We start from the raw sequence: 56,815 nt of genomic DNA on the forward strand, positions 1-56,815 counted from the left end.
CAACCAATCTCTCAAACCGCCCGCAGCGCCGGTGTGACCCCTATCTAAGTCACACCCCCACTCACGTCAATCCCTCAAATAATTATCCACAGGCAGAATGGCCAACTTTTTTCAAACCGTCATCATTCGTCAGTCATAGTCCCTTGATTGGCAATGATATCTTGCGTTGCCGCCCGATCGCGTTTTTCCCCCTCCCCCGCATTGAGTGAGGGTCGGAGAGGCTGTTTTCGGAATAAACCGATTCTCCAGCCCTATCTTCGCCCGAGCACCTCCGTCTTCGGCAGCACCTGGAGCAGTCTGTAGCCACGTCCGTCCACCTCTACGTCCATCCGCGACGGCCTGCATCAGGACGAGCGCGGAAATACCGTGAAGGACCGCGCGACGGTTCAATATGATCCGCTCACTCTCGAATCGCTTGAGAAGCCTGCCTCATGCGGTCAGCCCTTCCCGCCCCTTCGCGAGCGCATAATAGGACCAGAGCAGCCGCGCCGCGACGCCCCGCCATGGGCGCCAGCGCTCGGCATGGGCCTCCAGCTCGCGCGGCTGCGGCCGCTCGGGAAAACCGCAGGCCTGGCGCGCGGCCTCCCTCAGCGCCAGATCGCCCGACGCGAAGGCATCTCCATGCCCCACACAGGTCAAGGCATAGATATCGGCGGTCCAGCCGCCGATGCCGCGAATCGCAGTCAACTCGCTACGAATGTCGTCCGCCGCCATGGTCGCCAGGGCAGCCAGATCGAGATTCCCGTCGGCGATCGCGCGGGCGCAGGCCCGCAGCGTCGCCTGCTTCGGGCGGGAAAGGCCGCATCGTTTCAGATCGTCATCCGTGGCCGCGAGCACCCGCACCACGGTTGGCTCTCCCAACACCGTCAGCGTGCGGTTCCAGATCGCCCGGGCGCTCGCCACAGACACCTGCTGGGCAATCACGATGGAACAAAGCCCCTCGAAACCGCCGGCGCGGCGCCGGAGGGGCGGCAACCCCGCTGCCTGGAAAATCGCGGCCATCACCGGATCGGCTTGCGCGAGCCACGCAACCCCCTCGGAAAGGTCAGCTTCCGATTCGATCAGCCTCATGTCGGCACCGCCCCTCGGGATTCGTCCGCATGGCCGCGTCCGGCAGCCGGGAGGCACGGCAAGCACGCTCTGTCAGATCCGATAGCACAACGGAAACGTCGCCGGCGCAAGCGGCGTGTCCGGCATGACGAGCCCCGGTGCAGCTCGGGCACGATCGTCTCCGGTCACGACACGAGCTTCAGGACGACCGCGCGGATTTGTTCCCTGAGCGTCTCGTCCGGAAGGCGGCCGAGGCGATCCGCGATGCCGAGGGAGACGATGCCGTGAATGGCTGCGTAGAGCGTGCGTGCCTGCAGGAAGGCCGCCTCGTCCGGCAGGCCGGGATGGAGCATCTGCAGCTTGCCCGCGATTCGGCGGAACAGGCGGAAATGATCCTCCCGGTGCCAGTCGGGCAGCGGCCGGGACATCCGGTGCTCGAAAAGCGCCGACCAGGCGTGATAGTGGCCGGCTGCGAAATCCATGTATGCATAGGCCATGGCGCATAGCTGGCCGGCAATTCCGCTGCCCCCATCCTCCCGCTCGATGGTGTCCAGCGCGCCGGCGAGCCGGGACAGTGTGCGGGCGTTGACGTGCAGGGCGAGCGCGTCGAGGTCTGCGAAGTGGGTGTAGATCGTGCCGGTCGAGCAGCCGGACGCCCGGGCGACATCGCGGATATTCAGGTGCCCGATCCCCTTCTCGCTCACGATGCGTTCGGCGGCATCGAGGATGTCGCCTCGCCTGCGCTCGTTCGACTCTTCGCGAACTCCCATCCGGCATTCTCCTGCCCGTCAAAAAACATGAACAATGTTCAGAAAAAATATTGAACATTGTTCGATAATAAGTATGCTGATTTCCGGACGATGTTCAATCCATTTCCGCGGCGCGTGACGCCGGGAAGGACTGGGAGCGCATGATGCCCGCACCGAAAGACCCGACGCCGCTGATGAGATCGCGGCGGTTCGCACCGTTGTTCTGGACGCAGTTCTTTGCCGCCTTTTCGGACAATTTCCTGAAGAACACGCTGGTGTTCGTCATCCTCGCGACAATGGCGGCGGACGCGGCCGCATCGGCGGTGACGCTGGCCGGCGCGGTGTTCATGCTGCCCTTCCTGCTGTTTTCCGCGCCGGGCGGCGAGATCGCGGACAGATACGACAAGGCCGCCGTGTCGCGCTGGCTGAAGGGCGCCGAGATCGGTGTGGCCTTCCTCGCGGCGGTAGGCATCGGCATTGGCTCGATCCCGGTGATGATGGCCGCGCTGTTCCTTTTCGGCACCGGCTCGGCGCTGTTCGGGCCGATCAAGTATGGCGTCCTGCCCGACTATCTGGATCGCAGCGAGTTGCCGAAGGCGAATGCGTGGATCGAGGGCGGAACGTTCATCGCCATCCTCACGGGCACGATCCTCGCCGGCATCTCGTTCGCGGGCGGCGGCGACAATCCCTACATCTTCGGTGCGCTGCTGGGGGGCTTCTCCGCCCTCGCCTTTCTGGCGAGCTGTTTCATGCCGCGCACGGGCTCGGCCGCGCCGGGCCTGCGCGTGAGCCGGAACATCGCCGCCTCGTCGTGGCGCATCCTGCAGGATGTCGTGTCGGAGCGGCGGCTGCTGATCACCTCGCTGATGGTATCGTGGTTCTGGCTATGCGGCGCCATCGTCATGTCGATCGTGCCGCCCTTCGTGAAATCCGCCGGAGGCGACGAGGTGGCGATCGCCATCTGCTTCGCCGTCTTCGCGGTGTCGATCGGCGTCGGCTCCGCCATCGCGGCCTGGCTCTCGGCGGGCCGTATCGTGCTGCTGCAGGCCGTCGTCGGCACCATCGGCTTCGGGTTGGCCTGCCTCGACCTGTCGCGGCTCATCGCCTCGCTGCCGGCGCCGGAATCGCCCGCCGGCGGGCTGGCGTTCTTTCTTCAGCCTTTCGCGCTCAATCTGGTCGTCACGTTGGCGCTCGCCGCGATATCGGGCGCCTTCCTGATCGTGCCGGCGTTCGCTGCGTTCCAGGCGTGGGCGCGGCCGGAGGCACGGGCACGGGCCGTTGCGGCGAACAATATCATGAACGCGCTTTTCACGACCGCCGGCGGCCTGATCGTGGCCGGCGTCCAGGGTGTCGGCGCCTCGCTGGCGATGGTGACGTTCGGCCTGGGGCTGGCGTCGGTCGCCGCCGGCGTGCTCATGTTCCGCTTCCTGCCGACGAGACCGCTGCGCGATTTCATCTCCATCCTCTTCCGGGCATTTTTCCGGCTTGAGGTGAGCGGCATCGAGAACCTCGAAAAGGCCGGCCCCACGCCCATACTCGCGCTCAACCACGTGTCGTATCTGGATGCAGTGCTGGCGCTGGCGATAACGGAAAACGGCTCGCTGCGCAGGCCGGTGTTCGCCATCCATGCGGGCGTGGCGAAGAAATGGTGGGTGAAGCCGTTCCTGCCTCTCGTTGACGCCGTGCCGCTCGACCCGACGAAACCGATGGGGACGCGCACGCTGATTCGGCTTGTCGAGGCCGGCAATCCCCTCGTCATCTTCCCGGAGGGCCGGATCACGGTGACGGGCAGCCTGATGAAGGTCTACGACGGCGCTGCCATGGTCGCCGACAGGACGGGCGCGATGGTGGTGCCGATCAAGATCGACGGGCTGGAGCAGACCTTCGTCTCGCATCTCTCGTCGATGCAGACGCGCCGGCGGCTGTTCCCCAAGGTTCGGGTGACGATCAACCCGCCGGAGCGGCTGGAGGTAGAACCCGGCATCACGGGGCGCAAGCGCCGCATGGCCGCAGGCGCCCAGCTCTACACGATCATGTCCAACCTCGTGTTCTCCACCTCCGGCAAAACGGGAACCGTGTTCGAGGAGGTCGTGCGGGCGGCCGACGACTTCGGCATGGGCCGCGTCGCTGTCGAGGATCCGCTGTCCGGCACGCTGACCTACGGCGAGTTGCTGACAGCGACACGGGCTCTGGGCCACGAACTGCGCCATGCGCTGGCGGACGAGGAAGCCGTCGGCATGCTGCTGCCGAACGCGAACGGCGTCGCCGTCACCTGGCTCGCGCTGCTGTCGGCCGGCAAGGTGCCGGCGATGCTGAATTTCTCGGCGGGGCTCCTCAATATCAGGTCGGCTTGCAAGGCCGCCGAGATCAGGAGCGTCGTGACATCCCGCGCCTTCGTCGAAAGAGCGCGCCTCGGCGACGTGGTCGAGGCACTGACGCTGGACGGCGTGCGGATCGTCTGGCTCGAAGACATCCGGGCCGCCATCGGCCTGCGGGGCAAGGTGCTGGCCCGGCTGAACAGGCGGCGGCCGCTGGTAGCCAGGCGGAGCGGCGACCGGGCCGTCATCCTGTTCACGTCCGGCTCCGAAGGTACGCCGAAGGGCGTGGTGCTCACCCACGCGAACATGCTCGCCAACGCCGCGCAGGCGGCGGCGCGGGTCGATTTCCACAAGGGCGACAAGGTGTTCAACGTCCTGCCGGTATTCCACTCCTTCGGTTTGACGGCGGGAACCGTGCTGCCGCTGGTCTCGGGCGTTCCAGTCTATTTCTATCCTTCGCCGCTGCACTACCGCATCATCCCGGAGGCCATCTACTCCTCTAACGCGACGATCATCTTCGGCACCGACACCTTCCTCGCGGGCTACGCGCGCACCGCGCACCCCTACGACTTCCGCTCGGTGCGGTACTGCTTCGCCGGCGCGGAACCGGTGAGGGCGTCGACACGCAACACCTACATGGACAAGTTCGGCCTGCGCATCCTTGAGGGATACGGCGTGACGGAGGCCTCGCCCGTGATCGCGCTGAACACGCCGATGTACAGCAAGCCGGGCACCGTCGGGAAGCTGATGCCGGGGATCGATGCGCGCCTTGATCCGGTGGAAGGCGTCGAGGACGGCGGACGCCTGTTCATCCGCGGCCCGAACATCATGGCGGGCTATCTGAGAGCGGAAAACCCGGGCGTTCTGGAGCCGCCGGCGGAGGGTTGGCACGACACCGGCGATATCGTCAACATCGACGACGACGGCTTCGTCACGATCCTCGGCCGCGCGAAGCGCTTCGCGAAGATCGGCGGGGAAATGATCTCGCTCGCGGCGGTGGAGGCGCTCGCCTCCGAACGATGGCCGGGCCTGCCGCTGGCGGTGACGGCGGTGAGCGACCCGCGCAAGGGCGAGAAACTGGTTCTCGTCATCGACGGAGAGGGTGCGAGCCGGAGCGAGCTGCTCACCTTCGCGCGCGGAAAGGGCGTGAGCGAACTCGCCGTGCCGGCGGAGGTGATCGTCGGGAAAATCCCGCTTCTCGGCTCCGGCAAGCCCGATTACGTGGCGTTGAAGACGATGGTCGAGGAACGCCGGGCCGCGGAGCCGGCGCCGGCATAACGCCCCCTCATCGGTCGCCCGCATCCAGTTCGATGGCGGGCGACTGCACGATCTGCCGGATGAGCGTCTTCACCGTCGGCGCGCTTTCGGCGGCGCGGAAAACGGCGGCGACCTCCGAGGGAATCGGCTCGCCGGCAACGGGGCGAAAAACGACGTTCGGCATATGCATGATGTCTCGCACGATGCCCGGAATAACCGATATCCCCGTGCCGAGCGAGACCTGCGTCAGCACGGCGAGCAGGCTGCCGGGTGACGAGACGATCCGTGGCGCGAACCTGCCTCGCCGGGCAACCTCGTAGGTTCCGGCCTGCTGCTCGGGCGCGATGAGCGCCTCCCCGGCGAGCAGGGCCGGCCGCAGCGGGCGCGTCTCCCCGGCCTCGGGATGGCCGCCGGGCAGCGCGAGGCAGAAATAGTCGCGCAGCAGGACATGCACCTTCAGCTCACGCGGCAACACCATCGGCAGGCGGACGAAGCCGATATCCACATGCCCGTCGGCGACCAGCCCGGGCAGTTCGTCCATCGGAAACTCGCGGGCATCGAGATGCACACCCGGCCACGACAGGCGGAAGCGGCTCGTCTGGTCCTGAAGCACGCCGGCATAGGCGGCAGAGCCGACGTAGCCGATCTCGACACGGCCGATCTCGCCCCGGCCAGCGCGCCGGCCCGCACTTTCGGCGCGTGCATATTGTTCAAGGACATTGCGCGCCTCCGCGAGAAAGATCTCGCCCGCCGGCGTGAGCGTGACGGAGCGTTTCGTGCGGACGAAGAGACGCGCCGACAGCGTGCGCTCGATTTCCTGAATCTGCACCGTCAGCGTCGGCGGCGCGATGTTGAGCCGCTCGGCCGCCCGCGCGAAGTGCAGTTCCTCGGCCAGCGTCACGAAGTATCGAAGATGCCTCAGCTCCATCCCGCTCCCATCGTCTCATATTAGTCCATGCCTAATAATAAGCGAGAAAATCGCGAATGAAAGAAATTCCGGCTTGCTGTTCACTGGCGCGTGACCGCACCCGCAGGAGGATGACCATGCCGAGACCGCACCGCGCGCCGGGCCAACCAGCCTTTGCCGCCACGCCTGCCGGGCCCGTATGATGACCGTCGGGCTCTCCCTTGCACGCAACGCCGCGCGGCCTCTGCCCCTCCTGCTGACCGCGTCGACCGGCTGCGCGATGACGGTGCTCGACACCAATATCGTCGCCATCGTGCTGCCGACCATCGCCCGCGATTTCGGCGCGAGCTTCGCCGAGATCGAATGGGTCGTCAGCACCTATGTGCTGTGCTTCGCCTCGCTGCTGCTGCCCGCCGGCGCGGTCGCGGACCGGTTCGGGCGCAGGCGCGTGTTCCTCGTCGGCATCGGCGCCTTCGCCCTCGCCTCCCTCCTGTGCGGGCTCGCGCCATCCGCCGCCGGCCTCTATCTCGCGCGCGCCTTCCAGGGTGCGGCGGCCGCGTTCCTGCTGGCGCCCGCGCTCGCCGTCATCGCCCACGCCTTCCACGGCGACGCGGAAAGGAACCGCGCGTGGGCGATATGGGGGGGCATCATGGGCCTGACGATGGTGCTGTCGCCGATCGCCGGCGGCGTCATCGCCCATCTGCTCGGCTGGCGGTGGGCTTTCCACGTCAATGTCCCGATATGCGCCGCCCTCGCCGGCGCAGCCTTCCTGTTCGTGGATGAATCGCGAGACGAGGCTGCCCGGCGGCTCGACCCCGCCGGCATCCTCTTCTTTGCCTCGGCGATGTTCGGGCTGACATGGGGGCTCATCAACGGGCAGGCGCACGGCTGGACCTCCATGAACGCCGTTGCCGGCTTTGCCGGCGGCGCAGGCGCGCTCGTGGCCTTCGTGATCGCCGAACGCCTTCAGGCGCGGCCCATGCTGGACCTCGGGCTCTTCCGCAATCCCAGGCTGGTCGGCGCGGTCTGGGCCATGTTCGCATATGCGGCCTGCGCACAGGTGATGGCCTCGCTCCTGCCGCTGTTCCTGCAGAACGGTCTTGGCCGCCCACCGCTGGAGGCCGGCTTCGCGATGCTGCCCTTCGCCCTCGCCATGCTGACGTTCCCGCATGTCGGCCGCCTGCTCGGCCGCTACCTCTCCCCGGCGTCCATTCTCGTCGTCGGCCTTGTCGTCGTGGGGCTGGGCAACGCGCTGACGGGATGGGGGGCGCAGCTCGGCGCCTGGTCCGTCGTCATGCTCGGCATGTTGGTGCTCGGAAGCGGCGGCGGCCTGCTCAACGGCGAGACCCAGAAAGCGATCATGGGCGTCGTGCCGCGCGAGCGCGCCGGCATGGCATCCGGAATCAGCACGACCGCGCGCTTTTCGGGCATCCTGCTCGGCTTCGCCATGCTCAGCGGCATTCTGGCCACCGCCGTGCGCGGCATGCTCGCCACCGGGCCGTGCGATGGCGCCGAGGCATGCGCCCTCGCCCGCGCCTTTGCCGATGCCGTCGTGGCCGGCGACCTGCCGCAGGCGGCCAGCCTGACGGAATCGGCGGACGTCGCGATCGCGCAGGCCCGGACGGCCTACTCGGCAGGTTTCTCGGCGGCGCTGCTCACCGCCGCCCTCATCGCGGGCCTCTCCGCCGTCGTCGTCTGGCGGCTCATGCGCGCGGGCCGGGCCAGCCGGCGCTGATGTGAATCGCGGCGCTGCGTCGGCCGGCCGGGGATGATAGACTGTCGCTGGAGCGGGAGTTGATTCGGCCGATGGCGAAAGTCTGGCGCATGATCATGCAGGCACGGTTGCTCGCGGCCCTGCTGGTTGCGGCAGCGCTGCTGGCCGCGCCTTCGGCATCGGCCATGCCCATGCCGACTTCCATACCCTGCCGCGATCACGCCGAGCAGGCGCATCACACCGGTCAGCCGCATCACGCCGACGCCTCCGCGCCGGATGACCACGCGGACCAGCCCCGGAGCGATCACTCTCACGCCGGTCACACCCGCGCCGGCGATCACAAATCCTGCTGCAGTGTCGCCTGCGGCGTCTGCATCGTCGCAGTCAATCCGGCGGGAGCGGACGTCCCCGACCTGCCTTCCCTTGGCGGGCCATACGAATGGGCCGACCAGACCGGCCATGGCCGGTCGATTCCGCCAGTTCTGGCCCCTCCCCGATTCCGGGTCTGAGACAGGCCGGGCCGCCCCCGGCGCGCCATCTCGTCCCGCTGTCTGTGCATCGCCTGCCCCGGAAACAACGGCTCTCCGGCCCGATGCACCGAAGGCGCTTCCAGACCCATTCGCCGGCCTCGCGCCGGCACGGAAACGAAAGTTCCATCATGAATCGTCGTGACTTTCTCACCCGGCTGATGAGCGGCGCGGCTACGCTTGCCGCGCCCGCCGGCCTTTCGCTGCCCACCTCAGCGCGGGCGCAAACGGCCGCCCCTTCTCCGAATGCCGGTTCGCGCCAGCTCGCGGTCGTCAGCCGGACGCTCGATATCAACGGCCGCGCCGCGCGCGTTTTCGGCCTCACCCAGCCGGACGGCACGCAGGGGCTCGTCCTCAACGCGGGCACCAGCTTCGATGCGACGCTTGCCAACGCCATCGACGCCCCGACGCTGATCCACTGGCACGGCCTGACGCCACCTTGGGGAATGGACGGCGTGCCGGATAATCCGGCCGCGTCCCTGCGACCGGCGGAAACCCGCCGCTACACGTTCCCGGCCGGCGCCGGCGGCACGCACTGGATGCACGCGCGCACGCTACAGGAGCAGAACCTGCTGGCCGCGCCGCTGATCGTCCGCACGGACGAGGACCGGCAGCGCGACGAGCAGGAAGTCGTGATCCTGCTGCACGACTTCTCCTTCACCCCCGCGGAGGAACTCCTCGCCCGCCTCCGGGGAACATCCGCCGCAGGCGCCGGCATGGGGCACGGTACCATGACGGGGCACGGCATGCCTGATCAGGGAGCCATGGGCCAGGGAGCCATGGGCCAGGGAGCCATGAATCATGCAGGCATGATGAATCACGGGGCCATGGCCGGGATGGACCTCAACGACATCGATTACGATGCCTATCTCGCCAACGACCGCACCCTCGACGACCCGCAGGCCGTTCCGGTGGAGAAGGGCGGACGGGTGCGGCTGCGCATCATCAACGGCGCAACGGCGACCGCCTTCACCATCGATACCGGCGCCCTCGCGGGCACGCTGATCGCCGTCGACGGGCAGCAGGTGCAGCCGGTCGCCGGGAATGCGTTTCCGGTCTCCATGGGCCAGCGCCTCGACATCCGCCTGCGATTGCCGCCGGAAGGCGGTGCGTATCCGATCCTCGCGCTGCGCGAGGGAGCGGCCGAACGCGCCGGCATCATCCTCGCCTCCGCGGGCGCGGAGGTGCGCAAGCTCCCCGTGCGGGGGGAAAGCGCCGGGCCGGTGCTCGGTCTCGACCTCGAACGGCGGCTGTCGGCCGCGCGGCCATTGGCGGCCCGCGCGCCAGACAGCCGCTTCACCCTCACGCTGACGGGCGGCATGGCCGGCTATGTCTGGGGCCTCGAAGGCGGCGACGCCTTGCAGGTAGCGCCGGGCGAGCGAATCGAGGTCGCGTTCGTCAACGCAACGATGATGGCGCACCCGATGCACCTGCACGGGCATCATTTCCAGGTGACCGCCATTGACGGCGTGGCCATCGCCGGTGCGGTGCGCGACACGGTTCTGGTGCCGCCGCACGCATCCGTGACCGTCGCCTTCGACGCCGGGAATCCCGGCCACTGGCCGCTCCACTGCCACCATCTCTACCATATGGTCACCGGGATGATGGCGTTCGTCGCGTACGCCGCCTGAAGCGCCGGGGCGAGGGGCGAGGCCCCCCGCCCTTTCCGGATTGACAACAGCGTTCCATCCGCGCCGGAGACAGAGGCCGATGACCGAACACAATTCCCATGCGGAGCATCGCGGCCAGCATGAAGGCCCTATGCATGCCCATCATTCTTCCACCACCACGCAGACCACCCACCGGAACCACGGCCACGCTGGCCACGACCATGCCGCCATGGTCGCCGATTTCCGGCGCCGTTTCTGGGGCGCGCTGGCACTGACTCCGCCCGTGCTGCTGCTCTCGCCAATGATCCAGCACTGGTTCGGGCTCGGCGATACGCTGTCCTTTCCCGGCAGCGGCTGGCTTCTGTTCGCTCTGTCCACGGTCGTTTACGTCCATGGCGGCTGGCCGTTCCTGACGGGGTTCGTGTCCGAACTGCGCGACCGGCAACCGGGCATGATGACCCTGATCGCGCTGGCGATCTCGGCGGCATACTTCTACTCCGCCGCCGTCACCTTCGGCCTGCCGGGCGAATCCTTCTATTGGGAACTGGTGACGCTGATCGTCATCATGCTGCTGGGCCATTGGCTGGAGATGCGCTCCGTGATGGGCGCCTCGCGCGCGCTGGAGGAACTCGTCCGGCTGCTTCCCGACACCGCGACGATCATTGACGCGGCCGGCGCGGCGCGGGAGGTGCCCATCTCCGCGCTGAAGCCCGGCGACCGCATCCTCATCCGCCCCGGCGCCAAGGTGCCGGTGGACGGGACAATCGTCGAGGGCGCGAGTTCCTTCAACGAGGCGATGCTGACGGGCGAATCGCGGCCCGTCTCCAAGGCCCGCGGCGACAGCGCCATCGGTGGCGCGATCAACGGCGCTGGCGCCGTGACGATCGACGTCACCGCGACCGGGGACAGGACGTATCTCTCGCAGGTCATCAATCTCGTCCGCGAGGCACAGGCCAGCCGGTCGCGCACGCAGGACCTCGCGAACCGCGCCGCCGCATGGCTGACCGGCATCGCGCTGACAGCGGGCATTGGCTCGCTCGTCGTCTGGCTGTTCCTCGGGGCGTCCTTCACCTTCGCGCTCGAACGCATGGTCACCGTGATGGTGATCGCCTGCCCTCATGCGCTGGGCCTCGCGGTTCCGCTCGTCGTGGCCGTCAGCACCGCGCTCGGCGCCAGCAACGGCTTGCTGATCCGCGACCGCGCCGCCTTCGAGCGGGCGCGGCACCTCGATACGGTGGTGTTCGACAAGACGGGCACGCTCACCGAAGGCCGGTTCGGCGTGAGCGACATCGTGCTGCTCGCGGAGGGCGACGAGACGCAGGAACTGCGCTACGCCGCCGCCGCCGAAAGCCGATCCGAGCATCCCGTCGCGCGGGGCCTTGTTGCGGAGGCGCAAAAGCGGGGGCTCGCGCTGCCGCAGGCCGCAGACGTCCGGAACATCACCGGTGAAGGCATCGTGGCGCTCGTGGAGGGAGAAGAGGTGAGCGTCGTCAGTCCCGGCCATCTGCTGCGGCAGGGCAAGGCCGTCGGCGGCGAAAGGCTCGCGCAGCTGGAGGCGCAGGGCAAGACGGTGGTCGTGCTGGTGCGGGATGGCGAACCGCGCGCCCTGTTCGCGCTGGCGGACATCGTCCGGCCGGAATCGAAGGAAGCTATCGCGGAGCTGAAGCGTCTCGGCGTCAGGTCCGTGATGCTGACGGGCGATGCGGAAGGCGTCGCGAAGGCCGTATCCGCCGAACTCGGCATTGCCGAGTATTTCGCGCAAGTCCTGCCCGACCGGAAATCGGCCCGCATCCGCGAGCTTCAGGCCCGTGGCCTGCGGGTGGCGATGGTGGGCGACGGTGTCAACGACGCCCCCGCCCTCGTGCAGGCCGACCTTGGCGTCGCCATCGGCGCGGGAACGGATGTCGCCGTGGAATCGGCGGATGTCGTGCTGGTCCGCAGCGATCCGCGCGACGTCGCCGCGATCATCGGCCTGTCGCGCGCCACCTACCGGAAGATGGTGCAGAACCTGATCTGGGCAACCGCCTACAACGCCCTCGCCATTCCGATGGCGGCCGGGCTCACTTTCGGCACAGGTTTCCTGATGACGCCGGCGGTCGGCGCTGTCTTCATGTCCGCGAGCACAGTCATCGTGGCCATCAACGCGCAGTTGCTCAGGTTCTACCGCAGCCAGCCTGCCGGGGCAGCCGGATGATCGGCCGCATGATCACTCGCCTTCCCTGCCGTTCAGGCTTTCGCCCTCGCGGACGGGAAACACCGCCTCGTTCATCTGATGATCGCGGAGGGGATGGGCCTGCCTGCCGGGTGCGATGGCGGTGACATCGCAGCCGAATTTCCTTGCGCCGGACGTCACAAACCGGAGGGCTCGCCGGTCATGAGGATGTCAACCCCTCCCACAGGAGCATCATGTTATGACGACCAGCGAACCCGTCAACCATTCCCGGACCATCCCCGAGGCGTTCAAGGCGCTGCTGCACGTCCACGAGGTGCTGGACGCGACCGGCTTCGACCGCACCGTGCATCATCTCGTCCTGCTGCGCGCCTCCCAGATCAACGGCTGCGCTTATTGCGTGAAGATGCACACGCGGGAAGCGCGTGAGGACGGCGAGACCAACGAACGGCTCGACCGGCTGGTGGTCTGGGATCAGGTCGACGACTTCTCGCCCAAAGAGCGCGCCGCGCTCGCATGGACGGAGGCGCTTACCTCCCTCGACCGCAAGACCGACTACGGCGCGCTGCGCGCCGGGTTGCGCCGGCACTTCAGCGACAGCGAGATCGGCATCCTCACGACGACGGTGGGGATGATCAATCTGTGGAACCGCCTCCAGGTTTCCGCGCATTGAAGCATGCCCCGGATGGAGGCAACGGCATGGACGACACGCATGACATGGCCCTGTTCGAGCGCCAGAGGCCGTTCCTTCTGGGGCTGGCGTACCGCATCCTCGGCTCGCACGCCGACGCCGAGGATGCGGTGCAGGACACGTTCCTGAAATGGCGCGGCACCGACCGCGCTGCTATCGCGAACCCGGCGGCTTGGCTCACCACCGCCTGCACGCGCCGCTGCCTCAACCTCCTCAGCTCCGCGCAGCGGGTGCGCACGGACTATGTCGGCGTCTGGCTGCCGGAGCCTATCCAGCTTGCCAGCGACGAAACGCCGGAGGACGCCGTCGCGCTGGCGTCGAGCCTGTCGACCGCCTTCCTGCTTCTTCTCGAACGGTTGACGCCGAAGGAGCGCGCCGCCTATCTGCTCCACGATATCTTCGATCTCGACTACGATGCCGTCGCCGCGGCGCTCGGCATGCAGGAGGCGGCCTGCCGCAAGCTGGTCTCGCGGGCGCGGGCAAGCGTGGGTGAGGAGAAGCCGCGCCATGTCGCGCCACGGGCGCGTCAGGAACGGCTGCTCGCCGCCTTCCAGCACGCGGTGGCGACCGGCGACACGAGCGCGCTCGCCACTCTCCTGTCGGACGACATCGTGCTCGCGGCGGACGGCGGTGGCAAGGCAGCGGCCATCGGGCAGCCGGTTTCCGGCAGGGCCGAGGTGCTGGCTTTCGTCGCGGCGCGCCTCACGCAGTGGTGGCGCACTTACGAATGGCGGATCGCCCCCATCAACGGCCTGCTGGGCGTGCTGCTCTTCGAGAACGGGCGCCTCATCGCGGCGGTGAGTTTTTCCTGCGACGCGCAGGATCGCGCGACGGGCATCTACATCGTGCGCAACCCCGACAAGCTCGCGCTTATTCGGGAGACGGGAACACGGCTTTCATGAACGATCCATCGTTTGCCGGCGCGGCAGCCGCCTTGGCCGCCGGGCGGCGGCCTTGCGGCGGTATGCCTCACGGCGGCACAGCCTCCCGCGGAGAGTGGGCGAGGCTTCCCCTCGGCAGGATTCTTGCGGTACCGTCCGCGATTTCGATCACCTGATCGTCCGGCGCGATGACGCCCCGGCGATGGGTGATGGCGACGATCGTCATGTGGTCCGCCAGCCTTCTGATTTCCGTCATGATTTCCGTTTCCGTCGCCTCGTCCAGCGCGGAGCTGGCCTCGTCCAGGAACAGGAACTGCGGATCGGCATAGAGCGCGCGGGCGATGGCGATGCGCTGCCGCTCGCCGCCGGAAAGCTTGAGGCCGCGCTCCCCGACCTTCGTCTGCAGGCCATCCGGCAGGCGGCCGATGAAGTCCGTCACCGAAGCCCGCTCGGTCGCCCGCCTCAGGCGCTCCTCGTCGATCTGACGTCCGAGCGCGATGTTCGCGGCGATGGTATCGTTCAGCAGCAGCACGTCCTGCGGCACGACGCCGACCACCTCGTACCAGTCGTGCCGGGAAACGGTGGCGAGGTCGACATCGTCCACCATGACGCGGCCGCTCTCCGGCTCCAGTGCCTTCAGCGCCAGCTTGAACACGGTCGACTTGCCCGCACCCGTTTCCCCGGTCAGGAACGTGATGCGCCCCCTGTCCGCCGTGAAGCCGACATGGGAAACGATGGTACGCGGCCCGTAGGCGAATGCGACGTCCTCGAACGACAGCCGCCCTTCCGTGATTCGCAGGGTGCGGCGGTGCTCCGTTTCCGGCTCTTCCGCCGCCGTCCACATGCGCGCGAAGGGCAGGCAGCCGGCATAGGCCTTCGCGACGTCGTCGATGGCCGAGCCGATCATTTCGAACGGCTGGTTGAGCTGGATCATCAGCATGTTGATGAGCACCACGCCGCCCACCGTGAGTTCGCCCGCGTAGTAGCGCGGCAGCAGCAGCAGGAACGTGACGGAGAGCTGCACGGCGAGCGCCGCGCCGAACAGCACGGCGAGCGCGATACGCCGCCCGGCCCATCGCGTCCACGCGGTGCGCGCCTCGCCGGCCCGGGCGGAGAACGTCTCCGTGATCCAGCGGTCTCCGCCGAAATAGCGCAGCGTCTCCATGGCGTTGACGATATTGCCGATGTATTTCGCGTTTTCCTGGCCGGCGGCGACGGCCTTGTCCAGCAGCGCCCGCGTCCACTGGTTGGCGAAATGCGTGAGCGTGATGAAGATGGCGCCGTAGACGATGACGATCGCCACCATCTCCAGATTGATCGCCGCGCCCAGCACGCCGATGCTGAGCAGAATCTGGATGACACCCGGAAGGAAGACGATCAGCGCGAGCTGGACGATGATGAAGATCGCCTGCTCGCCCTTCTCCCGCGCGCTCTGGATTTCGACGGGGTTGTGGTCGATGAAGAAGCCGATCTTCTTGCGCAGCAGGCGCTCGAAGAAACTGGTGCCGGCGATGAAGTTGAGGTTCTGCGCGGCGATGAGCGACATGTAGTTGAGGGCGTAGGTCAGCGCCGTCGTGACGCCGCGCAGCACGGCATAACCGATGAAGAAGGCGATCATCAGCGCCGGCGGCGTCTCGCCGCCGAGATCGTCGATCAGGCGGGAAAACAACGTCGGCGCCACGACATTGCCAACGGCGGACAACGCCACCACCACGGCAATGCCCATGAGATACCAGCGCGACGTGCGCCAGAACCGGGCATAGATATGCCGGACGGGAGTCAGGATGAGGCCCCAGTCATTCACGGCGATTTTCTCCAGATGGAATCGGCGACCCGGACTTGCACGCGCAGCTTATCGCCCGTCCGTGGCGCGACAAAGAACTTCCCGCCGCCTCATGGCGCGGCCGCCCCCTGCCCTGCCGGCTGGAGACGCTGCCAGATCAGTTCGGCCAGATGCGCGTAATCGCCGTCGAAATGATGGCCGCCCTCTAACGGCACGCGCTGCGCCGGCCCCAGCTCCGCGGCCGTGCAGGACGTATCGCCGCTGTCGGCGTCTTCCTTGCCGTAGATGCACTGGGTGCGGTCCAGCGGCAGGCCGGCGAGCAGCGGCGGGATCGGCGCGCCGGAGGACGTGCCCGCGCTGATGAAGCCTTCCAGCGTGACCTCGTAATCCGCCGTCAGCCCCAGCGACAGCAGCGACACCAGCGCGACGTTGTCCTTCACGGCCTTCGTCATGGAGGGCCAGGCACCCGGTATCACGTCCGCGCCGAAGGAGAAGCCGGCCAGCACATAACGGTTCACGCCGAACGCCCGGCCGTAATGATCGAACAGCAGCCCCAGATCGGCGGCCAGTTCGCGCGGATCCCGCTTGGCCCAGAAATAGCGCAGGGAGTCGAGCCCGACGACGGCCACGCCACGCTGCGCCAGCCACTCGCCGATTTCCCTGTCTATGTCGCGCCAGCCGCCGTCGCCGGAAACAATGATGGCCAGCGCGTTGGCCTTCCCTTCCGGCTCGATGACGGAAACTGGCAATCCCGAGGCACCTCGGTCTCCTCCGCCTCCCAGTTTCAGGGCGTTGTCGACGATCGCGGACCGCACCGCGTCGTCGTCCCCCGCCGGAATGAAGCGCGCGTCGTCGAGCGCCGACTGGAAATCCTCGATTCGGCGGCGGTCACTTTCCGGCGCGATCACGCGCCACGCATCCGGCAGCGGGGTCCGTGGCGGCGGCAGCGCGAACAGCCCGTCGCCGGCGGAAGTGAGGGGCGTGTCGAAGCAATAGGTCCTGTCCGCGCGGATCACCGGCTGAAAGCCGACGCTGATGCCGCCCGCCAGCGTATTGACCGGCGCCTGCGCCGCAGCGACGTAGGCGAACGCGGCACCCTCGCCGCGGCCGATGATGATCGGATAGAAATAGCGCCTGAGGCCCAGATCCTTCTCGATCTCGCGGGCAAGGTCCTTCAGGTCGTCCGAGACGTAGTGGCATTCGTTGTCCGCCGGGGCGGCGGCGAGCCGCGCCCGCACGTCGTCGAAATCCAGCGTCACGGTAATGAGCCCGGCACGCGCGAGCGCCTGCACGTCGTCATCGCGCGCGGAGGCGCTGGCGGCATCCGTCACCAGCACCGCGAGCCCGCGCACGTCCACCTCCGGGCGCGTGACGGAGACCTTGCCGAAGGTCGCGGTATCGATTTCGGAGACCGTCAACCGGGGCGGCAGGATATGTGACAGGATGCTGCTGCCGAAGAGCACCACGCCAATGGCGAGCATTCCCGCCGCGACAAGGCTGGCAAGGATGCGAAACAGCACAATGGATTTCATCGCCGCCCGTCTTTCGTTGTCGTTTGCCGGAAAATCATGCCGTCGTGGCGCCGTTCGGCCCGGCCGAAACCAGCGTCGTCACATCCAGCAGAATCTGCGGCAGGGCCCACCCCCCGGGACTTGCAAGATAGCGCGGTTCCCATACGGGATGATACTTTTCCTTGTATGCCCGCAAGCCGTGAAAACCATAGAACCGCTCGCTATGCCGCGCCACGAAGGCGGCGAACTTGTGCCAGTCCGGCGCCAGCCTGTGGCCGGAGAGGCCGGACAGCGGCGCCATACCCAGATTGAACCAGCCGTAGCCGCCGGTCTTCGCGTGCAGCATCAGGCTGACGAAAAGCAGATCCATCACCGCCGGCATGTCCGGCAGGCGCCGCATGAGGTCGACCGTTATCTCGCCGCCCTTCTGTCCGTACCACAGATTGGCGAAGGCCAGAATCCGGCCCTCGCGCCGCACCACCGCGATATCGAAGCGCGACAGATAGCTCTCCGACCAGAAGCCGATGGAAAAACCTTTCTCGCGGGAGCCGCGCTCTGCCAGCCAGGCGTCGGACACCGCCTTGAGTTCCGCGAAATGCGAAGGAACCTCCGCCGCCGGAATGATGGCGAACGACAGCCCGTCGCGCGCCGCGCGGTTCAGGGCGTTGCGCCAGTCCCGTCCCGCGCGCCCGTCGAGCGAGAAGGCCTTCAGGTCCACGTGCGCCTCCTCGCCCAGCTTGGTGAGGGACAGGCCGCCGTCGAGATAGAGCGGCAGGCACTGTGGGCTCACCTGATAGAAGACGGGCAAGCCGTCGTTCCTGTCAACCTCTTCGAAAAAGAGCCACATCAGCTCGGAAGCGCGCGTCGGGTTTCCGACGGGATCGCCCATGGCGACCCAGCTCCGGCCGCGCACCGCGTACATGATGAAGGCATCGCCCGCCGGATGCATCAGAAACTGCTTGTCACCCAGGAAGGCGAGCTGCGCATCGGCCCTGTCGGCAAAGGTCAATGCCTTTTCCAGCATGTCCGGAAGGGGCGGATGGGTGCGGTGCGGGGCTCTGGCGCCGTGGATCATGGCATACAGCAACAGGCCGGCGCCGACGACTACCGCCGCGAGGCTGCCGCGCAGAAAGCGCGAGGCGTCGTCGTGCCAATCGAACTCCCACCAGGCTTGCCGGCTGTAGTCCAGGTCCTCGAAGGCGGTAAACCCCAGCCAGATCGTGAAGCCGATGACAAGGGCGACCGCGATCAGCCAGAATGGCTCCAGAGGCTCCGACAGGAGCCCGGCCTTGCGGTAAAACGAGGACCGAAACAGCAACAGCAGGCCGACCACCGACCCCAGGATCAGCGCCTCCTCCCAGTCGAACCCCTTCATCAGGGAGACGACCATGCCGGCGCCCATGACGACGATGGTCACCGTCCAGGCGCTCTCCAGCCGCCGCAACAGTCCGCGCGAGAGCACGAGCAGGACCACGCCGGCGGCGCTGCCGACGAGATGCGACACCTCGGCGAAAGGCAGCGGCACGAGATGGCGTAACGCGCGGATACGCGAATAGTCGGCCGGCAGCGCGCCGGACGTCAGCAGGACAAGGCCGCCCATGAACGTCAGCAGCGCGAGAAAAGCGGGAATGACGGGCGAAACGACCCGCAGCAGCTTCCGCATCGCGCGCATCACCCTGCTGTCGGGACGGTGCAGATTTGCATTGTACGCGCCGAACATGGCCGCCGCGACCATGAAGGGAATAAGCGTGTAGGTGAGCCGCCACACGAGCAACGCGGAGAGCAGCTCCTCCGACGGGACGTGCGGGAAGGCGAGCAGCATCGTCACCTCGAAGGCGCCCAGACCCGCCGGAGCGTGGCTCGCCACCGAGAACATGATGGCGGCGGCGAACACAACGGCGAAAGCCGGAAAGGCGGCGCCGGTTTCCGGCGGCATCAGCACCCATAGCGAGGCCGCCGCCGCCGATACGTCCACGACCCCGAGGCCGATCTGCCCGAGCGCGCTCCAGCCGCCTGGCAGGCGCACGCGCGCCTCATTCCGGCCGAAGTAACGCTGGCGGCGTCCGCACCAGATCACCAGCGCCGCAAGCGCAAGCAGCAGCGCGGCGCCGATGGACCGGTTGAGCGCGGCGGGGAGCCCGTCGAACGCGGCTATCGTGTGTGGTGCAATCACCCCGCCGAGCCCCAGAACCGCCGCCATGCCGAGCCAAAGGGTGACGCCGGCAACCGCCGTGAGCTTCGCCACCTCCGCCAGCGACAGCCCGGCACGGCCGTACACACGCCAGCGCACGGCACCCGCCGTCAGCAGCGGGAAGCCGAGCGCGTGGCCGATGGCATAGCTGGTGAAGGAGCCGAAGGCGACGGTCCGCATCGGCACCCTTTTCTCGGTCGCGGCCCGGAGGCCGCACAGGTCGTAGCCGATCAGCGCGGCATAGCTGACGAGGCTGAGGCCGAGCGAGAGAGCGAACAGCCAGCCGGGCGTTTTCGCTGCGCTGGCGATCACCGCGCCTGGATTGATTTCCGCGATCAGCGCCGCGAAAAGCCCCAGCGTCGCGCAGATGGCGAAAGCGACCAGAAACGGCTTTGCGCGGACGAGGAAGGCACGTCTCTTTTCGACGGCCAGCACACCTTCCTGCCGCGCGGCAGGAGCGCCTGCCTCGATCTTCACTTGCACGATGATGATGACCCGCCTGTTGAACGCCGCCGCCTACATATCACAACTCGCGGCCGCTCACATGGGGGTGGGCGTCCTGTTGCAACAGGGGTGGCCGCTGCGCTGCGCACGAAACGCTCTTCCAGCGAGGGGGCATTGCAACGGGGAAGCATTGCGGCTATATAATTTGAATACAAATTATTTGAATTGCATCTTCTCATGAACGACCCCGCCCCTCCCCGCGAGCGCTTCGGCATGCTCTTTGTCGGCGTTGCCCGACGCTGGCGCGCCGCGCTCGATGCCCGCCTGGCCGACGTCGGCCTGTCCGACGCCACCTGGAGCCCCCTTGTCCATATCGGCCGCTCCGGCGGCGGCATCTGCCAGAAGGATCTGGCGGTGCGCGTCGGCATCGATGGGTCGAGCCTCGTCCGGCTGCTGGATATCCTCGCCGCCAAGGGCCTGATCGAGCGCCGTCAGGATGCGTCCGACCGGCGCTCCAACCTGCTGTTCCTGACGCGCGCAGGCGAGGAAGCGGTGGCAGGAATCCAGCAGGTGCTGACAGCGGTCGAAGGGCAGATGCTGGCCGGCATAGACGATACGGAGATGGAAGCGCTCATCGCGTCGCTCGACCGGATCGACACGCAGCTCAGGACCCTGCGCGAGGGCGGAGACGGCCGTCCATGACCGCGTCCACGATTCCGGAACGGCTCGGGCTCGATGCGGCTCGCCTTGGCTTCACCCTGCGAACGGCCATCGCGGCCTGCTGCGCCCTGTTCATTGCGTGGCTCCTCGGGCTCGAACATCCGCAATGGTCCGCGATGACCGTGTGGGCGGCGTCGCAGCCGGTGCGGGGTCAACTGGTCGAGAAAAGCCTTTTCCGGGCGCTCGGCACCGTGCTCGGCGCGATCTTCGGCATGGGCCTGCTGCTGGCGTCGCACGGCTGGCCGTGGGTGATCGTTCCCGGCCTCGCGCTCTGGATAGGCCTGTGCGCCGGAGCGGGCAACATCCTGCGCGGCTTCGCCTCCTACGGAGCCATGCTGGCGGGCTATTCCGCCGCCATGGTGACGCTGCTGCACAGCGCACAATCGGCGAGCCCGCTCGCCGTCGGCGTCGACCGCATGCTGACGGTCCTGCTCGGCCTGCTGGTGGCGCTCGCCATTGGCTGGGTCTTTGCCGCGCCCGGAGACGATCCGGACGATCTCACCCACGGGCCGCGCCGGCTGTCACGGCGGATTCTCGCGGATCTCGCGGCCTGTCTCGCCGGAAAGGCGCCGCCGGACCACGCCGCGCATCACGTGCTGCTCTCCGGGATGGCTGCGATAGAAGACAGGCTGGACGGCCGCGCGGCCGGCTCGCTGCGCTCGCGCGAGGCCGTGCGGGCGGTGCGCCGGCTGCTGCTGGCACAGGTCGCCATTCTGCTGTGGATGCGTCGCCCGCTACGGCGGACGGAAAACGGGCCGCTGGCCGCGGCGCTGCGCGAGGCCGCCGAAGCTTATAACGAGCCCTGTCGGCCGCAGGACGCCGATGCGGCCCTGCACCGGGCTGCCGGGCTCGCCGCATTCGATCCCGTGCTGCAAGGCGCCCTTGCCGACCTGACCACGGCGGCCGCCCGCGAACGCGCCGCCGAGGGTGCGTGGCAGGCGGCCGGAACGCACGCGGCGGCCCTGCACCGCGACTGGATCGGCGCGCGGCAGGCTCTGCTTCGCACGATGCTCGCCATTCTCGCCGTCGGCGGAATCTGGCTGGCGACTGACTGGGAGGCCGGCGCCTTCATGCTGCTGGGCACGGCCATCATGACGACCGTGTTTTCCACGGCCGACAATCCGGTCCGGCTCCTGCGTCAGGTCATCGTGGGCCAGGCGCTGGGCGTCGCGGGCGCGCTCGCCTGCCGGTGGCTCGTCTGGCCGCTGGCGGGCGGCGAGACCGGCCTCGTGCTGTCGATGATGCCCTTCATCGTCTTCGGCGGCTTCCTCTTCGCGCACCGCCGCGCGTCGGGACCGATCGGCTTCGATTACAACATGGTCGTCCTGCTGCTTCTCCAGCCGGTATGGCCGCTGACCGGCAGCTTTCCGCATTCCCTGATGGCCGGCGTCGCCGTGGTTCTGGGGCCGGCGATCGGGCTGGTCGCCTTCCGGCTGATCTTTCCCGTCGACGGCAAACGGCGGTTGCGGACGCTGGTCGCCATGATGGTGCGCGAGATCGAGGCCATGGCCGGCCGCCGGGGCGCCTCCCGCCGCCGCCCCGTGTGGCGCGCGCGGCTTTACCACCGCCTGCTGCGGCTGGTGCGCTGGGCCGACAAAACCGGCTCCGACAAGGAAGAGGCGGTCGAGGGCAGCTTCGCCATCCTGTTGCTGGGCTCCGCCATTCTGCACATGGACAGCCTTCTCCAGCAACCGGAGCTGGCGCCGGGAGCCGCGCGGCGGCTTGACATGACGCTGGCCCGGCTGCGCCGGGTGGGGCGCGATCCACACCGTGCCGCCCGCGCTCTCGCCGCCACCGCCGCAAGCCTCGCCGGCAATCCGGCCGTGGACACGGGCCTGCTGCGCGAGGCTGCGGCGGAACTGTCCAGTCGCGCCGCATTCCTGCAGCCGGACACGCGCGCCCGCACGTGATAGGGTCACGAGCCCCTGACAAAACCTCGCGGGTTCGGCGAGCCGGAGGAGTTCGGAATGCATTGGATGCAAGCCGTCGATCTCTATTGCGAACGCACCGGACCCGGCTTCTGGGCCGAACCGGTCAACGCCTTTTCCAACGCCGCCTTCGTGCTGGCCGGCCTCGTCGCCCTGCACCGGGCCCGCTCAGACGGGGCCGACATCTGGATCCGCATCCTTTGCCTGTGGGTGGCCGCGATCGGCGTCGGCTCCTTCCTGTTTCATACGTTCGCCAACCGCTGGTCCGCGCTCGCGGACGTCCTGCCGATCTGGAGTTTCGTCGCCGTCTATGTCGTCTTCACGCTGCGGCGCACCTTCGCCCTCGGATGGCCGGCGACCGGCGGGGTGCTGGCCATCGGCCTCGCTGCCATTGCACTTGTGATGCGGCTGCTGCCGGACGGAATCGGCGAGCGCACCAACCAGTCGACACAATATCTCCCCGCCGTGCTGATCTTTGTCGCTTTCGCGGCGGCGTTCGCGTGGTCCGGCCGGCCGGGTGCGCGCCTCATCGTCAGCGCTGGCCTCGTGTTTGCGTTGTCGCTGTTTTTCCGTTCCGTCGATCTCGCGGCCTGCGCTCATCTGCCGCTCGGGACGCATTTCCTGTGGCACCTGCTCAACGCGACGATGCTCGGCCTTCTCCTCGCCGTCGCGCTGAGACACAGGCTCCCGCCGCCCGCCGCATGATGCGGGCGCCGTCCCGTGCCGTTGTTGATGCGAATCAATGTCGCGCCGCGGCAGGCGTTCCAGAATGTAGCCAGTTCAGCAGAGCAGTCGGAGGTCTGCCATGCAGATCGAGCCGCAAATCCGGTTCCGCGGAATGGAACCCTCGCCGTCGGTGGAAGAAGTGGTGCGCGAGAGGATCGGCCGTCTGGAACGCTTTCACGACCGGATTACGTCATGCGCCGTCCTGATCGAAGCGCCGCACCGGCACGGCCAGCAGGGCAGACTCTACCGCGTGCAGGTAAACCTCACTGTGCCGGGGGCGGAAATCGTGACGGGCAGACCCCAGCAGGACGAGCACGCGCACGAGGACGTCTATGTCGCCATTCGCGACAGCTTCAATTCCGCGCAGCGCCAGCTTGAAGACATTGTCCGCAAGATGAGCGGCCATCGTGTCAAGGCGCATCCCGAGACCCTGCGCGGGAAGGTCGCGCGGCTCGTTTCCGACGAGGGCTACGGCTTCATCGCCGGGCAGGACGGGCGCGAGTTTTTCTTCCGCCGCGAGAGCATGACGTCCGACCAGCAATGGCTGATGCTCGCGGAGGGCGCAGAAGTAAGCTTTTCGGAGCATGAGGGCGAACAGGGGCCATACGCTTCCGCCATCGCCCTCGTCTGATCGCACGGACGATCCCGCGTTGCAGCGGGGAGGCGGATGCGGCAGGAGGTATGAGCCATGAGAGCAGAAAAAACCTGGGTCCTGGTAGCAGACGGCGCACGCGCGCGCATCGTCCGCGATCTCGGAACGAGCCTCGAGGCCGGGGAACGGCCGGAAGACCTCGTCTTCGAGATCGATCACAAGCAACTGCGCGAGATCATGGCGGACAAACCGGGACGCGCGTTTTCGTCCCACGGCGTGCGGCGCTCGGCGATGGAATATACTTCCGATCCCGTTCAGGAGCAGGAGGCGGCGTTCGCCGCGACGCTGCTCGAAGAGCTTGAACGGCGCCACGCCGCGCACGAGTTCGACAAGCTCGCCATCATCGCGGAGCCGCGGTTGCTCGGCGTCATCCGCCGTATACTTCCCGCCGCGCTGCGTGAGACGGTCGTCAACGAAATCTCCAAGGATCTGACCAAACTGCCGAACCGGGAACTGCGGGAAGCAATCGCCGAACTCGGAATCGGCCGTCCCCGCCCCGTCTGAAGTCACCGGCACGCACGCCCGAAACAAGGCGCCATGGAGCCCGCCCCGAATCGGATCGGGCTTCGTTGCCGTTTGTCGACCCCTGTCCTTCGACGAAAACCTGCATCCGTCGCGAGAATACTGAGCAATGATCGGATTATAATATCGGAATAATATCGGAGAAAATTTCTTTTTAATCATTATAATTTATAATAATTAAAATATTTATGCCCGCTTGTCTTTCCGCTGCACCATGATAAATAAACGCTGCTGCCAAGGTGTTTTTTTTATTTATTTATATTTATTCAAATCAACGCCGATACAGCAAGAACAGCTTATCCGGATGTCCTTGCGCGTCTGAATCGGCGCGCGGGCCAATGACATACAGAGTACCGACCATGAGCGAAGCGCGTCATCCTGCCCGTCTGACAGCCAGCACCCGCATTCTGCTGGAGGACTCCCGCGCGATACTCGACGGGTTGTGCACCCATCTGGCGGAGCACGTGCCGGTGGAACGCTTCGAGGGAGGCGCGCGGCTCACCTCCGACTACGGCACGGCGCAGGCCGAAGTGCTCGACGACGCGCTGGCAATCGCCATCGATAGCGCCGACGCGGCCGGGCTGTCGTTCCTCAAGCTGATCGTAGCCGACCATATCCTGGCGCTTGCCGACGGGCAGAAGCCGGTCATCCGCTGGAGCGGCGACGGCAAGGCCGGCGAGCCCCTGCCCTATTTCCGCGAGATGCGCGTTCTGTCCGCGAGCAACGTGACGCCGCTCATGCGCCGCGTCGTGCTGGCCGGCCACGATCTCGGCCGCTTCGCGAACGGCGGATTGCACGTGCGCCTGCTGTTTCCGCCGCCCGGCGCCGAAACGCCGCAGTGGCCGGTGAGCGGCGAGGACGGACGGCCGCAATGGCCGGAAGGCGCGGCGAAACCCGCCGCGCGCGTCTACACTATCCGCAGCATCGACGCGGAGAAGGGCGAAGTCGTCGTCGACATGGTGCTGCATGCCAGCCCGGAGGGCGATCCGGACCACGATCATGCCCCGGGCGCGGCTTTCGCGTTGCGCGCAAAGGCCGGCGATGTGGTGGGCATGACCGGCCCCGGCGGCGGTTCCATCGGCGAGGCGCGGCGCTATATCCTGCTCGGCGACGAAACCGCCCTGCCCGCCATCGGCCGGCTGCTGGAGACGATGCCGGCTGAGGCCGAGGTGGCGGCGTTCGTGGAAGTCGCCGATGCATCGGAGGAGCAGGCGCTGCCATGCCCTGCCCGCCTCCATCTGCGCTGGCTGCACCGGCATGGCGCCGGAGCGGGCGGCACCGACCTGCTGGAAAAGGCTCTCCGCCAGCACCCATGGCTGCGCGACGGCGGCGACACGCCCTTCGTGTGGACTGGCTGCGAACACGCGCAAACGCGCGCGATCAAGCAGTTCCTGTTGAAAGAGGAAGGACTTCCGCGCGAAAAATACCAGGTTGCCGCCTATTGGCGCCGCGGCGCCAACGGCGACGACACACGCCGGGACTGACCACCTCCGACTCGCACGAATAGTCCCGACCGGTCGTCCGGCGTCTCAGTGTCCGCCAAGTACGAGAGTCCGGATGGGGAACACCAGCGCCTGGATACGCAGGAGCATGGCGTGCACCAGCCCCACGGCATCCACTCCGTGAAGAGCCAGTTTCTTCAGCGTGCCCACGTTGCCCGAAGCGATCAGGTCATGATTGCTGGTGTAGGCGTTGGCGACGCAGTTGCTACCGGGCGTCACACCGTCAAAGCCGCCTTCGTAGAGCGGCTCAAGATAGGCCAGGATCGTGCCTGGCTGCCTCGATTGCTGAGCGTCCATCAATAGCTCGCCGCTGCGGACCTGACCGGAGGCGATGAAATCCTGCACGTCCGTCACCACCATGGGAATGACCGTCCATGGCTTCGATGCGCAGGTAGCTTCCGCCACCATGCCGGGCTTGATGACTTGCGCCTCGATCTGCCCGAACCCCGCCTGGAGGCGGCCCCTTCCGGCGCCTTCGGGAATGAGCACGCCAGCCGGCCGCATGAAAGGATTTACGATCTCGCCGACCCGCAGCGTGAACTGTTCCACCCGTCCGTCCACACCGGCCCGGACGACGGTCTTGTCGAACTCCACCTGCGCCTGGGCAAGGGCTGCCTCGGCGCTCGCCTTCTGCGCGGGCAGCAGGGTGGCGATCCGCGCTTCGGCCTGGGCCTTGGCGGCGAGGGCGGCGTTGATGCTGCCTTGACGGCTCTGGAGGGCGACCTGAAGCTTCTCGACATCGCGCGTCGCGACAGCGCCCGGATTGCGGCGCTGAATTTCTTGTTTGGCCTCCAGTTCGTCCACAGTCTGCTGATGGGCGCCCCTCGCCTCCTGCAACCGGCCCTCGGCTGCCTGGATGTCTGCCTGCGAGACGATCAGCGCGGCCTCGACCTCGGCGATCTGGCGTCTGGCCAGCTCGACCGCGGCCTCCTGCCTGGAGCTGTCGAGCCGGAATATCGGCTGCCCCTGCCTGATCTCGTCGGTGATGCCCACATAGATTTCAGCGACACGACCGTTTGTTTCCGGCAATATCGGAACAGTCCTGAAGAAAGCAGTGGCGTTCGTTGTCGATGGGTGATTGTAGAAAATTACCGTAATCAGCCCTACTGTCAGCATCAGGCATGCGACGATGCCCCATCGCAACTCGAACCATACCGAGTAGAAGGTGATTTCCTTGCCGATCCGCTTTCCTTGTCCATAGCGGCGGTAGAGATAATCCGGAAGAATCGTCAGGAAGGAGCAGAGAAGAAGCTCAAACATGGGACTGCTCCTTTGAAGCGCCGGCAACGAGCAAATCATCGGCGTTTTCATCCGACTGCTCCGGCGCGCCCTCGCCCTGTTTCAGGCCGGCGATCTTCTCAAGCGCTCCCGCCATCCTGCGGAGTGGGCTGGCGAAGTCCGGGATATCGACCAGAGCCAGCAGCAGGCCAATGACCCAGAAGAGATGCACATGCGTGAAAAGGGCCAGCAAGCCCAGCACCGCAACGATCTCGAACTGGAGCTTGCGTCCCCTGTGGGCAATACGTTCGGGCATGGTATGCAGCCGCAGGAACAGGGTGCCGGCGCCAAGCACGACAAGGATCAGAAATACCGCCATGACCACCATGAGGACATCAGTCTCTCCAGGCGGCGCGATGAAAACAGGCAGAGCATGTGGAGCCGCCGGATGGAGTGATGCAGTCATATCGGTCGTCCCATATATTGCATGTATGGCGTGAAATACTTCAGGGAGCAGTCGTTGGCTTTTCCGATTGCCTGATTGCGTGCCTGGCGACTTCGGCCGCAGGGGGCATGTTGAGAGCATCATCGGTCATGGGCGCTTCCTCGCAGGTGTCGCACAGGGAACGCGACGACCCAATACAGTATATTATTGCATATAAAAGGCACGATTGCTAGGAGATGCCAATTGACGGCAATTGAGAGATGGCCCCTATAAGGAAAATTTCTTGCTAATATTCATATATTATGAATTTATTCTTATTAATGTGAATAAAAACATATTGCGATATTTATGACCCTACCGCATAACCTGTGCGCGACCGATGCCTCCGCATGACGTATCCGCAACCCTGCGCTCAGACGGCTCATCAGAACGCGACATATCGACTGGATACGACATCCATCGATTAACGATCTTGTTGATTGAAAGAACTCGCGCAGGAGAAGGTGGCGTACGCCGACACGAAATCTGCTGATGCAACAGACTTTGTCGATGGTGGGCGCACAAGGGCTCGAACCTTGGACCCGCTGATTAAGAGTCAGCTGCTCTACCAACTGAGCTATGCGCCCATCGACACTGGAGCGGATAAAACCGCATCCCGGCGGCAGCCCGTCAGGACCGCGCCTCGTGTGGATGCTGAATTAGCAAACCGCGGCGGTGCTGTCCAGTACCTTGCCGGCAATTTTCCTATTTTTTGGCTGCTCCCGGCGCTTTCAACTGGCCATCCACCGCTGGAGCCAGCGGTGGATGGAGATATTCTCTTTTCATATCAATAATATGTAACTTATCCACTGCTCACAGTGCTCTGCCGTCCGTGCACAGGCGACGTCTCACCCGTGCGCCAGCACGGCCAGCAGCAGCAGCGCGACGATGTTGGTGATCTTGATCATCGGATTGATCGCCGGCCCTGCGGTGTCCTTGTAGGGGTCGCCCACGGTGTCGCCGGTCACCGCCGCCTTGTGGGCTTCTGAGCCCTTGCCGCCGAAGTGGCCTTCCTCAATGAATTTCTTGGCGTTATCCCACGCACCGCCGCCGGAGGTCATGGATATGGCGACGAACAGGCCGGTGACGATCACGCCGAGCAGCATCGCGCCCACGGCCGCGAAGGCATCGCTGCGGCCCGCTACCAGCAGGACGACACCGAAGCACACCAGCGGCGACAGCACCGGCAGCAGCGAAGGCAGGATCATTTCCCGAAGCGCCGCCCGCGTCAGCAGGTCGACGGCGCGGCCATAGTCGGGGCGTGATTCGCCCGTCATGATGCCCGGCTTCTCGCGGAACTGACGGCGCACCTCCTCCACCACCGAGCCGGCCGCGCGCCCGACCGCCGTCATGCCGAAGCCGCCGAACACGAAAGGCAACAGGCCGCCGAACAGCAGGCCCACGACGACGAAGGGATTCGACAGCGAGAAATCGACGGTAACACCCGCGAAATAAGTATAGAGGTCTGGATGAGCGGTGAAATGGGCGAGGTCCGACGTATAGGCGGCGAAAAGCACCAGCGCGCCGAGCCCGGCCGAGCCGATGGCGTAACCCTTGGTCACTGCCTTGGTGGTGTTGCCCACCGCGTCGAGCGCGTCCGTCGCCGTGCGCACCCGAGCGGGCAGGCCGGCCATCTCCGCGATGCCGCCGGCATTGTCCGTCACTGGGCCGAAGGCGTCGAGCGCCACCACGAAGCCGCACAGCGCCAGCATCGCCGTCACCGCGATCGCGATGCCGAAGAGGCCGGCAAGCGCGTTCGCGCCGATGATCGCCGCGATGATCGCCAGCGCCGGCAGCGCCGTCGCCTCCAGCGAGACGGCGAGCCCCTGGATGACGTTGGTGCCGTGCCCCGTTCGGGAGGCGGCGGCAATCGATTGTACGGGCCGATATTGCGTGCCGGTGTAGTATTCCGTGATCACCACGATCACAGCCGTCAGCAGCAGACCGATCACGCCGCAGCCAAAAAGCGCCAGGGGCGAGAACGTCTCGCCGCCGGCCGTGGTCAGCGCCGCCGTGGGGTCGCCGAACACCAGCCAGGTAACCAGCGCCAGCGCGGCGAGCGACAGCACGCCCGTCGCGATGAAACCGCGGTACAGCGCGCCCATGATGGATTCGGTCACGCCAAGCCGCACGAAGAAGGTGCCCGCGATGGAAGAGACGATGCACGCCGCGCCGATCGCCAGCGGATAGAGCAGCACGGCCCCGAGCGAGGGCGAGCCGGCGAAGGCAACAATGGCGAGCACCATGGTGGCGACGATCGAGACGACATAGGTCTCGAAGAGATCGGCCGCCATGCCAGCGCAATCGCCGACATTGTCGCCCACGTTGTCCGCGATGGTCGCCGGGTTGCGCGGATCGTCCTCCGGAATGCCCGCCTCGACCTTGCCGACGAGATCGCCGCCGACGTCCGCGCCCTTGGTGAAGATGCCGCCGCCCAGACGGGCGAAGATCGAGATCAGCGAGGCGCCGAAGCCCAGGGCCACCAGCGCGTCGACGACCGTGCGGCTGTCGGGCGCGTAGCCGATGCCATGGACGAGCACCGCAAACGACACTGCGACGCCGAGCAGCGCAAGCCCCGCCACCAGCAGGCCGGTGACCGCACCAGAGCGGAAGGCGATGTCGAGCCCGTCAGCCAGCGAGTTGGTGGCCGCCTGCGCCGTGCGCACGTTGGCACGCACCGAAACGTTCATGCCGATGAAGCCCGCCGCCCCCGAAAGCACGGCACCGGCGGCGAAACCGCCCGCCACGATCCAGCCGAGCACGAAGCCGAGCAGCACGAACAGCACGATGCCGACGAGCGCGATCGTGGTGTACTGGCGGCGCAGATAGGCCTGCGCGCCCTCCCGGATCGCGTCGGCGATATCGCGCATGCGCTGCGTGCCGGTGTCGGCCGCCATCACCGCGCGGACGGTGACGATGCCGTAGATGATGGATAAGGCGCCTGCGGCAATAACGATGGAGAGTGCGAGCATACTGTTCCCCCTCTGGCGTCCCAAGGTTTTCGCGACGGGCCCGGACGACACGGTTCGTCCGCACGCCTGCGCGGCATGGGATCATGCGCTCCTTTCAATGCATCAGAATTACACGCCGTTGGCAAATGGCGGTTTGTAGCAGGATGAATTTTCGTCGGCCCCGCCGCTCCGGGTGCGGCCGGGCTCAGAAATGGGAGAACGAGCCGTGTTCGACAGTAATCTCCACGCCGTCCCGGCGCACCGTCAGCGGCGCGTCGCCCGCCGTGACGCGGCCGATGGCGGCCACCGGCACATTCGCCCCCTCGCACAGGCGCTGGAAGGCGCCGAACCGCTCCGGCGCGACGGAACAGAGCACCTCGTAGTCGTCGCCGCCCGTCGCCGCCGCGAGCAGCAGCTCCGGCGCTGCCTCCACGGCCGCGTGCACCGCTGCCGAGAGCGGCACCCGGTCGAGATCGATATCGCCCGAAACGCCAGAAGCGCGCAGAAACTTGCGCGCATCGCCGATCAGCCCGTCCGACACGTCCATCGCGCCGCCGGCATGTTCGCGCAGGGCGAGAGCCACTGCATTGCGCGGCTCCGGCAGCAGATAACGCTGTGTGAGATGGGTCTGTTCGGCCGGGGTGAGCACATCGCGCCAGCCGGCTTCCTGCGGTGCCCCCTCGCCTGCGGGGGATCCGGCGTCACGTTCGGCGAGCCGCAGACGCAGGCCCAGCGCGGAGTCGCCGATGGTGCCGGTCACCGCCAGGATATCGCCCGCCCGCGCGCCCGTGCGCCGCACCATATAGCCCGTGGGCACGCGCCCGAGCGCTGTGATGGAGACGGTGAGCGGCCCCGGCGTGCGCACGGTGTCGCCCCCGAGCAACGGGCAGCCGTAGACCCGCGCGTCCGCACCAAGCCCCTCGGAAAACGCCGTGATCCAGGCGAGCGACGTATCCTTCGGCAGCGAGAGCGCGAGCAGGAAACCGAGCGGCTCGGCGCCCTTGGCGGCCAGATCGGACAGGTTGACCCGCAGCGCCTTGCGCGCCACCGTGCCAGGCGGATCGTTGCGGAAGAAGTGCACGTCCGCGACCACGACATCGACGGTCAGCACCAGTTCAGAGCCTGCCGGCGCCGGCAGCAGCGCGGCGTCGTCGCGCAGATCGAGCGAACCTGCCCCGGCGATGGGCGCGAACAACTGGCTGATCAGGGCGTCTTCGCTCAGCGAGGCAACCGTCATGTCGCACCCCTTCCAAGTGGCAAAAGGCCGCGTGGCCGGTGCCCGCGCGGATATCAGTTGCGGGCGGCCAGCTCCTCCGCGCGGTCGCTGCGCGCCAGGGTGTCGAGCACGGCGTTGACGAGGCCGGGTTCGTCGTCATCATAGAAGGCCCGCGCCACATCGACATATTCCGAAATGGTCACGCGCGGCGGCACGTCCTTGCGGAACAGCAGCTCGAATGTGGCCACGCGCAGGATGGCGCGCAGAACCGTCTCGATTCGCTTCAGCGGCCAGCCCTTCGCCAGCGCCTCGTCCACGCGCCGGTCGATCGTCTTCTGCTCGCGCACCACGCCCGCGACGAGGTCGCGGAAGAAAGCGTCCTCGACCGGCTTGAACGTCAGCCCCTCGATTTCCTTGCCGTTCCAGAAGCGCTCGAACTCGACGGTGGCGTCAAGGACGCCGGCCCCCGTCAGTTCCATCTGGTACAGCGCCTGCACGGCGGCGAGCCGCGCCGCGCTGCGCTTTTCCGTTTTCGACATCAATCCTCAACCCTGTTTGCGATCTGGCGCCGGATGCCGAGCACAGCGAGCGCCGCGCGTGCGGCGAAGCCGCCCTTGTCCTCGCCCGTCACCCTTGCCCGCGCCCACGCCTGCTCCTCGTTCTCCACGGTGAGAATGCCGTTGCCGATGGGCAGCAGGAATTCGAGCCCCAGATCCGTCAGCGCCCGCGCGCTTTCGCCCGCCACGATGTCGTAGTGGCTGGTCTCGCCGCGGATGACAGTGCCAAGCGCCACGGCGGCGTCGACCTCCGGCCCCTCCTCCAGCACGATGGCGAGGGCGGGAGCAATCTCCAGCGCGCCCGGCACCGTGATCACCTCGACTTCCGCGCCGGCGGCCTCAAGCACGGCGCGCGCGCTCTTCAGCAACTCGTCGGCGATGTCCGCGTAGTAGCGGGCCTCGACGATCAGAACCTTCGCGCCGAAAACGGCGGAGAAATCATCATCAGCGATCCGGACCGATTGTGCCATCTGAACGCTCCTTCAGTTTCTGGCGCAAAGACGCCGCGTCAACCTTGTCAGTAACCCGCCGCCCGCGCCTGCGCAAGCCGCGCCGCATAGCGCGCCATCAGATCGACCTCGATATTGATGCGGTCGCCTGCCCTCCGCTCGCCCCAGGTGGTGATCTGCAGCGTGTGCGGAATCAGCAGCACCGTGAACAGGTCGTCCTCCACGGTGTTGACGGTCAGCGACGTGCCGTCGAGCGTCACCGATCCCTTGGCGGCGATGAAGGCCGCGAGTTCGCGCGGCGCGCGCAGCGTGAAGCGCGCCGTCTCGCCCCAGCTCTGCGCGCCCGCGCCCTCCTCCCGTTCGGTGATCTCGTCGCGGGCGACGAGATCGGCGATGCCGTCGACGTGGCCGGAGACGAGATGGCCGCCCAATTCGTCGCCGATCTTCAGCGCCCGCTCCAGATTGACGCGCGTGCCGGCCTGCCAGTCGCCCACCGTGGTGAGCGCCAGCGTTTCGGCGGCGGCGTCGACCTCGAACCACGCGCCACCCTCGCGCGGGCCGAAGGCCACCACCGTCAGGCACGGCCCGCCGCAGGCGATGGATGCGCCAAGCTGGATGGTTTCGGGATCGAACCGGGAATTGATGCGCAGACGACGCAGCGTGCCCTGGAAGGACTGCACCGAGACAATCTCGCCGACATCTGAAATAATGCCTGTAAACATCAGAATGGCCTTTCGAATTTTTCGAAGCGGTCGAGCCCCCAATAGCCTGTCTCATGCAGCCTGAACTGCGCCGGATCGGCGAGCGCGACCGCGAGCGCGGGGCCGATGGCCCGAAGGCCGGAGCCCCCCTCGCCGGCCGGCAACGCCTGCGGCCCGGTCAGCATCAGCGCCTCGTCGATGAGGCCGGCGCCGGCCAGCGCTTCCGCGAGCGCGGGGCCGCCTTCGGAAAATACCCGCGCGATCCCGCGTTGCGCCAGCGCGGCCAGCGCGGCCGGCAACGACACGCGCCCATCCCGCTCCGCCGCGACGCGGATCACCACGACACCGGCCGCAGCGAGCTTCTGCTCGCGATCGGCCGGCGCGGCGTCGGTCGTCACGACCCATGTCGGCACCTGCGACGCGCCCGCGACAAGGCGTGCGTCGGGCGGGAGGCGCAGGGTGCTGTCGAGGACGACGCGGATCGGCGAGCGCGCATCGAGGCCGGGCAGCCGCACGGTCAGTTGCGGATCGTCGGCGAGCACCGTGCCGACGCCCACCATGATGGCATCCGCGTGAACGCGCATGAGATGCACCTGATCGTTGGCCGCGGCCCCCGTGATCAGCAGTCTGCCGCCAGCCGCGCGCGCGGCGAAGCCGTCCGCCGTGCGGGCGAGTTTCAGCGTCACCAGCGGCCGCCCCAGCGTCACACGCAGGATATGCCCGCGATGCATGCGAAACGCATCGTCCGCGAGCACGCCGGTATGCACCGTGACGCCCGCGGCACGCATGCGCGCATGGCCCTGTCCGGCGACGCGCGGGTCGGGATCCTCGACGCCCGTCACCACGCGCGCCATGCCGGCGGCGATGATCGCATCCGAACACGGGCCGGCCCGGCCGTGGTGGGAACAGGGTTCGAGCGAGACATACATGGTCGCGCCGCGTGCCGCCTCGCCGGCCATGGCAAGCGCGACGGGCTCGCCATGCGGCCGGCCGCCTTCCTGAGTCGCGCCGAGCCCCACGACGACCGGCGCGCCCTCCACCGTCCGCACGATAACGGAGCCGACCGAAGGGTTGGGCGATGTCAGCCCCTGTTGGCGCCAGCCCAGCGCCAGCGCCTCGCGCATGAAGCGCCCGTCGATGGCGCCTTGCCTTCCGTCATCGCTTGAAGTCATCGGATTTCGCCTGCCCTGCGCTGTCCCGCGCATCATCGGCGTCTTCCGCCGTTCCTGCAAGCTCCGGTTTGTAGCCGGCGAGTTCACCGACGAAGGCCTCGAAATCGCTAGCCTCGCGGAAATTGCGATAGACGGACGCGAAGCGGACGAAGGCAACGCTGTCGAGCTGACGCAGGCCCTCCATCACCAGTTCGCCGATCTGCTCGCTGGTGACGTCGGCCTCGCCCGTCTGCTCAAGCTGGCGGACGACGCCGCTGATCATGCGCTCGACCCGCTCGGCATCGACGGCGCGCTTGCGCAGCGCCACCATCACCGAACGGGCGAGCTTGTCGCGGTTGAACGGCTCCCGCTTGCCGGAGCGCTTCATCACCGTCAGCTCACGCAATTGCACGCGCTCGAAGGTCGTGAAGCGGCCGCCGCAATCGGGGCAGACGCGCCGCCGCCGGATTGCGGTGCTGTCCTCCGCCGGCCGGGAATCCTTGACCTGCGTATCGAGACTTCCGCAATAGGGGCAGCGCATGGATGAACCCGATCAGGCGTAGATCGGAAAGCGGGCCGTCAGCGCGTGGACCTTGTCCTTCACCTGCGCCTCCACAGCCGCGTTGCCGTCCTCGCCATTCGCCGCGAGGCCGTCGAGCACCGTGACGATGAGCCGCCCGATCTCGCGGAACTCCTCCGTGCCGAAGCCGCGCGTCGTGCCGGCCGGGGTGCCGAGACGGATGCCGGAGGTGATGGTCGGCTTCTCCGTGTCGAACGGCACACCGTTCTTGTTGCAGGTGATATGCGCACGCCCCAGCGCCGCCTCGGCCGCCTTGCCGTTGAGGCCCTTGCTGCGCAGGTCGACGAGGAACAGATGGTTGTCCGTGCCGCCGGAGACGATGCTGTAGCCGGCATCCGCGATGGTCTTCGCCAGCACGGCGGCGTTGTCGACCACGGCGCGTGCGTAAAGCCGGAACTCCGGCTGCAGCGCCTCGCCGAACGCCACGGCCTTCGCCGCGATCACGTGCATCAGCGGGCCGCCCTGCAGGCCGGGGAAGATCGCCGAATTGATCTTCTTCGCGATGGTCTCGTCATTGGTGAGGATGAGGCCGCCGCGCGGACCGCGCAGCGTCTTGTGGGTCGTCGTGGTGGCGACATGCGCATGCGGGAACGGCGAGGGATGCACGCCGCCCGCGACGAGGCCGGCGAAATGCGCCATGTCCACGAAGAAATAGGCGCCCACCGAGTCCGCGATCTCGCGGAAGCGGGCGAAATCCCAGAAGCGCGAATAGGCCGAGCCGCCGGCGATGATGAGCTTCGGCTTGTGCTCTTCGGCGACACGGGCGACCTGATCGTAGTCGATGCGGTGATCGTCCTCGCGCACGGTGTAGGAAACCGGCTTGAACCACTTGCCCGAGAGGTTGGGCGGCGCGCCGTGCGTGAGATGCCCGCCCGCCGCGAGATCGAGCCCGAGGAACGTGTCGCCCGGCTGGAGCAGCGCGAGGAACACCGCCTGGTTGGCCTGCGAGCCCGAATTGGGCTGCACGTTGGCATAGCCTGCGTCGAACAGCTTCTTGGCCCGCTCGATGGCGAGGTTTTCCGCGATGTCGACGAACTGGCAGCCGCCGTAGTAGCGCCGACCCGGATAACCTTCCGCATACTTGTTGGTCAGCACGGAGCCCTGCGCCTCGATGACCGCGCGCGAAACGATGTTTTCCGAGGCGATCAGCTCGATCTCCTCGCGCTGGCGACCGAGTTCGAGATCGATGGCGCGTGCGATCTCCGGATCAGCCTCCGCCAGCGGGGCGGAAAAGAAGCTGTTGGAGAGTGTGTACCGGGAAGAAATATCGTTCGCGCTCATGGACAGGCTCCGCATCGGGGAGAGATGTTCCCCATTCTATCGGCAGGGTCATGGACCGGCCCGCGGCCGGTTCGCTGGCGATTGCGCACCGCGGGTCGGGCGAAAGCGACCGTCGGCGCATTGCTGCGCGACCCGCCATTTCCCCCGTCCGCCGTCGAATCGGCAGGGAAGCTAGCATGCGCCCGGTTCCGCGCCAACAGCAAGCCCGCCGCTGCCATGGCCGCCCACGGCGCTGCGCATGGCAAGCGCGAACACGGCAGACATGAAAAAGGCCACGATGCCTGCGACACCGTGACCCGTCTTTCCGGCCTGCAGCCGGGGCGCGTGCGCCCCGGACAGCGGCTCAGTACTGCGATGCTTCGGAATCGTTCGCCTCAAGCGCCGCGATCTGCCCGCCGAGGCCGAGGCCGTCGCGGTTGTAGATGTCGGAGCGGAACTGCACCAGGCCGTCGGGCGTCGCCCACGCGGTGATGTAGGTCCAGTACACCGGCACCGGATTGGCGAGCGGCGCGTCGATGCGCTTGCCGGAGTCGATCGCGGCCTGGATCTGGTCCCTGCCCCAGCCGGGCGTGTCTTCCAGCAGGAAGGCGATGTAGTCGCGCACGTTCTGCATGCGCACGCAGCCCGACGACACGAAGCGGAAGTCGTCGCCGAAAACACCCTTGGCCGGCGTGTCGTGCATGTACACGCCATGGGGGTTCGGGATGTTGATGCGCACGAAGCCCATCGAATTGAGGTCGGCGCCCGGGTCCTGACGGAAGCGGTAGCTGGTCGCCTCATAGGTGTTCCAGTCGACCTGGCTCGGCTGGATTTCCTGGCCCTGCTGATTGTAGATGCGGATCTTCTGGTCCGTCAGGTAGCTCGGGTCCTTGCGCATCTTCGGGATCAGGTCCTTGCGGATGATCGATGCGGGCACCGTCCAGAACGGGTTGAAGTTGATCTCGGTCACCTTGGAGTTGAAGATCGGCGACTGGCGGTCGACCTTGCCCACGCCCGCCGCGTGGCGGGTCACGACGTGGTTGTTCGACACCGTCTCGACCACCGCGCCGGGCAGGTTGACGACGACGTAGCGGTTGCCGAGATTGCCCGAGTAGGAGCGCAGGCGCACGAGGTTGAGTTCGAGCTGGCGCACGCGCACGTCCGCCGGCACGTTAAGCGCGGCGGCGGTGCCGGGGTTGAGGGAGCCCGTGGGGCTCAGGCCATAACGCTCCTGCGCGCGGCGCAGGGCCGCCTCGACGTAGGAATCGAAGACCTCGCCGCGCGCGGCCGAGGCATCGAGATCGCCGCCGACGACGAGCCTCTGACGCAGGGCCTGCACCGCCGGCCCTCGCGAGCCGAGACGCAGCCTGTCGTTGCCGATGCGGCCCCAGCCGCCCTGGTCAGCGAGGGCGCGGTAGTGGATGATGGCCTGCTCGGTCGCCGCGACGGCGTCGGGCGACAGCGTCGGCGTGTTGGAGCGCGACACGCGCGCACGCTGCGCCGAGTCGTAATTCTGCTGCCATTCCGCCTGACCGAAAGCGAGCTGCTGCGCGGCGGAAGGCGTGACTGCAACCACCGAACCTGCGAGGAGGAGACCCCCGGCGACGGCCGCGGGCAAACGGGCGATACGAATTTTCACGGACTTGACCTCGAATTCTGCCGGCCTGACACAACCTGCCTGCGTGAAGCCCCCCAAGCCCCCGCAGCCGACTGCGCCACCATGTATCATGGTTTTGTACACGTTAGCAGCGTTGAAGTTAAGCAACCGTGAGCGTCCGGCGCATTGCGCCCGCCCGCCGGTGTCCGCACGCCACACCAGCCGCCGCCCTGCCGAAGGCCGTTCAGGGCGCGATTCGCGAGGCGCGCCAGGATAATACGAAGTATGTGACCACGAGAAAGCCGAGGATTCCCGGTGCCACAGGGCCGCTCACAACTGCGTGAGGCACGAAGAAGCCGATCAGCAGATAGCTCAACGCTGCCAGCAACCATATCACGCCGCCCCACGTGCTCGTCAGCCACAGCCCGACCGCGGCGACGAGGTCGATGACCGCGAAATACACGATGGCCGACTGCCATTGCAGGGTCTGCGTCTCGAAGACGGGCGTCTGCGGCAGGAAGCCGAGCAGCACGACCCAATACGCAAGCCCCTTGGCGATCCAGAGGATCGCGGCCACGCGCATGAACCAGACGAGCGCGAGGTCCCAGCGGAACGGCTGGCGCTCCTCGTCGCGCTGCCGCTTGCTTCCTCCCGCAGGCAGGTCCCTCGCCGACGGGTAGCGCGCGGGCAACTCCCGATCCTGCGAATCACCGGGGGTATTCCGTTCGAGAACCTGTCCTGCCGCTGGCTCGCTGGTCAATTTGCCTCGTCCTGTCTTCGCCGCGCCTTCCCCACCGCCGGGGACGATGCCGATTACGGCATCGCGCGCCAAAAGAAAACCGCTCCCGCCCGCAGCACCGCGAAAGGCCGGCGGGCGAATGCCGCCTGGGCCGATTCCAGCCCGCAGCGCTATTTCTTCCCCTGCGACGACTTATCCATCTTTTTTTGAACGGTTCCTATGTGATAACGGTATATAAGAAGCACCGCACCCCTCCGGTAATGGTGCCACCGACAGGATATGAGGGCAATGGCCAGCCGCGTCGTAACTCCGTTCGAGCGTCGCAAGGACGTTCACACCGATAACCTTCCCGTCAGCGATCTGGGCCTCAGCAAGCGCCCCCGCCGCAACCGCCGTGCGGACTGGTCGCGCAGGCTCGTGCGGGAAGTGGAGCTGACGGCCAACGACCTGATCTGGCCCCTTTTCGTCATCGAGGGTGATTCCGAAATCGCGGTGGACGCCATGCCCGGCGTGAGCCGCCTCAGCATCCAGGCCGCCGTTCGCGAGGCCGAGAAGGCGGCGGCGCTGGACATTCCGGCGATCGCGCTCTTTCCCTATACCGATCCGCTGCTGCGCGACGAGCTGGGCAGCGAGGCCCACAACAGCCGCAACCTCGTCTGCCGCGCCACCCGCGCGATCAAGGCCGCGGTGCCGGAGATCGGCGTCATCACCGACGTCGCGCTTGATCCCTACACCAGCCACGGCCATGACGGCCTGATGCGCGACGGCGTGGTCCTCAACGACGAATCGGTCGCGGCGCTCGTCGAGCAGGCGCTGGTGCAGGCGGCGGCGGGCGCCGACGTCATCGCCCCCTCCGACATGATGGACGGGCGCGTGGCCGCCATCCGCGCCGCGCTCGACCGCGAGGGTTTCCGCGATGTGCAGATCATGGCCTATGCGGCCAAATATGCCTCGGCCTTTTACGGCCCGTTCCGCGACGCCGTCGGCTCGAACGTCGCGCTCGTAGGCGACAAGCGCACCTACCAGATGGACCCGGCCAACGGCGACGAGGCGCTGCGCGAGGTCGCGCTCGACCTCGACGAGGGCGCGGACATGGTCATGGTGAAGCCGGGCATGCCTTATCTCGACGTGGTGCACCGCGTGAAGGAAGCGTTCCGTGTGCCGACCTTCGCCTATCAGGTCTCGGGCGAGTACGCCATGATCGAGGGCGCGGCGCGCCAGGGCTGGATCGACGGCGAAAAGGCGATGCTGGAAAGCCTGATCGCCTTCAAACGCGCGGGCGCCGACGGCGTCCTCACCTACTTCGCGCTGCGCGTCGCCCAGCGGCTGAAGCAGGGCCGTCTCTGAGGCATCGGGCGGCGCCTGCCCGCGCCGCTGCTAGTCCGCCACAAAATTGCCCCGACAACGCGGAACAGTCGCAAGCGACCGGGCGTCGCGGTTGTCGGGCGTCGACGGTCCCGCGTGAATTCTCATGTGGGCACGGCGACTTCGTTTGAACATGCTTTACCGAAGCGTGCTAGACCTTGGCTCCTGTCCATCCGTGCGATGTCGCGCCGCTTCCGGCAGGGGCGGTCTTGCCAGAATCGGCGGTTTCGCCAGAATCGGGAGAAAGGGCTGTTGGTCCGTTTCGAGAATGTCGGCCTGCGTTATGGCATGGGACCCGAGATCCTGCGGGATCTGACGTTTTCCATCGAGCCGCGATCCTTCCAGTTTCTCACCGGCCCTTCGGGCGCGGGCAAGACAACCCTGCTGCGGTTGATCCTGCTGTCGCTCAAGCCCACGCGCGGCCTCGTGTCGCTGTTCGGACGCGACGTCTCCTCCATCACCGGCGAGGAACTCACTGCGATGCGCCGGCGCATGGGCATCGTTTTCCAGGATTTTCGCCTGCTCGACCACCTCACCACGTTCGAGAACGTCGCCCTGCCCCTGCGCGTGCAGGGCAAGGAAGAGGCGCAGTACCGCTCGGAGGTGGTGGAGCTGCTGCGCTGGGTGGGGCTGGGCGAGCGCATGCATGTGCTGCCGCCGGTGCTCTCCGGCGGCGAGAAGCAACGCGCGGCGATTGCGCGCGCGCTGATCGCGCGGCCGGAACTGCTGCTCGCCGACGAGCCGACCGGCAACGTCGACCCGGCGCTGGCGCGCCGGCTGCTGCGGCTTTTCGTCGAATTGAACCGCCTCGGAACTTCCGTCGTCATTGCCACCCACGACCTGACCCTGATGGATCTCGTCGACGCCCGCCGCTTCGTGCTGGGCGACGGGCGGCTGCACATATTCGACTGAAACGGAGCCATACGTGAGCGATCCCGCCAGCAACACCGCTTACGACGCACCGGCGACAGCGGCCACACCATCCGCAGACATGTCGGCGGACGCCGGACTGCCGGACAACCTGGCGCGCAACCAGCCGCTCGTGCCGCCCGACTCCACCTCCGGCCGGGCGCTCGTGACCGTGGTCGCGATCCTCACCTTCCTCGCAGCGCTCGCCGCCGGCACCGCGCAGCTCGTCGCTGCCGCCTCCCACAACTGGACGAGCACAATCGCCCGCGAGGCGACCATCCAGATCAAGCCCGACGCGCGACGCGACGCCGACCGGGACGCGGCGCAGGCGGCCGAGATCGCCCGCGCCTATCCCTCCATCGCCGGCGTGGAAATCTATTCGAAGGAAGAAGCGGAGCGCCTGCTGGAGCCGTGGCTCGGCCGGGGCGTGTCGTTCGTGGAACTGCCGGTGCCGCGTATCGTCGTGCTACGCCTCGCCGAAGGCAGCGAGACAATGGAGACCGATCTCGCGGAGCTGCGCCAGCAATTGACGGACGCCGTGCCGGGCGCGTCGCTCGACGACCATCGCAACTGGATCGAGCGGCTGGCGGTCATGGCGGGAACCGTCGTTTTCGTGGCAATCGTCATCGTGGCGCTGGTCTTGGTGGCGGCGGCTAGCGCCATCGCGACCACGACGCGGGGCGCCGTCGCGGGCGATCGCGAAATTCTGGACGTGTTGCATTTCGTCGGCGCGGATGACAGATTCATCGTCCGCGAGTATCAGTCGCGGTTCTTCCGCATGGGGCTGCGGGGCGGACTTCTGGGGAGCGTCGCCGCCGTGCTCTTTATCGCAAGCGCGGGTCTGCTATCCTCGTGGTGGCGGGCGAGCCCCGGCGGCGATCAACTGGAGGCGCTGTTCGGCGCCTTCGACATGGGTTGGAAGGGATACGCTTCCATGTTTATCGTCGCGGCTGTCGTGGCCATCGTGACAGCCGCTGTATCCGGCTTCACCGTGCGCCGCTACCTGACGCGGCTGCAATGACGGGGATTGCGTTTGACCTCGGGCGGACTGGGCAGCGATTCGAACGATGACCGGCAAGGCGCACCGGCAAGCCGGCGCACGCTGATTTCACTGGCAGCGCTCGTATCGCGCGGCGCGGTGATGGCTGCGGTGATTACGGCCCTCCTGCTGGGCGGCGGGTTTCTCGCCTTCGTGCGCACGGTCGAGACCTATCCGGCGGACAGCAAGGCTGTCGCCGACGGCATCGTGGTGCTCACCGGCGGCGCGCAGCGTATCGCGGATGCGGCGGCGCTGCTGGCGCAGGGCCGCGCGAAGCGCATGCTGATCACGGGTGTGAACGAGGCGACGACGCGCGCGGAAATCGCCGTCACCCACCCCGTCATCGCGGGCACGAACTGCTGCGTAGACCTCGACTACCGGGCGCGCAACACCATCGGCAACGCCATCGAGACACGGCGCTGGGCCGAGAGCCACGGCTTCAGCTCGCTGATCGTCGTCACCTCGACCTACCACATGCCGCGCACCCTGCTCGAACTGGAGCATGCGCTGCCCGGCATGAAGCTGCTGCCCTATCCCGTCGTGGCGGCGCAATCGGACGGCGGACGGTGGCTGACCGACGGCGAGGCGCTGCGCTTCCTGATATGGGAGTATATCAAGTATCTCGCGGCCTTCACCCGCACGTCCGTCGAGGCCGATCCCGAACATTCGCCGTTCGCGGTGCTTTTTGGCGGGCGCAAGCCGCTATCTTGATGGCGGTCGCGCGTTCGCTTCCCGACCGCCGGTCCGTCCGGTCCGGCGCCCATTTGCGGTAAAGTCTTTCGACATGCTGTTCGTTCGCTCGCTTCTGTTCTCGATCCTGTTCTACGGCAACCTGACGCTGTGGCTGCTCGCGTGCCTGCCCCTGCTCGCCGTGCCGCCGCGCTATCTGTTCCCGGTGGCGCGTGGCTGGGCGCGCAGCAACCTGTGGCTGCTGCGCACCGTGGTCGGCATGAGGGTGGAATGGCGCGGCCTCGGCAACATCCCCAAGGGTGGGCTGCTGGTCGCGGCCAAGCATCAGTCGGCATGGGAGACCTTCGCCCTGATGACCGTGTTCGAGCGGCCGATTTTCGTGCTGAAGCAGGAATTGATCCGGCTGCCGCTCTTCGGCTGGTTCCTGCAGCGCATCGGCATGATCCCGGTCGACCGCTCGGCCGGCGCCTCGGCGCTCGCGGGCATGGCCCGCATGGCGCGGGAGAAGGTGCAGGAAGGGCACCAGGTCATCATCTTTCCGGAAGGCACGCGCCGCGCGCCCGGCGCTCCGCCGGACTACAAGACCGGCGTCGCCTTCCTCTACGACAGCCTCAAGACGCCGTGCCTGCCGGTGGCGCTGAACTCCGGCCTTTTTTGGCCGCGGCAGAGCTTCCTGCGGCAGCCGGGCACGGTCGTGGTCAGCATCCTGCCACCGCTGCCGGCAGGCATTCCGCGCCGGCAAGTGATCGCGGAACTGGAACGGCGCATCGAGACGGAAACCAACCGGCTTCTCGAAGGCGCCCGCCCGCCCGATGGCGATGCGCGCCGGAAGGCTTAGAGCGCGTTCCGATCAGATGGAATCATCTGACCGATCAGAATTCGCTCAAAATAAGAGATCTAGAACCAGGCCAAACAACGGTTCCGGTACGGTTACCGGTTTCCTGGATGAGTCTGATGCGAAAACAAATGGGCGGAACAGCAGCGCGATTCCGGCTTCACGCCCGCCACTCCTGTGCACGATTGCGTGAGGCGGATGTGATATCCTGAAAATATCTTTCTTTAGCAAATAGATATAGGGAGACGCCGATCCGCCTTCAGCCGTCGCCGCTCTGGCGCGCTTCCCGCTCAGATGGAATCATCCGAGCGACCGGAAACGCTGCAGCGGCCGATCCCGAAAATGCCCGCTTTCGCGCCGAAGGTGCCGGGCTCCCGTTCGTTCAACAGATATCGGAGTGAAACAGTGACTGTCAGCCAGCCCCCAAGCCCCCCGCCCGCGCCGCAAAATGCCAATGACGGAACGCCGTCTCGCGGCACGGCGCGGCGCAGGAGCCGGCTCGGGCTGTTTCTGCCGGTCGCGTTCCTCGTCGTCCTGCTCGCCGGCTGGTCGGCATTCTGGTTCGTGGCCAGGGCGCGGGTGCACGATGCCATCACCATCTGGCTGGCGCAGGAAGCGGAGCAGCAGCGCAAATGGTCCTGCCCGGACCGCAGCATCGGCGGTTTTCCCTTCCGCTTCGAGGTGCGCTGTACGAACCTGCTTTTCGTTGGCACGACGCCCGCCGGCGCGGTGACCGGCTCCGTCGCGCAGTTCGTCGCCGTGGCGCAGGTCTACAAGCCGAACCACGTCATCGTCGAGGCGACGGGACCGCTGGTCGCCGATCCGCAGGACGGTGGCGAGCGTCTGACGCTCAACTGGCAGTCCTTCGATGCCAGCGCCATCTTCACGGGCAACCGGCTGGACCGTTTCTCGGTGGTGGTGGAAGGCCCGACCGCGCATATGGGCGACGGCACAAGCGAGCACCCGGACGGCATCGAGCTGCTGCGCGCAGGGTCATGGCAGTCGCACTTGCGCATCGACCCGGAGCGGCCGCCGGAGGAACACGCCTACGACATCGCCTTCACGCTGCGCGAGGCGCGCATCCCGGCACTCGACGCACTGGTCGGAACGCAGGACAGGGCCAACATCGTCTTCCAGGGTGCGATCACGGAGGCAGCGCCGTTTACGGCAAAGGCGCCGTCCGTCGAGCTGGAACGCTGGCGCGCCGCCGGCGGGCGGCTCGAAATCGAGGAGCTGAGCGCCGCCAAAGGTCCGCAGCGTATGCAGGCACAAGGCCGCTTCTCCGTGGACGAGCAGCACCGCCCGCAAGGTTACATCGATGCATCCATCGCCGGGCTCGACGGCCTGCTGGGGCGCTTCGGGCTCGGCGGCAGGAGCAGCCTGATCCTGGGCGGCCTGTCCATCCTGGGCGGCGGGAGGCCCGCGAACGGCAACCCGTCCGACGCGGGCCTGACGCCGCTGCCCCGCATCGACATCCGCGACGGACAGGTATTCGTCGGCCCGCTCGCCGTCGGCCGGTTGTCGCCGCTTTACTGACCCGCCGCCTACTGATCCTTGCTGCGCGTGTGGCGGCCGAAGTCGGGTTCGGCCGTCTCCTGCCCGAGGTCGATGATGTTGCGCCGGATGGCGCGCGTGCGCGTGAACAGGTCGAACAGCGCCTCGCCATCGCCCCAGCGGATGGCGCGCGCCAGCGCCGCGATGTCCTCGTTGAAGCGGCCGAGCATCTCCAGCACGGCATCCTTGTTGTTGAGGAACACATCGCGCCACATCGTCGGGTCCGAGGAGGCGATACGGGTGAAGTCGCGGAAGCCGCCAGCCGAGAACTTGATCACTTCCGACTGCGTCACCGCTTCCAGATCGGCCGCCGTGCCAACGATGTTGTAGGCGATCAGGTGCGGCACATGGCTGGTGATGGCGAGCACCAGATCGTGGTGCTGCGCCGTCATGAACTCGACATTGGCACCAAGCGCCTCCCAGAGCGCCGCGACCGTCGCCACCGCCGACGGATCGGCGTTCTCGGGGGGCGTGACGATCGACCAGCGGTTAACGAACAGCGTGGCGAAGCCCGCGTCCGGCCCGGAATACTCCGTGCCGGCGACCGGGTGGGCGGGTATCAGGTGGACGGAGGCCGGCAGCAGCGGCCCGGCCTTGTCGATGACGCTCGCCTTGACCGAGCCGACGTCCGACACGATGGCGCCGGGTTTCAGGCGGTCCGCGATCTCGCCCGCCACGGACGCAATCGCGCCCACCGGCACGCAGATGATCACGATATCAGTGCCCGCGGCCGCTTCCGCCGATGTCGGCGCAACCTCGTCCGCAAGGCCGAGTTCCCGCACCCGCTCCCGCACCGCCGGATTGGCGTCGGTAGTGACGAGCGTTCGCGCCAGCCCGGTTTCCCGCGCCGCGCGCAGGATGGAGGAACCGATAAGCCCCGGCCCGATCACCGCCAGCCGCTCCACCAGCGGCGCGGCACGGCGCTTCAGCCCCTCGGCCACACTGCTCCCCGCCAAGCTGCGCTCGACCAGCCCCCCTTCAACCATGCGCCTGCCCCATGAAGGCAGCCAGCGCATCAATCAGGAGCCGGTTCGCCTCCTCGCTTCCCACGGAGATGCGTAGCGCGTGCGGCAGGCCATAGGCTGCGACGGAACGCACGATCAGGCCGCGCGCGGCGAGGAACGCATCGGCGGCACTGGCATCGCGCCCCTGCTCCTGCGGGAAATGCACCAGCAGGAAATTCGCGGCACTGGGCGTCACCTCAAGCCCGAGCGCGCGCAGGGCGTTCGTCAGCCAGTCCAGCCACTGCGTGTTGTAAGCGATGGACGCCGACAGATGCGCCTCGTCGGCGAGCGCGGCTATGCCGGCGGCACTGGCCGGTGTGTTGACATTGAAGGGGGCGCGAATGCGGTTCAGCGCGTCCGTCACGCCCGCCGGCGCGTAGCACCAGCCGAGCCTCAGCGCCGCGAGTCCGTAGATCTTGGAGAAGGTGCGCGTCAGGACGACGTTCTCGTTCTCCGACACCAGCTCGGTGCCGGCCGAGTAGTCGTTGGCGCGGGCATACTCGGCATAGGCGCCGTCGAGCACCAGCAGCACGTCCGGCCGCAGGCCGGCATGCAGGCGCTTCACTTCCGCGAAGGGCAGATAGGTGCCGGTCGGGTTGTTCGGGTTGGCGATGAACACCATCTTCGTGCGCTCGTTGACATGCGCGAGGATGGCATCGACATCGGTGGTGAGGTTCTTCTCCGGCACGACGACGGCCTCGGCGCCCGCCGCCATGATGGAGATCTTGTAGACGAGGAAGCCGTGCTCGGTCAGGATGCCCTCGTCGCCCGGCCCCAGATAGGCTTGGGCAAGCAGGTGCAGGATGTCGTCGGAGCCCGCACCGCACACGATCCGCGCCGGATCGAGCCCGAAGCGGCGGCCGATCGCCTCCCGCAACCGCGTGGCCCCGCCGTCGGGATAGGCCTCCGCATGCGCCAGCGTCTCCTGCGCGGCCCGCAGGGCGGCGGGGCTCGGACCAAGCGGCGTCTCGTTCGACGACAGCTTGTGCACCTTCGCGACACCGTTGGCGGTGCTGCGGCCCGGCACGTAGGGATCGATCGCAAGGACGCCGGCTTTGGGAACGGGACGGGCAGACAACGCGCTCATGACGAAAAGGCTCCAGTACTCAGGCGAATGACGCGACGCGCCATGATGATTCACGGGGATGATTCGTTAACCGGGACGCTCCGGCGATTGCCTCACGGCAGCAGGAAGCGGCGCGCATGGCTGCCGACCTCGGCTGCCTCCACACGGCCGACGCGCGCCTGCGCCAGCGCGTTGGAAACGGAATCGGGCCCCGTCTCCCCCGCCACGGCCACGAGCAGCGACAGTCCGCCCTCCACGCCGGCGGAGCCGGTGATTTCCGCGCCGACGGCGGCGAGCGTCTCCTGGATGTCCTCGCGCCATCGCTCCACCTTGGCGGCAACGAGCACGATCTCGCGCACGGCGGCGTCTTCCAGCGGCTTCGACACCACGAACAGCGGCGTGCCGGCCGGATGGTCCGGACGCTCGATGAACGGCAAGCGCGCGATGATCTTGGGCGCGTCACGGCCGCGCAGCGCCTCCCACCACGGATGGACGGCGGTTTTCTGATCGGGCCGGAAGATGCCGAGATCCCCCACCGAGCGCGCCACCGCCGAAATCACGGCCTCCGCGCCCGCGTGCGGCACGTAGGGCACGGTGAAACCGAAATGGAAACGCGCCGAATCACGTATCGGCGCATCGCCGGAGGACACGTCGGCATGCACGCTGAAAGGCGCCTGCACGTAGGTGAAGGTCGAGATGATCACGCGCCAGATGTTCTCGGCCGTGTCGAGCGGCAGGATGCCGTGATGGCGCTCCGCGAGACGGCGCATCATGTCGGCCTCACGCCCGGGACGGAACGCCTGCCCGGACGACTGCGTGCCCTTGGTCGCGATCAGCGCGTCGACGATCTCGCTGCGTTCGATCAGCAGCCGGTGCATCTCGGCGTCGATCCGGTCGATCTCCCCGCGCAGTTCGGCCAGGCGGGCAGCGCTGGTTTTCCCGGTCGTTGCAGATAGGCTCGCCGCTGGTGTACTCGCCGTTGAAGCGCTCATCCTCGAATCCGTCATCCCCTGCATCCGCGATTATAGGCGGAAGCATTTCTTGTAAACCGCGTCCCGCGATATGCAAAGGTTGAAGTCCATAAAAGGAGGAACGACAGGGGGCGACCGGCACTGCGCGGCGCGCGCTGCCGCCGTTCCCGCCCTTGACAGCGCGCGCGTTCTGTCGGACATGTTCGGAATAACGAACATGAGCCGCCCGTATATGAGCCCACCGATGCCATCTCAGGCCCTGAAGCAACGGTATGTTCCGGCGGCCGCTACCTGAACCAAACCCTTTCCTGCATTGGATATCGCAAACTCGATGACGGGCGACGCACTGAGATATGCTTCCGTCTCACAGGTCGAATCGCCCGACAGCCTCGTCGCGCATTTCGGGCCCGAGCGGCCGCTCGTGCTCGACAGCGGGGTGGCGCTTTCGCCTTTTCAGATCGCGTATCAGACCTACGGCACGCTGAACGCTGCCCGCTCCAACGCGGTGCTGGTCTGCCATGCGCTGACGGGTGACCAGCACGCGGCCAACGTCCACCCGGTCACCGGCAAGCCGGGCTGGTGGAGCACGATGATCGGCCCCGGCAGGCCCATCGATACAGACCGCTACTTCGTCGTGTGCTCGAACGTCATCGGCGGTTGCCTCGGCTCGACGGGCCCCTCGTCCGTCAACCCGGCGACGGGCCAGCCGTGGGCGCTGGCCTTTCCGCTGGTGACCATCCGCGACATGGTGCGCGCGCAGGCGATGCTGATGGATTATCTCGGCATCGGCACGCTGTTCTGCGTCGCCGGCGGCTCGATGGGCGGCATGCAGGTGCTGGAATGGGCGGCCAGCTACCCGGAGCGGGTGTATACGGCCATGCCCATCGCCACGGCTGCCATTCATTCGGCCCAGAACATCGCTTTCGGCGAGGTCGGGCGGCAGGCCATCATGGCCGATCCGGACTGGCGCGGCGGGCGCTATCTGGAGGCGGGCGTGCGCCCGGCGCAGGGGCTGGCGGTGGCGCGCATGGGCGCGCACATCACCTATCTGTCGGAATCGGCGCTGCATCGCAAGTTCGGCCGCCGCCTGCAGGACCGCGCCGCGCCGACGTTCACTTTCGACGCCGATTTCCAGGTGGAAAGCTACCTGCGCCATCAGGGCGAGGCTTTCGTGGAGCGCTTCGACGCCAACAGCTACCTCTACGTCACGCGGGCGATGGACTATTTCGACCTCGCGGGCAGCCACGGCGGCGTGCTCGCAAACGCCTTCCGGGGATCGAAGACGCGCTTCTGCGTGGCCTCCTTCTCGTCGGACTGGCTGTTTCCGACCAGCGACTCCCGCGCCGTCGTGCATGCGCTCAACGCGGCCGGCGCCTCGGTCAGCTTTGTGGAAATCCAGAGCGACAAGGGCCATGACGCCTTCCTGCTCGACGAGCCCGAACTGACGGCGACCACCGGCGGCTTCCTGCGCGCGGCGGCGCGCATGCGGGGCATCTGAAAGACCATGCGTATTTCCTCTCCCCGTTTCGAGCACGACGGCGTGCGTCCCGATTATCTGCTGGTGGCGCGCATGGTCGCGCCCGGCTCCAAGGTGCTCGACGTCGGCTGCGGCGACGGCGCCCTGCTCGACCTGCTGGTGCGCGAGCGCGACGCGGACGGGCGCGGCATCGAGCTGTCGCACGAGGGCGTGAGCCGCTGCGTGGCGCGCGGTCTTTCGGTCATCCAGGGCGACGCGGACACCGACCTCGCCGACTATCCCGACGATTGTTTCGACTACGTAATCCTCTCGCAGACACTGCAGGCGACACGCCAGCCGCGCAAGGTGCTGGAGAATCTGCTGCGCATCGGCCGCCGGGCAATCGTCTCGCTGCCCAACTTCGGCCACTGGCGCGTGCGGGCGCATCTTGCCCTCAAGGGCACGATGCCGGTGACGAAGAATCTGCCGGATACATGGTACGACACGCCGAACATCCATTTCTGCACGATCCGCGACTTCGTGGAGCTGTGCGACGTCATCGGCGCCGGCATCGAGCGCGCCGTGGCGCTTCACGCCAGCGGGCGCCCCGCGGGAGTCAACGCCCCCTGGTGGTTCTGGAACCTCTTCGGCACGCAGGCCGTCTTCCTGCTCTACCGCAAGGACGAAAACGGCCACCGAACCGCCCATCCCACCAACGAATGACGCCATGCATCACGGCACGGAAGCCGCAAGGTGTGGAAACACCAAAAAAGAAATGGCGCAACGGCGAGAAATGCGGTAATCGCATTTGACATATGTTCCCCTCTGCTTCGGGAACAATGCACCCGTAGCTCAGCTGGATAGAGCGTTGCCCTCCGAAGGCAAAGGCAAGCTCTTTTTGATGTGTGTGCGGGTCGAAAAATACGAGCAAAACCAATGCTTTGGCGGAACTCGACGGAAGCATGAAGTCGCATCCAAAGGTCGCGGAAGCGCCACGGAAGCAAACTGAGAGGAGGTTGTAGAGGACGAACGGCGAAATTTGGCAGGTTCAGGACCCGCCCCGTTTGCCGTCGATGCATTTGTTCGATTCGGGATTGACCCCGTTCGGTCTCGGACACTATCTGAATATCGATGCGCCCGTAGCTCAGCTGGATAGAGCGCCACCCTCCGAAGGTGGAGGCCACACGTTCGAATCGTGTCGGGCGCGCCATTTCATACCAGAACCATGAACACTTCTGCCGCTGTTCCCAAGATCGAAGTGGAGCGGGGGAGTAAGGTTTTCGATCCTGACCCCGTGATGCAGTTCACCTAGCAACGCACCTCAAGCTCCGAAATAAAATCCGCTTATGCAGCTTGCGGACCGTCCCTCTCGAATTCCTATGCAGCAGCATCCTAGAAAGAGCTGCGCACTGGAGCGCCGAGGGAGCGCTCATCGCAAATGGCTGGAAATGATAGGGTCCGGAAGAATCAGAACGAGGCGCCGCGCCCTCAGAAAGAGCCGGGGAACGGCGGGCTTGGCTTGCTGCTTATCCTGGCAATTACGGCAATCGGCGTCGGGTATGTCGGCTACCGGCTGTCTCTCGTCTTCGGCCTGATCTAAAGAACGATCCAGGCGTGTTATGCGGTTAGACGAGCAGTCGCGAGAGCACATTGGGCGCTATGGCATCAAGCTGGTCGTCGCCGCGGCAATCGCCTACATTCTGAAGAGTGAGAACTTCCTTGCAACCTTTGCGTTGTGGACCGGCATATACGGCGTAATGGCCGTCGCTTACGCAGTTAATCGCGGCGAACGATTCGGGAAGACCAGCTTCACCTATTGGGATGAAGCTCTATGGTTGGCGGTGACGGCGTTGGGCCTCTACATTTTCAGTGGCCATCAGTTGGCCGTCTGATCGGCTGCTTTTGTTGGTTCAAAGAAACCGTGCGGATGCGTCGCCAACGCCTGACAACTCCACCTTCAGTTCCTGACCAGGAAGAATTTGCAGCAGCATCGGGATGATCGATCCGGTTGCAACGATATCGCCGGCGCTGAGATAATTGCCTCTGGCGATCAGGTCATTCACGAGCCAGAGCGCAGAGTTAATCGGATCAACCAGCCCCTCTCCCGATGCCGACTGAAACACTGGAACGTTGTTGATCGACGCTCGCATGTCGATTGTGTCCATGGCCTCCAGGCCTGTTGGCTCATGATATTTGTCGACGATCGTCGAAACATGGAACGCATAGTCAGCGATGGCGGCCAGGTGTGGTTGCCCAGTCAGGTGACCACGTCGCCCGACAAGACCGATAGCCGGTTGGTAGCTCAGGACTGCCTTACAAAATTGATCGCGAGTGATGGGCCAATGGTCCGCCCCCAAGGGACCTCCGATCGTAAAGACGATTTCGCATTGTGCCCCGATGAAGCCTTGGGGAAGCCGGAACGGCCCGTGGGAGTCCTGAAGAACTGTTCCCACAGGGATCGGGCAGTAGATGGGACTGGCAAGGCCAAGCGTGCCGCGGATGGCGGGGCAAGTGCCTATCAGGGCGTAGCCTACCGCGTCATTGGCGAAGGCCGAGATTGCTGCTGACTGCACCGCCCAGGCGTCATCCTCGCTTCGAAGCAGATCGAACGGGATATCTGAGGTAATTCCCTGCCGACGGTTTTGGCAAAGCAAGTTAGCGAGATAGTCGAAATTCTGGTCAATCATAGAAGCACACTCCCGCGCGAGAGAGGGCGCAAAGTCGTGCTCAGTCAAATAAAAATCCGACTATATGAGTACGTATATTTTTGTCAGGGCTTTCTCTTATGAAAATACTATCGCAGCGCGGCTGAGCTCCCGTCGAAATAATATGCGGCTCTATTTAGCTTGAGGGTCCCACCAAACCGGAAGGATCTGAAGGTATGAAGCCGCTTAAACCGTCCCTCGCACCCGCCGCAACGGCCACAGCCGAGGCCGGTCGTCCAACAAGACCGGGGTCTGGGCGTCGGCGGACGCTTTGCCGGGACGCGGTCGGCGCGGTCGCGATCATGGCCGGTTCGATGATGGGTCTTGGCCAGGCAGCGGCGGAACCCCTGAGCGCGCCGAGCTTTGGTGGTCCTCTGCGCCCGAACCCCGATCCGATGAGCATGGATGCGGGCGTGTTTGGCCGGCTTCATACCACCGGCCAGCTCACAGGCATCGGCAATGCGCAGACGAACGGCATTCCCGGCGTCGATCCCCGAACGACAGATCCCCTCGTCGATATCGGCAATGCCCAGATTCAGGTGCAGACAACCGGGGCGCCTTTGACGTTCTTCGTCCAGGGCGGTGTCTACTCGCTGCCTTCTTTGGGCTCGGCCTACACCCGCGCAACCGACGTCACCGATCAGTTGTACGGGCCGGTGCCGGTTGCTTATGGCAAGCTCGAGCTGTCGCCGAATTTCTCAGTGCAGGCGGGTTTGCTGCCGACGTTGATCGGCGCGGAATCGACCTTCACCTTCCAGAATATGAATATCGCGCGCGGCCTGCTCTGGAACCAGGAGCCGGCGATCAGCCGCGGTGTTCAGGTGAACTATAGCAATGGACCGGTCAACGCCTCGGTGTCGGTCAATGATGGTTTCTCTTCAGGGGATTACAACTGGGTATCCGGTCTGGTGTCTTATGCGGCGACGCCGTCGAGCACGATCACGCTTGTCGCCGCAGGCAATTTTGCAGAGTCCGGCAAGACCGGCGCGGCGACGCCTCTGGCGCAGAACAACAGCAGCATCTTCAATGTGATCTACACCTATGTCGACGGCCCGCTGACGCTCCAGCCCTATCTGCAATACACAACGGTCCGCTCGAACAGGGACATCGGGATTGATCGCTCGGCCGAAACATTCGGCGGAGCGCTGCTGGCTCGATATGCCATCAATGAGAATTTCTCGATCGCTGGACGCGCCGAGTACATCGCTTCAAGCGGAGGAGATTGCGGCGTCGCCGCAGACTGCGCCCCCACCAATCTGCTCTACGGGCCGAAAAGCAGGGCGTGGTCGCTGACGGTGACGCCGACCTACCAGCGCGGGATTTTCTTCGCGCGCACCGAGCTCTCGTACACCCGCATTGACCGGGTCACCGAAGGCTACGGCTTTGGGTCCAACTTCGACAAACGCGACCAGGTTCGCGGGATGTTTGAAGCTGGGGTGCTTTTCTAGGACGGGCGCGGGCGGAAATGCGGGGCCACCGGCTCCGCAGACGCTCTGCGAGCTTAGGTGAAACATGGGTTTGGAACAGATCATATCGAAATTGGAGGCTCCTCAAGCCACAGCGACTGTGTATCCGGTCCTGCCCGTTCTCTGGGTCTATCGGAACTATGATGATCGCTGGACGGTGCATCTTGAAGGTGAAGACTCCGAGTGGTGCCACCCCACGCGCAATGATGCGGTCGGTGCCGCGAGGCTGATAGGCGAGAGTTACGGCTGCTATCGTCTCTATCTTCAACTGACAGACGGTCGCTTCTGCCTGGAGATGATGAACCTCAGTCGGCGGCGCGAGCCGCGTCAGATGGGGAGCGAGGGCGAAAATTGAGCCAGGCTGTACCAAGCAAGCGCCAAGTCTCCCGACACCTCTTCCGCTACGGCGTGGAGATCATCGTTCTGGTGGTGATCGCCGGTTGCGCTGTTCTTGCTGCCGCAGGCCCCAGCCTCTATCTGGTGCTCAGCAATGGCGGCTGAATGCAGAGTTGCAGGCCGTCCTGCTCGCCCCAGGTCGCCACGACCGAAACCGAAGTTCAGCAAACGCGAGCGACGCCATAGATCGGAATACCTGCTCCTGATGTTTGCGGCGAGCTGTGCTGCTGTGCAGGTCGTCGCCATAGTTTTTCTGAGAGCGGCATGACACGCCCTGCTGCTCCCGCTCTCCAACCCGACGACCGAAGGCGCGCTATTGGTGAAAGCCGTCTGGCTGAGTTGCCAGGCCTGAGGACGCAGTTGGAAATGGCCAGAGTCCTCAAGGAGCACCACGTCTGGCTGGCTGTGAGGATTATCGAGGAGCGCGAAGACCAGCCGCAGTTTCGACGGCACCTCCGGCTCCGTGATCTGCTCGAAGCAAATGCGTTGCTTGAAGCGGTGATCGAACTCGGAGCTCATCTGCAGCCAACACGCCACCCTTGGTCGATGGTCCGCTCGGGAGATCGTTGGCGTTGTCGCGTGGCGTGGAACGATCGCGGCAATTTGCGCAGGTGCATGGGCCGACACGATGACCTGGCGGCTGCCATGCTGATCGCATTGCTGAGCTCCCTCGGCCGTCGCCAGCGCCGGCCGAAAGAACTCTCGAAACGTGGAGAAGAGGCAGCATGAAACCCAGTGGCGACCCTCCCTTATTTGGCGGTCTGATGACCGCGCTTGTCACTCCGTTTAGGGGTGACGCTATCGATTTCGACGCCTTGGCGGAGCTCGCCAACTGGCAGATCGACCAGGGCGTACAGGGGCTTGTCGCCTGCGGCACCACGGGCGAGGCGCCGACCCTGTCTCATCCGGAATGGGCGGCGGTGATCCGTTTGTGCGTCGAGGTCTCCAATGGCCGTGTGCCGGTGATCGCCGGCTCGGGCACCAACGACACCCGGCGTACCGTGGAGTTGACCCGCGAGGCGGCTCGCCTTGGCGCGGACGGAGCTTTGGTCGTCACGCCTTACTATAGTCGGCCGAACCAGGAGGGCCTGTTCCGGCATTTCGAAAGCGTCGCGCAAGCTGCCGAGCTGCCGATTATCATCTATAACGTGCCTTCCCGGACGGCCGTCGATATCAGGATCGAAACGCTTGACCGCCTTGCGCACCTGCCCGGTCTTGTCGGCATCAAGGACGCAAGCGGAGATCCGACGCGGGTAAGCACGATGGCCCTCCGCTTTGGCGATCGTTTCACCCAGCTTTCCGGACATGACCGATCGATGCTGGCTTTCATGACGACTGGCGGCGATGGCGCCATTTCGGTCGTGTCGAACGTCGCTCCGATGCTGACCGTGGCGATGATCGGCGCGGTGCGAAAGAGTGCCTATCTGGAAGCTCGGCGCATCAACGCTCATCTTTTCCCGCTGATCGAGGCGTTGGAGCTTGAAAGCAATCCATGCCCGATCAAGTTCGCGTTGCATTGCGCGCGCGGATACTCGCCCGTCGTCCGCCTTCCGCTGGTCGAGGTCACTGAAGGCGCCGCAGCAAGAATACGCGCTGCCGTGGCGGAGATCGACTCCCTGGAGATCGATACGTCTTTGGCCGCCGAGAGGTCTCTCGTCCCCCTCTCGGCCTGATTGGGTCGTCTTTATAAGAACAGCATGATGCTGCTGTGTTCTCCAATGAAAATACTATGAAATCCGGCTGTCCGTGAAATGGAGAACAAATCCCGACATCCTTAAATTCAATGTATTGGCAAAAGGCATCATTTGACTCGACGAGTGGGATGGCCTGCCGATACTAAGAAAGGATCTCTGCAATGCACCCTCGCGGATACTATTTCTATGCGATGCAACAACAGAACAAGGCCAACCCTGGGCGGACGGATGGCGAAGCCAAGGTTGCCGTGCGCTCGGATGAGCCGATGGCCGACGTTGGAATGTTCCTGCGGCTCGGAGTCGTGATGGCCCTCGTGATTGCGGCCGTCGCCACAGTCACCGCGTTGGCTGGCTAGCGCGCCAACGACGTCCACAGCTCACTCTTCAACGAACAATCAGGATCATCCATCATGGCAAGTGCCGTTCAGCCGAAAGAGCCTCCCCAACCTCTGAACCATTTTTTCGTCGGCCAGGACAACCGAGGATGCTGGACCGTCCGCGATGAGCGTAACCTCGTCGGCGGCTGCTTTGTCAGCAAGGATGCGGCGATTCACTTCGCCCGTCAGGAAACCAATAACGCGCCGGGGGCTGTGATCTGCATGGCCGAAAGCCAGCGCCTGAGCCTTGACCCGCTGTTTGGACGCCGGGCCGCCGCCTAGCCGGTTGCCATCGATCCGACAGAGCCGCCTCACACTCGCTGAATTTATCGCGATGATGGCGATGGGAAAGTAACTCTCCCAGTTGAGATAAGCAAAGCCCGCCGCCTCTACCGAGTCGGCGGGCTTTTTGCTTGCTCATGGGCGGTTAGCGGAAATTCCTATGGAATTTTTATGCGTGCCGCCAAAATAACTATTAGATTCCTATTTTTTGAGGCCCCGTCCTCTCTCGAACCTATATGCGGTTCGCGTC

The 56,815-nt window shown here is 66.2% G+C and carries 53 protein-coding genes and 2 tRNA genes; 31 read left to right on the plus strand and 24 right to left on the minus strand.

The annotated features are described in order from the left end of the window. Window positions 1–429: 429 nt before the first annotated feature. A complete protein-coding gene (locus tag FHS82_RS19095) occupies window positions 430–1,071 on the minus strand; it encodes a DNA-3-methyladenine glycosylase family protein (protein WP_166955933.1) in 642 nt (213 codons plus the stop codon). Window positions 1,072–1,235: 164 nt separating this feature from the next. After that, a complete protein-coding gene (locus FHS82_RS19100; protein WP_166955935.1) occupies window positions 1,236–1,820 on the minus strand; it encodes a TetR/AcrR family transcriptional regulator in 585 nt (194 codons plus the stop codon). A 143-nt stretch (window positions 1,821–1,963) separates the two neighbouring features. On the opposite strand from FHS82_RS19100, the gene FHS82_RS19105 reads away from it, so the two are divergent. Beyond that, window positions 1,964–5,395 carry an acyl-[ACP]--phospholipid O-acyltransferase gene (locus tag FHS82_RS19105; RefSeq protein ID WP_246225448.1) on the plus strand — a complete coding sequence of 1,144 codons (3,432 nt, stop codon included), beginning with the start codon at window positions 1,964–1,966 and terminating at the stop codon, window positions 5,393–5,395. A 7-nt stretch (window positions 5,396–5,402) separates the two neighbouring features. Here FHS82_RS19105 and FHS82_RS19110 read toward each other — a convergent pair whose 3' ends face one another. Then, complete coding sequence (locus FHS82_RS19110) at window positions 5,403–6,302, minus strand: LysR family transcriptional regulator (RefSeq protein WP_166955937.1); 900 nt, start codon at window positions 6,300–6,302, stop codon at window positions 5,403–5,405. Between the two features lie 181 nt (window positions 6,303–6,483). On the opposite strand from FHS82_RS19110, the gene FHS82_RS19115 reads away from it, so the two are divergent. The 4 genes from FHS82_RS19115 (at window position 6,484) to FHS82_RS19130 (ending at window position 12,326) form a co-directional block, all read left to right on the plus strand. Continuing rightward, on the plus strand, window positions 6,484–8,016 hold the full coding sequence (locus FHS82_RS19115) for an MFS transporter (RefSeq protein ID WP_166955939.1): 1,533 nt from the start codon (window positions 6,484–6,486) through the stop codon (window positions 8,014–8,016). Window positions 8,017–8,087: 71 nt separating this feature from the next. Then, a complete protein-coding gene (locus FHS82_RS19120) occupies window positions 8,088–8,504 on the plus strand; it encodes a hypothetical protein (protein WP_166955941.1) in 417 nt (138 codons plus the stop codon). A 149-nt stretch (window positions 8,505–8,653) separates the two neighbouring features. Further along, complete coding sequence (locus tag FHS82_RS19125; RefSeq protein ID WP_166955943.1) at window positions 8,654–10,153, plus strand: multicopper oxidase family protein; 1,500 nt, start codon at window positions 8,654–8,656, stop codon at window positions 10,151–10,153. 79 nt (window positions 10,154–10,232) lie between these two features. Continuing rightward, complete coding sequence (locus tag FHS82_RS19130; protein WP_246225449.1) at window positions 10,233–12,326, plus strand: heavy metal translocating P-type ATPase; 2,094 nt, start codon at window positions 10,233–10,235, stop codon at window positions 12,324–12,326. 12 nt (window positions 12,327–12,338) lie between these two features. On the opposite strand, the gene FHS82_RS19135 is transcribed toward FHS82_RS19130, so the two are convergent. Beyond that, window positions 12,339–12,485, minus strand: coding sequence for a hypothetical protein (locus tag FHS82_RS19135; RefSeq protein ID WP_166955945.1), 147 nt, complete (start codon window positions 12,483–12,485; stop codon window positions 12,339–12,341). Window positions 12,486–12,543: 58 nt separating this feature from the next. On the opposite strand from FHS82_RS19135, the gene FHS82_RS19140 reads away from it, so the two are divergent. Beyond that, window positions 12,544–12,975: a carboxymuconolactone decarboxylase family protein gene (locus FHS82_RS19140; RefSeq protein WP_166955946.1), complete on the plus strand. Its 432-nt coding sequence runs from the start codon at window positions 12,544–12,546 to the stop codon at window positions 12,973–12,975. Between the two features lie 26 nt (window positions 12,976–13,001). Beyond that, entirely contained in the window at window positions 13,002–13,895 is an 894-nt protein-coding gene (gene sigJ, locus FHS82_RS19145; RefSeq protein ID WP_166955948.1) for an RNA polymerase sigma factor SigJ, read from the plus strand. Between the two features lie 67 nt (window positions 13,896–13,962). On the opposite strand, the gene FHS82_RS19150 is transcribed toward sigJ, so the two are convergent. The 3 genes from FHS82_RS19150 to mprF form a co-directional block, all read right to left on the minus strand. Further along, entirely contained in the window at window positions 13,963–15,678 is a 1,716-nt protein-coding gene (locus FHS82_RS19150) for an ATP-binding cassette domain-containing protein (RefSeq protein ID WP_208394354.1), read from the minus strand. An 89-nt stretch (window positions 15,679–15,767) separates the two neighbouring features. Further along, window positions 15,768–17,189 (minus strand): virulence factor family protein, encoded by a 1,422-nt coding sequence (locus FHS82_RS19155; protein WP_166955950.1) that lies wholly within the window; start codon window positions 17,187–17,189, stop codon window positions 15,768–15,770. 34 nt (window positions 17,190–17,223) lie between these two features. Further along, complete coding sequence (gene mprF, locus FHS82_RS19160; protein WP_166955952.1) at window positions 17,224–19,842, minus strand: bifunctional lysylphosphatidylglycerol flippase/synthetase MprF; 2,619 nt, start codon at window positions 19,840–19,842, stop codon at window positions 17,224–17,226. A gap of 198 nt (window positions 19,843–20,040) precedes the next feature. On the opposite strand from mprF, the gene FHS82_RS19165 reads away from it, so the two are divergent. From FHS82_RS19165 to FHS82_RS19190, 6 genes are all read left to right on the plus strand, one after another. Further along, window positions 20,041–20,505, plus strand: coding sequence for a MarR family winged helix-turn-helix transcriptional regulator (locus tag FHS82_RS19165; protein WP_166955954.1), 465 nt, complete (start codon window positions 20,041–20,043; stop codon window positions 20,503–20,505). Next, window positions 20,502–22,433: an FUSC family protein gene (locus FHS82_RS19170; RefSeq protein WP_166955955.1), complete on the plus strand. Its 1,932-nt coding sequence runs from the start codon at window positions 20,502–20,504 to the stop codon at window positions 22,431–22,433. Before FHS82_RS19165 ends, FHS82_RS19170 begins: the two co-directional genes overlap by 4 nt. A gap of 57 nt (window positions 22,434–22,490) precedes the next feature. Continuing rightward, window positions 22,491–23,156: a ceramidase domain-containing protein gene (locus FHS82_RS19175; RefSeq protein WP_166955956.1), complete on the plus strand. Its 666-nt coding sequence runs from the start codon at window positions 22,491–22,493 to the stop codon at window positions 23,154–23,156. 100 nt (window positions 23,157–23,256) lie between these two features. Then, the gene (locus FHS82_RS19180) at window positions 23,257–23,808 is read left to right on the plus strand and encodes an HPF/RaiA family ribosome-associated protein (protein ID WP_166955958.1); all 552 of its coding nucleotides are present in this window, start codon (window positions 23,257–23,259) and stop codon (window positions 23,806–23,808) included. A 57-nt stretch (window positions 23,809–23,865) separates the two neighbouring features. Continuing rightward, window positions 23,866–24,333 carry a host attachment protein gene (locus FHS82_RS19185; protein WP_166955959.1) on the plus strand — a complete coding sequence of 156 codons (468 nt, stop codon included), beginning with the start codon at window positions 23,866–23,868 and terminating at the stop codon, window positions 24,331–24,333. A 377-nt stretch (window positions 24,334–24,710) separates the two neighbouring features. Next, entirely contained in the window at window positions 24,711–25,835 is a 1,125-nt protein-coding gene (locus tag FHS82_RS19190) for a siderophore-interacting protein (RefSeq protein WP_166955960.1), read from the plus strand. Window positions 25,836–25,880: 45 nt separating this feature from the next. On the opposite strand, the gene FHS82_RS19195 is transcribed toward FHS82_RS19190, so the two are convergent. The 13 genes from FHS82_RS19195 to FHS82_RS19255 all read right to left on the minus strand — a co-directional run bounded on the left by FHS82_RS19195 (window position 25,881) and on the right by FHS82_RS19255 (window position 38,777). Continuing rightward, entirely contained in the window at window positions 25,881–27,113 is a 1,233-nt protein-coding gene (locus FHS82_RS19195; protein ID WP_166955962.1) for an HlyD family secretion protein, read from the minus strand. After that, window positions 27,106–27,537 (minus strand): hypothetical protein, encoded by a 432-nt coding sequence (locus FHS82_RS19200; protein ID WP_166955964.1) that lies wholly within the window; start codon window positions 27,535–27,537, stop codon window positions 27,106–27,108. Before FHS82_RS19200 ends, FHS82_RS19195 begins: the two co-directional genes overlap by 8 nt. 529 nt (window positions 27,538–28,066) lie before the next feature. Further along, window positions 28,067–28,142, minus strand: a tRNA-Lys gene (locus FHS82_RS19205). 261 nt (window positions 28,143–28,403) lie between these two features. Beyond that, window positions 28,404–30,527, minus strand: coding sequence for a sodium-translocating pyrophosphatase (locus FHS82_RS19210; RefSeq protein WP_166955966.1), 2,124 nt, complete (start codon window positions 30,525–30,527; stop codon window positions 28,404–28,406). 184 nt (window positions 30,528–30,711) lie between these two features. Continuing rightward, the gene (gene thiL / locus FHS82_RS19215) at window positions 30,712–31,743 is read right to left on the minus strand and encodes a thiamine-phosphate kinase (RefSeq protein WP_166955968.1); all 1,032 of its coding nucleotides are present in this window, start codon (window positions 31,741–31,743) and stop codon (window positions 30,712–30,714) included. Between the two features lie 53 nt (window positions 31,744–31,796). Further along, window positions 31,797–32,261 (minus strand): transcription antitermination factor NusB, encoded by a 465-nt coding sequence (gene nusB / locus FHS82_RS19220; protein ID WP_166955970.1) that lies wholly within the window; start codon window positions 32,259–32,261, stop codon window positions 31,797–31,799. Continuing rightward, entirely contained in the window at window positions 32,261–32,749 is a 489-nt protein-coding gene (gene ribH, locus FHS82_RS19225) for a 6,7-dimethyl-8-ribityllumazine synthase (protein WP_166955971.1), read from the minus strand. Before ribH ends, nusB begins: the two co-directional genes overlap by 1 nt. A 47-nt stretch (window positions 32,750–32,796) precedes the next feature. Then, window positions 32,797–33,450, minus strand: coding sequence for a riboflavin synthase (locus tag FHS82_RS19230; protein ID WP_166955973.1), 654 nt, complete (start codon window positions 33,448–33,450; stop codon window positions 32,797–32,799). Continuing rightward, window positions 33,450–34,601: a bifunctional diaminohydroxyphosphoribosylaminopyrimidine deaminase/5-amino-6-(5-phosphoribosylamino)uracil reductase RibD gene (gene ribD / locus FHS82_RS19235; protein ID WP_166955975.1), complete on the minus strand. Its 1,152-nt coding sequence runs from the start codon at window positions 34,599–34,601 to the stop codon at window positions 33,450–33,452. The genes FHS82_RS19230 and ribD overlap by 1 nt, the downstream gene beginning before the upstream one ends. After that, entirely contained in the window at window positions 34,585–35,121 is a 537-nt protein-coding gene (nrdR, locus tag FHS82_RS19240) for a transcriptional regulator NrdR (protein WP_166955977.1), read from the minus strand. Before nrdR ends, ribD begins: the two co-directional genes overlap by 17 nt. 12 nt (window positions 35,122–35,133) lie before the next feature. Continuing rightward, window positions 35,134–36,441, minus strand: coding sequence for a serine hydroxymethyltransferase (gene glyA / locus FHS82_RS19245; protein WP_166955979.1), 1,308 nt, complete (start codon window positions 36,439–36,441; stop codon window positions 35,134–35,136). 343 nt (window positions 36,442–36,784) lie between these two features. Beyond that, window positions 36,785–38,059: a L,D-transpeptidase family protein gene (locus FHS82_RS19250; protein WP_377594607.1), complete on the minus strand. Its 1,275-nt coding sequence runs from the start codon at window positions 38,057–38,059 to the stop codon at window positions 36,785–36,787. 202 nt (window positions 38,060–38,261) lie between these two features. Then, window positions 38,262–38,777 carry a DUF6163 family protein gene (locus FHS82_RS19255; protein ID WP_166955982.1) on the minus strand — a complete coding sequence of 172 codons (516 nt, stop codon included), beginning with the start codon at window positions 38,775–38,777 and terminating at the stop codon, window positions 38,262–38,264. A gap of 267 nt (window positions 38,778–39,044) precedes the next feature. Between FHS82_RS19255 and hemB the strand changes: the two genes are divergently transcribed. The 6 genes from hemB to FHS82_RS19285 all read left to right on the plus strand — a co-directional run bounded on the left by hemB (window position 39,045) and on the right by FHS82_RS19285 (window position 45,130). Then, a complete protein-coding gene (gene hemB / locus FHS82_RS19260) occupies window positions 39,045–40,103 on the plus strand; it encodes a porphobilinogen synthase (protein WP_166955984.1) in 1,059 nt (352 codons plus the stop codon). 270 nt (window positions 40,104–40,373) lie between these two features. Then, window positions 40,374–41,033, plus strand: coding sequence for a cell division ATP-binding protein FtsE (gene ftsE, locus FHS82_RS19265; protein ID WP_281351176.1), 660 nt, complete (start codon window positions 40,374–40,376; stop codon window positions 41,031–41,033). Between the two features lie 13 nt (window positions 41,034–41,046). Then, on the plus strand, window positions 41,047–42,051 hold the full coding sequence (locus tag FHS82_RS19270) for a cell division protein FtsX (protein ID WP_343042628.1): 1,005 nt from the start codon (window positions 41,047–41,049) through the stop codon (window positions 42,049–42,051). A gap of 12 nt (window positions 42,052–42,063) precedes the next feature. Beyond that, window positions 42,064–42,780, plus strand: coding sequence for a YdcF family protein (locus FHS82_RS19275; RefSeq protein ID WP_246225450.1), 717 nt, complete (start codon window positions 42,064–42,066; stop codon window positions 42,778–42,780). 73 nt (window positions 42,781–42,853) lie between these two features. Then, window positions 42,854–43,597 carry a lysophospholipid acyltransferase family protein gene (locus tag FHS82_RS19280; RefSeq protein WP_166955988.1) on the plus strand — a complete coding sequence of 248 codons (744 nt, stop codon included), beginning with the start codon at window positions 42,854–42,856 and terminating at the stop codon, window positions 43,595–43,597. A 402-nt stretch (window positions 43,598–43,999) separates the two neighbouring features. After that, window positions 44,000–45,130, plus strand: a complete 1,131-nt coding sequence (locus tag FHS82_RS19285) for a DUF2125 domain-containing protein (protein WP_166955990.1) — start codon at window positions 44,000–44,002, stop codon at window positions 45,128–45,130. 8 nt (window positions 45,131–45,138) lie between these two features. On the opposite strand, the gene FHS82_RS19290 is transcribed toward FHS82_RS19285, so the two are convergent. The 3 genes from FHS82_RS19290 to FHS82_RS19300 form a co-directional block, all read right to left on the minus strand. Then, window positions 45,139–46,134, minus strand: a complete 996-nt coding sequence (locus FHS82_RS19290) for a prephenate/arogenate dehydrogenase family protein (RefSeq protein ID WP_166955991.1) — start codon at window positions 46,132–46,134, stop codon at window positions 45,139–45,141. Then, a complete protein-coding gene (gene hisC, locus FHS82_RS19295; RefSeq protein ID WP_166955993.1) occupies window positions 46,127–47,239 on the minus strand; it encodes a histidinol-phosphate transaminase in 1,113 nt (370 codons plus the stop codon). The genes FHS82_RS19290 and hisC overlap by 8 nt, the downstream gene beginning before the upstream one ends. Window positions 47,240–47,331: 92 nt before the next feature. Beyond that, a complete protein-coding gene (locus FHS82_RS19300) occupies window positions 47,332–48,210 on the minus strand; it encodes a chorismate mutase (RefSeq protein ID WP_166955995.1) in 879 nt (292 codons plus the stop codon). 310 nt (window positions 48,211–48,520) lie between these two features. Between FHS82_RS19300 and metX the strand changes: the two genes are divergently transcribed. From metX to FHS82_RS19325, 5 genes are all read left to right on the plus strand, one after another. Continuing rightward, window positions 48,521–49,687, plus strand: a complete 1,167-nt coding sequence (gene metX / locus FHS82_RS19305; protein ID WP_166955997.1) for a homoserine O-acetyltransferase MetX — start codon at window positions 48,521–48,523, stop codon at window positions 49,685–49,687. A gap of 6 nt (window positions 49,688–49,693) precedes the next feature. Then, window positions 49,694–50,368: a methionine biosynthesis protein MetW gene (gene metW / locus FHS82_RS19310; RefSeq protein WP_166955999.1), complete on the plus strand. Its 675-nt coding sequence runs from the start codon at window positions 49,694–49,696 to the stop codon at window positions 50,366–50,368. A gap of 410 nt (window positions 50,369–50,778) precedes the next feature. Continuing rightward, window positions 50,779–50,855: transfer RNA gene (locus tag FHS82_RS19315), tRNA-Arg, on the plus strand. Between the two features lie 228 nt (window positions 50,856–51,083). Then, window positions 51,084–51,245 (plus strand): hypothetical protein, encoded by a 162-nt coding sequence (locus FHS82_RS19320; RefSeq protein WP_010395177.1) that lies wholly within the window; start codon window positions 51,084–51,086, stop codon window positions 51,243–51,245. Window positions 51,246–51,264: 19 nt separating this feature from the next. Then, a complete protein-coding gene (locus FHS82_RS19325) occupies window positions 51,265–51,537 on the plus strand; it encodes a hypothetical protein (RefSeq protein WP_010395175.1) in 273 nt (90 codons plus the stop codon). An 18-nt stretch (window positions 51,538–51,555) separates the two neighbouring features. Here the strand turns inward: FHS82_RS19325 and FHS82_RS19330 are convergent, their stop codons facing one another. Beyond that, the gene (locus tag FHS82_RS19330; RefSeq protein ID WP_010395173.1) at window positions 51,556–52,332 is read right to left on the minus strand and encodes a 2-keto-4-pentenoate hydratase; all 777 of its coding nucleotides are present in this window, start codon (window positions 52,330–52,332) and stop codon (window positions 51,556–51,558) included. A 320-nt stretch (window positions 52,333–52,652) separates the two neighbouring features. Between FHS82_RS19330 and FHS82_RS19335 the strand changes: the two genes are divergently transcribed. From FHS82_RS19335 to FHS82_RS19365, 7 genes are all read left to right on the plus strand, one after another. Further along, entirely contained in the window at window positions 52,653–53,798 is a 1,146-nt protein-coding gene (locus FHS82_RS19335; RefSeq protein WP_010395171.1) for a porin, read from the plus strand. 64 nt (window positions 53,799–53,862) lie between these two features. After that, complete coding sequence (locus FHS82_RS19340) at window positions 53,863–54,171, plus strand: hypothetical protein (protein ID WP_003168941.1); 309 nt, start codon at window positions 53,863–53,865, stop codon at window positions 54,169–54,171. Continuing rightward, the gene (locus FHS82_RS19345) at window positions 54,168–54,317 is read left to right on the plus strand and encodes a hypothetical protein (protein ID WP_158004471.1); all 150 of its coding nucleotides are present in this window, start codon (window positions 54,168–54,170) and stop codon (window positions 54,315–54,317) included. The genes FHS82_RS19340 and FHS82_RS19345 overlap by 4 nt, the downstream gene beginning before the upstream one ends. 261 nt (window positions 54,318–54,578) lie before the next feature. After that, a complete protein-coding gene (locus FHS82_RS19350) occupies window positions 54,579–54,941 on the plus strand; it encodes a hypothetical protein (protein WP_083825824.1) in 363 nt (120 codons plus the stop codon). Beyond that, window positions 54,938–55,885 carry a 4-hydroxy-tetrahydrodipicolinate synthase gene (dapA, locus tag FHS82_RS19355; RefSeq protein ID WP_010395168.1) on the plus strand — a complete coding sequence of 316 codons (948 nt, stop codon included), beginning with the start codon at window positions 54,938–54,940 and terminating at the stop codon, window positions 55,883–55,885. Before FHS82_RS19350 ends, dapA begins: the two co-directional genes overlap by 4 nt. Window positions 55,886–56,097: 212 nt before the next feature. Continuing rightward, a complete protein-coding gene (locus FHS82_RS19360; protein WP_246225452.1) occupies window positions 56,098–56,262 on the plus strand; it encodes a hypothetical protein in 165 nt (54 codons plus the stop codon). Between the two features lie 54 nt (window positions 56,263–56,316). Further along, the gene (locus tag FHS82_RS19365; protein ID WP_010395163.1) at window positions 56,317–56,565 is read left to right on the plus strand and encodes a hypothetical protein; all 249 of its coding nucleotides are present in this window, start codon (window positions 56,317–56,319) and stop codon (window positions 56,563–56,565) included. Window positions 56,566–56,815 lie beyond the last annotated feature (250 nt).

The organism is Pseudochelatococcus lubricantis, assembly GCF_011762225.1.
GTDB lineage: Bacteria > Pseudomonadota > Alphaproteobacteria > Rhizobiales > Beijerinckiaceae > Pseudochelatococcus > Pseudochelatococcus lubricantis.

Coding starts and splice junctions, on each gene's coding strand:
- FHS82_RS19095 (WP_166955933.1), bottom strand. CDS start 1,071: ATGAGGCTGATCGAATCGGAAGCTGACCTTTCCGAGGGGGTTGCGTGG.
- FHS82_RS19100 (WP_166955935.1), bottom strand. CDS start 1,820: ATGGGAGTTCGCGAAGAGTCGAACGAGCGCAGGCGAGGCGACATCCTC.
- FHS82_RS19105 (WP_246225448.1), top strand. CDS start 1,964: ATGCCCGCACCGAAAGACCCGACGCCGCTGATGAGATCGCGGCGGTTC.
- FHS82_RS19110 (WP_166955937.1), bottom strand. CDS start 6,302: ATGGAGCTGAGGCATCTTCGATACTTCGTGACGCTGGCCGAGGAACTG.
- FHS82_RS19115 (WP_166955939.1), top strand. CDS start 6,484: ATGACCGTCGGGCTCTCCCTTGCACGCAACGCCGCGCGGCCTCTGCCC.
- FHS82_RS19120 (WP_166955941.1), top strand. CDS start 8,088: ATGGCGAAAGTCTGGCGCATGATCATGCAGGCACGGTTGCTCGCGGCC.
- FHS82_RS19125 (WP_166955943.1), top strand. CDS start 8,654: ATGAATCGTCGTGACTTTCTCACCCGGCTGATGAGCGGCGCGGCTACG.
- FHS82_RS19130 (WP_246225449.1), top strand. CDS start 10,233: ATGACCGAACACAATTCCCATGCGGAGCATCGCGGCCAGCATGAAGGC.
- FHS82_RS19140 (WP_166955946.1), top strand. CDS start 12,544: ATGACGACCAGCGAACCCGTCAACCATTCCCGGACCATCCCCGAGGCG.
- sigJ (WP_166955948.1), top strand. CDS start 13,002: ATGGACGACACGCATGACATGGCCCTGTTCGAGCGCCAGAGGCCGTTC.
- FHS82_RS19155 (WP_166955950.1), bottom strand. CDS start 17,189: ATGAAATCCATTGTGCTGTTTCGCATCCTTGCCAGCCTTGTCGCGGCG.
- FHS82_RS19165 (WP_166955954.1), top strand. CDS start 20,041: ATGAACGACCCCGCCCCTCCCCGCGAGCGCTTCGGCATGCTCTTTGTC.
- FHS82_RS19170 (WP_166955955.1), top strand. CDS start 20,502: ATGACCGCGTCCACGATTCCGGAACGGCTCGGGCTCGATGCGGCTCGC.
- FHS82_RS19175 (WP_166955956.1), top strand. CDS start 22,491: ATGCATTGGATGCAAGCCGTCGATCTCTATTGCGAACGCACCGGACCC.
- FHS82_RS19180 (WP_166955958.1), top strand. CDS start 23,257: ATGCAGATCGAGCCGCAAATCCGGTTCCGCGGAATGGAACCCTCGCCG.
- FHS82_RS19185 (WP_166955959.1), top strand. CDS start 23,866: ATGAGAGCAGAAAAAACCTGGGTCCTGGTAGCAGACGGCGCACGCGCG.
- FHS82_RS19190 (WP_166955960.1), top strand. CDS start 24,711: ATGAGCGAAGCGCGTCATCCTGCCCGTCTGACAGCCAGCACCCGCATT.
- FHS82_RS19195 (WP_166955962.1), bottom strand. CDS start 27,113: ATGTTTGAGCTTCTTCTCTGCTCCTTCCTGACGATTCTTCCGGATTAT.
- FHS82_RS19200 (WP_166955964.1), bottom strand. CDS start 27,537: ATGACTGCATCACTCCATCCGGCGGCTCCACATGCTCTGCCTGTTTTC.
- FHS82_RS19210 (WP_166955966.1), bottom strand. CDS start 30,527: ATGCTCGCACTCTCCATCGTTATTGCCGCAGGCGCCTTATCCATCATC.
- thiL (WP_166955968.1), bottom strand. CDS start 31,743: ATGACGGTTGCCTCGCTGAGCGAAGACGCCCTGATCAGCCAGTTGTTC.
- nusB (WP_166955970.1), bottom strand. CDS start 32,261: ATGTCGAAAACGGAAAAGCGCAGCGCGGCGCGGCTCGCCGCCGTGCAG.
- ribH (WP_166955971.1), bottom strand. CDS start 32,749: ATGGCACAATCGGTCCGGATCGCTGATGATGATTTCTCCGCCGTTTTC.
- FHS82_RS19230 (WP_166955973.1), bottom strand. CDS start 33,450: ATGTTTACAGGCATTATTTCAGATGTCGGCGAGATTGTCTCGGTGCAG.
- ribD (WP_166955975.1), bottom strand. CDS start 34,601: ATGACTTCAAGCGATGACGGAAGGCAAGGCGCCATCGACGGGCGCTTC.
- nrdR (WP_166955977.1), bottom strand. CDS start 35,121: ATGCGCTGCCCCTATTGCGGAAGTCTCGATACGCAGGTCAAGGATTCC.
- glyA (WP_166955979.1), bottom strand. CDS start 36,441: ATGAGCGCGAACGATATTTCTTCCCGGTACACACTCTCCAACAGCTTC.
- hemB (WP_166955984.1), top strand. CDS start 39,045: ATGGCCAGCCGCGTCGTAACTCCGTTCGAGCGTCGCAAGGACGTTCAC.
- FHS82_RS19280 (WP_166955988.1), top strand. CDS start 42,854: ATGCTGTTCGTTCGCTCGCTTCTGTTCTCGATCCTGTTCTACGGCAAC.
- FHS82_RS19290 (WP_166955991.1), bottom strand. CDS start 46,134: ATGGTTGAAGGGGGGCTGGTCGAGCGCAGCTTGGCGGGGAGCAGTGTG.
- hisC (WP_166955993.1), bottom strand. CDS start 47,239: ATGAGCGCGTTGTCTGCCCGTCCCGTTCCCAAAGCCGGCGTCCTTGCG.
- FHS82_RS19300 (WP_166955995.1), bottom strand. CDS start 48,210: ATGAGCGCTTCAACGGCGAGTACACCAGCGGCGAGCCTATCTGCAACG.
- metX (WP_166955997.1), top strand. CDS start 48,521: ATGACGGGCGACGCACTGAGATATGCTTCCGTCTCACAGGTCGAATCG.
- metW (WP_166955999.1), top strand. CDS start 49,694: ATGCGTATTTCCTCTCCCCGTTTCGAGCACGACGGCGTGCGTCCCGAT.
- FHS82_RS19320 (WP_010395177.1), top strand. CDS start 51,084: ATGGCTGGAAATGATAGGGTCCGGAAGAATCAGAACGAGGCGCCGCGC.
- FHS82_RS19325 (WP_010395175.1), top strand. CDS start 51,265: ATGCGGTTAGACGAGCAGTCGCGAGAGCACATTGGGCGCTATGGCATC.
- FHS82_RS19330 (WP_010395173.1), bottom strand. CDS start 52,332: ATGATTGACCAGAATTTCGACTATCTCGCTAACTTGCTTTGCCAAAAC.
- FHS82_RS19335 (WP_010395171.1), top strand. CDS start 52,653: ATGGCCGGTTCGATGATGGGTCTTGGCCAGGCAGCGGCGGAACCCCTG.
- FHS82_RS19340 (WP_003168941.1), top strand. CDS start 53,863: ATGGGTTTGGAACAGATCATATCGAAATTGGAGGCTCCTCAAGCCACA.
- FHS82_RS19350 (WP_083825824.1), top strand. CDS start 54,579: ATGGCCAGAGTCCTCAAGGAGCACCACGTCTGGCTGGCTGTGAGGATT.
- dapA (WP_010395168.1), top strand. CDS start 54,938: ATGAAACCCAGTGGCGACCCTCCCTTATTTGGCGGTCTGATGACCGCG.
- FHS82_RS19360 (WP_246225452.1), top strand. CDS start 56,098: ATGCAACAACAGAACAAGGCCAACCCTGGGCGGACGGATGGCGAAGCC.
- FHS82_RS19365 (WP_010395163.1), top strand. CDS start 56,317: ATGGCAAGTGCCGTTCAGCCGAAAGAGCCTCCCCAACCTCTGAACCAT.